The sequence below is a fragment of the Rhizobium sp. OAE497 genome, from assembly GCF_040546565.1.
Lineage (GTDB): Bacteria > Pseudomonadota > Alphaproteobacteria > Rhizobiales > Rhizobiaceae > Rhizobium.
Genome location: NZ_JBEPOA010000001.1, coordinates 3193226 through 3248548, shown reverse-complemented (window position 1 = coordinate 3248548; position 55323 = coordinate 3193226). Strand labels below are relative to the sequence as shown.

The 55323-nt window shown below is 61.9% G+C and carries 48 protein-coding genes, 2 tRNA genes and 2 pseudogenes (2 of these 52 only partly in view); 23 read left to right on the top strand and 29 right to left on the bottom strand.

The window, feature by feature from the left end; translation table 11 throughout:
- A protein-coding gene (locus ABIE40_RS16370; RefSeq protein ID WP_199628996.1) for a hypothetical protein crosses the window boundary here: on the top strand, window positions 1-20 show its final stretch. Its footprint begins 679 nt before the window's first position; only the last 20 of its 699 coding nucleotides appear in the window; its start codon lies off the left edge, out of view; its stop codon occupies window positions 18-20.
- Window positions 21-25: 5 nt separating this feature from the next.
- On the opposite strand, the gene ABIE40_RS16365 is transcribed toward ABIE40_RS16370, so the two are convergent.
- Entirely contained in the window at window positions 26-565 is a 540-nt protein-coding gene (locus ABIE40_RS16365) for a hypothetical protein (protein ID WP_199628997.1), read from the bottom strand.
- A gap of 193 nt (window positions 566-758) precedes the next feature.
- Entirely contained in the window at window positions 759-956 is a 198-nt protein-coding gene (locus ABIE40_RS16360) for a CrpP-related protein (RefSeq protein WP_130282132.1), read from the bottom strand.
- 252 nt (window positions 957-1208) lie between these two features.
- On the opposite strand from ABIE40_RS16360, the gene ABIE40_RS16355 reads away from it, so the two are divergent.
- The 3 genes from ABIE40_RS16355 (at window position 1209) to ABIE40_RS16345 (ending at window position 9314) form a co-directional block, all read left to right on the top strand.
- The gene (locus ABIE40_RS16355) at window positions 1209-2888 is read left to right on the top strand and encodes a sulfatase-like hydrolase/transferase (RefSeq protein WP_199628998.1); all 1680 of its coding nucleotides are present in this window, start codon (window positions 1209-1211) and stop codon (window positions 2886-2888) included.
- Between the two features lie 142 nt (window positions 2889-3030).
- Window positions 3031-3168, top strand: coding sequence for a hypothetical protein (locus tag ABIE40_RS16350; RefSeq protein ID WP_199628999.1), 138 nt, complete (start codon window positions 3031-3033; stop codon window positions 3166-3168).
- A gap of 674 nt (window positions 3169-3842) precedes the next feature.
- Window positions 3843-9314: a hypothetical protein gene (locus ABIE40_RS16345; protein WP_199629000.1), complete on the top strand. Its 5472-nt coding sequence runs from the start codon at window positions 3843-3845 to the stop codon at window positions 9312-9314.
- 156 nt (window positions 9315-9470) lie between these two features.
- Here the strand turns inward: ABIE40_RS16345 and ABIE40_RS16340 are convergent.
- The 3 genes from ABIE40_RS16340 to cpdR1 form a co-directional block, all read right to left on the bottom strand.
- Window positions 9471-9545, bottom strand: a tRNA-Val gene (locus ABIE40_RS16340).
- Between the two features lie 338 nt (window positions 9546-9883).
- Window positions 9884-9958: transfer RNA gene (locus ABIE40_RS16335), tRNA-Val, on the bottom strand.
- Window positions 9959-10042: 84 nt separating this feature from the next.
- Window positions 10043-10405 (bottom strand): response regulator CpdR1, encoded by a 363-nt coding sequence (gene cpdR1 / locus ABIE40_RS16330; protein ID WP_003542883.1) that lies wholly within the window; start codon window positions 10403-10405, stop codon window positions 10043-10045.
- Between the two features lie 188 nt (window positions 10406-10593).
- On the opposite strand from cpdR1, the gene ABIE40_RS16325 reads away from it, so the two are divergent.
- Window positions 10594-11475, top strand: a complete 882-nt coding sequence (locus ABIE40_RS16325) for an N-formylglutamate amidohydrolase (protein WP_112719962.1) — start codon at window positions 10594-10596, stop codon at window positions 11473-11475.
- 247 nt (window positions 11476-11722) lie between these two features.
- Window positions 11723-12496: a histidinol-phosphatase gene (hisN, locus tag ABIE40_RS16320; protein ID WP_199629001.1), complete on the top strand. Its 774-nt coding sequence runs from the start codon at window positions 11723-11725 to the stop codon at window positions 12494-12496.
- A gap of 12 nt (window positions 12497-12508) precedes the next feature.
- Here the strand turns inward: hisN and ABIE40_RS16315 are convergent, their stop codons facing one another.
- The gene (locus tag ABIE40_RS16315; protein WP_112719964.1) at window positions 12509-13483 is read right to left on the bottom strand and encodes an alpha/beta fold hydrolase; all 975 of its coding nucleotides are present in this window, start codon (window positions 13481-13483) and stop codon (window positions 12509-12511) included.
- Between the two features lie 420 nt (window positions 13484-13903).
- Between ABIE40_RS16315 and ABIE40_RS16310 the strand changes: the two genes are divergently transcribed.
- The gene (locus ABIE40_RS16310) at window positions 13904-14371 is read left to right on the top strand and encodes an Hsp20 family protein (protein ID WP_112719960.1); all 468 of its coding nucleotides are present in this window, start codon (window positions 13904-13906) and stop codon (window positions 14369-14371) included.
- Window positions 14372-14451: 80 nt separating this feature from the next.
- Here the strand turns inward: ABIE40_RS16310 and ABIE40_RS16305 are convergent, their stop codons facing one another.
- Window positions 14452-15456: a bile acid:sodium symporter family protein gene (locus tag ABIE40_RS16305; RefSeq protein ID WP_199629002.1), complete on the bottom strand. Its 1005-nt coding sequence runs from the start codon at window positions 15454-15456 to the stop codon at window positions 14452-14454.
- A 92-nt stretch (window positions 15457-15548) separates the two neighbouring features.
- Between ABIE40_RS16305 and ABIE40_RS16300 the strand changes: the two genes are divergently transcribed.
- Window positions 15549-16406 carry a LysR substrate-binding domain-containing protein gene (locus tag ABIE40_RS16300; protein ID WP_112719958.1) on the top strand — a complete coding sequence of 286 codons (858 nt, stop codon included), beginning with the start codon at window positions 15549-15551 and terminating at the stop codon, window positions 16404-16406.
- 36 nt (window positions 16407-16442) lie between these two features.
- Here ABIE40_RS16300 and ABIE40_RS16295 read toward each other — a convergent pair whose 3' ends face one another.
- Window positions 16443-16880, bottom strand: coding sequence for a BA14K family protein (locus ABIE40_RS16295; protein ID WP_199629003.1), 438 nt, complete (start codon window positions 16878-16880; stop codon window positions 16443-16445).
- A 207-nt stretch (window positions 16881-17087) separates the two neighbouring features.
- Between ABIE40_RS16295 and ABIE40_RS16290 the strand changes: the two genes are divergently transcribed.
- Window positions 17088-17216: a hypothetical protein gene (locus ABIE40_RS16290; RefSeq protein ID WP_281438203.1), complete on the top strand. Its 129-nt coding sequence runs from the start codon at window positions 17088-17090 to the stop codon at window positions 17214-17216.
- Between the two features lie 7 nt (window positions 17217-17223).
- Here ABIE40_RS16290 and ABIE40_RS16285 read toward each other — a convergent pair whose 3' ends face one another.
- Window positions 17224-18276: a threonine aldolase family protein gene (locus tag ABIE40_RS16285; RefSeq protein WP_199629004.1), complete on the bottom strand. Its 1053-nt coding sequence runs from the start codon at window positions 18274-18276 to the stop codon at window positions 17224-17226.
- Between the two features lie 18 nt (window positions 18277-18294).
- Here ABIE40_RS16285 and ABIE40_RS16280 point away from each other — a divergent pair, with 18 nt between their 5' ends.
- From ABIE40_RS16280 to ABIE40_RS16265, 4 genes are all read left to right on the top strand, one after another.
- Complete coding sequence (locus tag ABIE40_RS16280; protein WP_148194694.1) at window positions 18295-18477, top strand: hypothetical protein; 183 nt, start codon at window positions 18295-18297, stop codon at window positions 18475-18477.
- 357 nt (window positions 18478-18834) lie between these two features.
- On the top strand, window positions 18835-23559 hold the full coding sequence (gene gltB / locus ABIE40_RS16275; RefSeq protein ID WP_199629005.1) for a glutamate synthase large subunit: 4725 nt from the start codon (window positions 18835-18837) through the stop codon (window positions 23557-23559).
- A 220-nt stretch (window positions 23560-23779) separates the two neighbouring features.
- Window positions 23780-25234 carry a glutamate synthase subunit beta gene (locus tag ABIE40_RS16270; RefSeq protein WP_112719954.1) on the top strand — a complete coding sequence of 485 codons (1455 nt, stop codon included), beginning with the start codon at window positions 23780-23782 and terminating at the stop codon, window positions 25232-25234.
- 59 nt (window positions 25235-25293) lie between these two features.
- Window positions 25294-25818 carry a GNAT family N-acetyltransferase gene (locus ABIE40_RS16265; RefSeq protein ID WP_199629006.1) on the top strand — a complete coding sequence of 175 codons (525 nt, stop codon included), beginning with the start codon at window positions 25294-25296 and terminating at the stop codon, window positions 25816-25818.
- 3 nt (window positions 25819-25821) lie between these two features.
- Here the strand turns inward: ABIE40_RS16265 and ABIE40_RS16260 are convergent, their stop codons facing one another.
- Both ABIE40_RS16260 and ABIE40_RS16255 read right to left on the bottom strand, forming a co-directional pair.
- Window positions 25822-27027 (bottom strand): SGNH/GDSL hydrolase family protein, encoded by a 1206-nt coding sequence (locus ABIE40_RS16260; RefSeq protein ID WP_502944793.1) that lies wholly within the window; start codon window positions 27025-27027, stop codon window positions 25822-25824.
- A gap of 82 nt (window positions 27028-27109) precedes the next feature.
- Window positions 27110-28333, bottom strand: a complete 1224-nt coding sequence (locus tag ABIE40_RS16255; RefSeq protein ID WP_199629007.1) for a lytic murein transglycosylase — start codon at window positions 28331-28333, stop codon at window positions 27110-27112.
- Between the two features lie 200 nt (window positions 28334-28533).
- Here ABIE40_RS16255 and galU point away from each other — a divergent pair, with 200 nt between their 5' ends.
- Window positions 28534-29421, top strand: a complete 888-nt coding sequence (gene galU / locus ABIE40_RS16250; protein ID WP_112719951.1) for a UTP--glucose-1-phosphate uridylyltransferase GalU — start codon at window positions 28534-28536, stop codon at window positions 29419-29421.
- A gap of 105 nt (window positions 29422-29526) precedes the next feature.
- On the opposite strand, the gene ABIE40_RS16245 is transcribed toward galU, so the two are convergent.
- The gene (locus ABIE40_RS16245) at window positions 29527-31101 is read right to left on the bottom strand and encodes an outer membrane beta-barrel protein (RefSeq protein ID WP_199629008.1); all 1575 of its coding nucleotides are present in this window, start codon (window positions 31099-31101) and stop codon (window positions 29527-29529) included.
- Window positions 31102-31246: 145 nt separating this feature from the next.
- Here ABIE40_RS16245 and ABIE40_RS16240 point away from each other — a divergent pair, with 145 nt between their 5' ends.
- Window positions 31247-32242: a KpsF/GutQ family sugar-phosphate isomerase gene (locus ABIE40_RS16240; RefSeq protein WP_199629009.1), complete on the top strand. Its 996-nt coding sequence runs from the start codon at window positions 31247-31249 to the stop codon at window positions 32240-32242.
- Here ABIE40_RS16240 and ABIE40_RS16235 read toward each other — a convergent pair whose 3' ends face one another.
- The 8 genes from ABIE40_RS16235 to ABIE40_RS16200 all read right to left on the bottom strand — a co-directional run bounded on the left by ABIE40_RS16235 (window position 32243) and on the right by ABIE40_RS16200 (window position 40463).
- Window positions 32243-32698, bottom strand: a complete 456-nt coding sequence (locus ABIE40_RS16235) for an NfeD family protein (protein ID WP_199629010.1) — start codon at window positions 32696-32698, stop codon at window positions 32243-32245.
- A gap of 3 nt (window positions 32699-32701) precedes the next feature.
- Window positions 32702-33712 carry an SPFH domain-containing protein gene (locus ABIE40_RS16230; RefSeq protein WP_199629011.1) on the bottom strand — a complete coding sequence of 337 codons (1011 nt, stop codon included), beginning with the start codon at window positions 33710-33712 and terminating at the stop codon, window positions 32702-32704.
- Between the two features lie 102 nt (window positions 33713-33814).
- Entirely contained in the window at window positions 33815-34849 is a 1035-nt protein-coding gene (gene hemH, locus ABIE40_RS16225) for a ferrochelatase (RefSeq protein ID WP_199629012.1), read from the bottom strand.
- A 128-nt stretch (window positions 34850-34977) separates the two neighbouring features.
- Entirely contained in the window at window positions 34978-36891 is a 1914-nt protein-coding gene (locus ABIE40_RS16220) for a 5'-nucleotidase C-terminal domain-containing protein (RefSeq protein ID WP_199629013.1), read from the bottom strand.
- A 206-nt stretch (window positions 36892-37097) separates the two neighbouring features.
- Entirely contained in the window at window positions 37098-37466 is a 369-nt protein-coding gene (gene omp10, locus ABIE40_RS16215) for an outer membrane lipoprotein Omp10 (RefSeq protein ID WP_112719944.1), read from the bottom strand.
- Window positions 37467-37635: 169 nt separating this feature from the next.
- Window positions 37636-39090, bottom strand: a complete 1455-nt coding sequence (locus ABIE40_RS16210; RefSeq protein ID WP_112719943.1) for a homospermidine synthase — start codon at window positions 39088-39090, stop codon at window positions 37636-37638.
- A 135-nt stretch (window positions 39091-39225) separates the two neighbouring features.
- The gene (locus tag ABIE40_RS16205; protein WP_199629014.1) at window positions 39226-40131 is read right to left on the bottom strand and encodes a heme-dependent oxidative N-demethylase family protein; all 906 of its coding nucleotides are present in this window, start codon (window positions 40129-40131) and stop codon (window positions 39226-39228) included.
- A gap of 47 nt (window positions 40132-40178) precedes the next feature.
- Window positions 40179-40463, bottom strand: coding sequence for a YciI family protein (locus ABIE40_RS16200; RefSeq protein WP_199629015.1), 285 nt, complete (start codon window positions 40461-40463; stop codon window positions 40179-40181).
- 128 nt (window positions 40464-40591) lie between these two features.
- Here ABIE40_RS16200 and ABIE40_RS16195 point away from each other — a divergent pair, with 128 nt between their 5' ends.
- The gene (locus ABIE40_RS16195; RefSeq protein ID WP_199629016.1) at window positions 40592-41494 is read left to right on the top strand and encodes a sensor domain-containing diguanylate cyclase; all 903 of its coding nucleotides are present in this window, start codon (window positions 40592-40594) and stop codon (window positions 41492-41494) included.
- Here the strand turns inward: ABIE40_RS16195 and ABIE40_RS16190 are convergent.
- The 3 genes from ABIE40_RS16190 to ABIE40_RS16180 form a co-directional block, all read right to left on the bottom strand.
- Window positions 41491-42114 (bottom strand): aminotransferase class IV family protein, encoded by a 624-nt coding sequence (locus ABIE40_RS16190; RefSeq protein ID WP_199629017.1) that lies wholly within the window; start codon window positions 42112-42114, stop codon window positions 41491-41493. The two genes, ABIE40_RS16195 and ABIE40_RS16190, sit on opposite strands and share 4 nt — an antisense overlap.
- Window positions 42111-43217 (bottom strand): aminodeoxychorismate synthase component I, encoded by a 1107-nt coding sequence (locus tag ABIE40_RS16185; RefSeq protein ID WP_199629062.1) that lies wholly within the window; start codon window positions 43215-43217, stop codon window positions 42111-42113. The genes ABIE40_RS16190 and ABIE40_RS16185 overlap by 4 nt, the downstream gene beginning before the upstream one ends.
- A gap of 284 nt (window positions 43218-43501) precedes the next feature.
- Window positions 43502-45355, bottom strand: coding sequence for a M3 family oligoendopeptidase (locus ABIE40_RS16180; protein ID WP_199629018.1), 1854 nt, complete (start codon window positions 45353-45355; stop codon window positions 43502-43504).
- A 208-nt stretch (window positions 45356-45563) separates the two neighbouring features.
- On the opposite strand from ABIE40_RS16180, the pseudogene ABIE40_RS16175 reads away from it, so the two are divergent.
- From ABIE40_RS16175 to ABIE40_RS16170, 3 genes and pseudogenes are all read left to right on the top strand, one after another.
- A pseudogene (locus ABIE40_RS16175) lies at window positions 45564-46821 on the top strand (sigma-54-dependent transcriptional regulator); the annotation flags it as partial.
- A gap of 86 nt (window positions 46822-46907) precedes the next feature.
- Window positions 46908-47117: pseudogene (locus ABIE40_RS31040) on the top strand (helix-turn-helix domain-containing protein); the annotation flags it as partial.
- 180 nt (window positions 47118-47297) lie between these two features.
- Entirely contained in the window at window positions 47298-49151 is a 1854-nt protein-coding gene (locus tag ABIE40_RS16170) for a peptidoglycan L,D-endopeptidase MepK (RefSeq protein ID WP_199629019.1), read from the top strand.
- A 127-nt stretch (window positions 49152-49278) separates the two neighbouring features.
- Here the strand turns inward: ABIE40_RS16170 and ABIE40_RS16165 are convergent, their stop codons facing one another.
- The 3 genes from ABIE40_RS16165 to ABIE40_RS16155 form a co-directional block, all read right to left on the bottom strand.
- Window positions 49279-49542: a DUF2312 domain-containing protein gene (locus ABIE40_RS16165; protein ID WP_007527482.1), complete on the bottom strand. Its 264-nt coding sequence runs from the start codon at window positions 49540-49542 to the stop codon at window positions 49279-49281.
- A 90-nt stretch (window positions 49543-49632) separates the two neighbouring features.
- Window positions 49633-49938 carry a DUF1244 domain-containing protein gene (locus tag ABIE40_RS16160; RefSeq protein WP_199629020.1) on the bottom strand — a complete coding sequence of 102 codons (306 nt, stop codon included), beginning with the start codon at window positions 49936-49938 and terminating at the stop codon, window positions 49633-49635.
- 11 nt (window positions 49939-49949) lie between these two features.
- Entirely contained in the window at window positions 49950-50741 is a 792-nt protein-coding gene (locus ABIE40_RS16155; protein ID WP_199629063.1) for an N-formylglutamate amidohydrolase, read from the bottom strand.
- A 219-nt stretch (window positions 50742-50960) separates the two neighbouring features.
- Between ABIE40_RS16155 and ABIE40_RS16150 the strand changes: the two genes are divergently transcribed.
- From ABIE40_RS16150 to ABIE40_RS16140, 3 genes are all read left to right on the top strand, one after another.
- Complete coding sequence (locus tag ABIE40_RS16150; RefSeq protein WP_112385515.1) at window positions 50961-51431, top strand: DUF1036 domain-containing protein; 471 nt, start codon at window positions 50961-50963, stop codon at window positions 51429-51431.
- Window positions 51431-52870 carry a pyruvate kinase gene (pyk, locus tag ABIE40_RS16145; RefSeq protein WP_112719920.1) on the top strand — a complete coding sequence of 480 codons (1440 nt, stop codon included), beginning with the start codon at window positions 51431-51433 and terminating at the stop codon, window positions 52868-52870. Before ABIE40_RS16150 ends, pyk begins: the two co-directional genes overlap by 1 nt.
- A 116-nt stretch (window positions 52871-52986) precedes the next feature.
- Window positions 52987-53619, top strand: a complete 633-nt coding sequence (locus ABIE40_RS16140; RefSeq protein ID WP_199629021.1) for a LysE family translocator — start codon at window positions 52987-52989, stop codon at window positions 53617-53619.
- Here the strand turns inward: ABIE40_RS16140 and ABIE40_RS16135 are convergent.
- The 3 genes from ABIE40_RS16135 to ABIE40_RS16125 are packed head-to-tail and all read right to left on the bottom strand — an operon-like array spanning window position 53598 to window position 54990.
- Window positions 53598-54176: a DUF4865 family protein gene (locus ABIE40_RS16135; protein ID WP_199629022.1), complete on the bottom strand. Its 579-nt coding sequence runs from the start codon at window positions 54174-54176 to the stop codon at window positions 53598-53600. The genes ABIE40_RS16140 and ABIE40_RS16135 overlap by 22 nt on opposite strands.
- Window positions 54173-54574: a cupin domain-containing protein gene (locus ABIE40_RS16130; protein ID WP_199629023.1), complete on the bottom strand. Its 402-nt coding sequence runs from the start codon at window positions 54572-54574 to the stop codon at window positions 54173-54175. The genes ABIE40_RS16135 and ABIE40_RS16130 overlap by 4 nt, the downstream gene beginning before the upstream one ends.
- Entirely contained in the window at window positions 54571-54990 is a 420-nt protein-coding gene (locus ABIE40_RS16125) for a tautomerase family protein (RefSeq protein WP_112719916.1), read from the bottom strand. Before ABIE40_RS16125 ends, ABIE40_RS16130 begins: the two co-directional genes overlap by 4 nt.
- A gap of 105 nt (window positions 54991-55095) precedes the next feature.
- Here ABIE40_RS16125 and ABIE40_RS16120 point away from each other — a divergent pair, with 105 nt between their 5' ends.
- Window positions 55096-55323, top strand: partial view of a LysR substrate-binding domain-containing protein gene (locus ABIE40_RS16120; RefSeq protein WP_199629064.1) — the 5' portion only. 690 nt of this gene lie beyond the right edge of the window; 228 of the gene's 918 nt are visible here — the first part of the coding sequence; the start codon lies at window positions 55096-55098; the stop codon falls past the right edge of the window.

Below are 55323 nucleotides of genomic sequence, written 5' to 3'. Positions count from 1 at the left end.
GCGGCGCCTGGTGCGCCTGATCTGATTATTTCTTGGCGGGTTTGGCCTCGGGCGCAGGCGCTGCTGCGGGCGCCTTCGGCTGAACCGGCGCCTTGCCGTTAGTCTGGAAATTGGCAGCGAAGGTGCTGTCCTTGCTCTCGGCAGTGCATTCGATCGCAACCGGCTTGCCGCCGTAGGGATTGCCGAAGGTGCAGCTGCCGGCAACCTTCACTTCGCCGGTCATCTTCTGTCCGACGCCCGTGGTCACCAGCGTCAGCGGGATCCGGGCATTTCCGTTCGAGGCCGGCTTGATCGCCTTGCCGTCACCCTGGAAGCCCAGCATCTTGCCCTGTGCGGTGAAGATGAAGGTCACGTCGCCGTTCGGCAGCGCCACGGCCGCGATCTCGTTCTTGCAGGGCTTGGAGACATCGAGCTTGCCGACGACAAGCTTGGAGCACCGGCCGGCCAGCGTGGTGACGCCTGCGCTCGGAAAGTTCTGGGATTGGGCGGAGGCCAAACCGGCAAAGGCAAAGGCGGAAATGGTGGCTGCGGAGAGGGCTGCCGCGGCGGTAATCAGTCGTCTCATAAGGTTGCAAATCCTGTCATGCTGCTCGTCTGATCTGTGACTGGCATGTTTGTGTGTCGGAATTTTGCTTTGTTCAAGCCTTCGAGACCCGCAAAGATAGATGGGAGGCAAAAATGAAACGGGCCGCTACAGGGGATCGCGGCCCGTTCCAGGAAGCGGGGGCGCCTTGGCGGCAGCCGCCCTCTTTATCTCTTCAGTGCTGGCGGTTGGCGTCTTCCATCGACCAGCCAAAACGCCAAGCCTCATAACGCGCGTACCAAGTTTCGAGGGCTGCAGCGTCCCAGATGGGCATGAATTCCGGGTGCGACATAGGGTTGTCACTCAGCCGGCATCCCAGGATCCGATCGCGAATGCCCCGCTCCTGCATATTCAGCAGCTCTTCGATTTCCATATGCGTGCCCTCAACCACCGGCCCCTCAGCCGACCCGTTCAAGGAAACATTTCCCCTTGCTAATGTCCACAAAAGCCGAACTCATCCCCGTTATTCACAGGATTAATCACGAAAAAGCCTTGACGCACTCGGTGATGCGCCCGTGCAACTTCTATCTGTTTAATCCAGTGCGAATTTAACCTTATTAGCATCTTGTGATGGATGTGTGCTGTTACGCCAACTATAGATTTCTATGGGTTGTAAGAGGGCGTGATGGGCAAGGTCGTATCGAAGATCATCCGGATATTGTTGCATCCGGCATGTGTTTGCATTGCCGCGATATTGTTTTTCGCGCTGATCCGTTACCTCGATACCCGCTGGCGGTTCCTGCCCTATACATTCGCCGTGACGCTGGTGATCGCGGCGATCTTCTTCCTGTTTTCGCGGCGCCCTGTCTTTTCGTTCTATGGCGCGGCGGCGATCGTGCTGTTGCAGACGGCGGCGTCGATCGTGAAGTTCAAGCTCAAGGGCTATTCGCTGCACGTTTTCGATTTCATCTTCACCAGCACCGATACGGCAATCCTAGGGTTCCTCATCAAGTATTATACGCCGCTGGTGGTTGGGGCGGCGCTGGCGCTCGTTGCGACCGGCGCTTTCCTCTGGGCGCTGTTCCGTGCGGAAAAGCCATGGAATGCGCCGGTACTCGTCCGGTTGCCGGCGCTGCTTCTGACCGTCGGCGTCTCGATCGGCGCACATCCGACGGCGCGGCCGGGCGATCCGCCGTTCATCTTCGGCTTCAACGCCTCGTCGCTCTTCATGTCCTTCTGGCATATTCCGAGCCTGATCGGTGAGCCGCCGCTGGCCGCCAAGCTGCGGGACGTCCAGACGCAGGGTGCGCTTGCGGATACGGTGGAATGCGGGCCGGAGGTGGGAAGGGCCGACCTCTATCTTGTGCTGTCGGAGAGCCACGCGTCGCCGATGCGGTTTCCCGAGATCAGCTTCCCGCCCGAGATCGCCGACACGTTCCGCTCCGGCGACGGTACGATCAAGCCGATGTTCGTCGAAACCTTTGGCGGCGGCACCTGGATGAGCAATTTCTCGATGCTCACGGGACTTTCCAGCGCCGATTTCAGCTGGCAGGCGCCCTATGTGAACCAGCTGCTCGAAGGCAAGATCAAGGGCGCGCTGCCGGAGATGCTGGCGCGCTGCGGCTATCGCACCGTGGCGATCATGCCGATGAAATATAATGCGGTAAACGAAGGGCCGTTCCTGCGCTCGATCGGCTTCCAAGAGGTCTTCGATGCCGCCGATCTGGCGCTGCCGGAATGGGGTGTGAGGGACAAACTCTACTTCGACTTTGCCGAAAAGCTGATTGCCGAGCATCGCAAGACCGACAAGCGGCCGCTGTTTCTGGCGATGGAGACGATGTTTGCCCATGCGCCCTACGACAAGGAAATGGTGCCGCAGGCTCTCGTGCCCGCCGAGAGCTTTGCCGATGACCGGAAGGTCAATGAATATGCCAGGCGCGTGGCACTTGCCCGCGCCGATTTGCAGGCGTTTCTGGATCGACGTGCCGAGGAGGCGCCGGAGCGGCGCAGCGTCGCCGTCGATTTCGGCGATCACCAGTCCGAAGCGACGCTCGGTTACGCGCTGGCGCTCGATCCCGCGAAGAACATGTTCGCCGATTTCCGCTCGCCCGTTTACGAAACCTACTTCGCGGTGAGGGGTCACGGCGTCGACATCGACTATGCAAAACTCGATCAGGCGGAGGACATCGCCTTCGTCATGGCCCGAATTCTGAACGCCACGGGGCTGCCGATCTCGCCGAAATTCAGAAACCTGAATGAACTGAGTGAGGCCTGCGGCGGGCGCTATCACACCTGCAATGACCGCGGGATTGTCGATGAACACCTGAAAAAGCTAGCAAATTCAGGGCTGCTGGATGCCAGCTGACGGCTAAAATCGTCATCACTAATGTTGTAAAAATATCGTTAAAATTGCCCATAACAAGTTTTTGTTCATCTGCCGTTCAGAAAACTGTTTGGGAAAGACGCAAAGTGGCGCACACTCCTCCTTGTGAATAAGGAGATAGTGCATGATTCGATTGACCGCGGCTCTGACGCTGTTCTCAGTCTATGCGTTTACGATGTTCTTCATCGCATCCATTCCTGAGACCCCGTATCTGCAAACCGCAGCAACGACGATAACCGAAGACGCATCGCTTACGAAGTGAGTTGGGCGAAGAGGGCAGGCTTGGGGGCAAGCCTTTGTACAGGGTGGTGGCGTAAATGATACGCTTCCCTGTGGGACAGAGCTTTTATTGCTTTGTCGTGGTGTCAGGAGTTGCGGCCGGGCCGCCTGACTTTGCTGCGAAACCCTCCCATCACCGCGCTGCCGATTTTTATCCAAGCTTTGCCGGCTAGGTTTCAGCGCGTTTCTCACCCCGCTAATAATCAAGACAAAACAAGCTGCCAGACGCTGGACGACAGCCGTCGGCCGTACGCTTAGGTTGTGCATTTTTCGCCGCTACGAATCGGGCGTTGTTTCTCCATCCTCGCGCAAGCTTAGTGCGACACATATCCCAGCAGGACAACGGCACATTAAGTTGTAATTGCTGGTTGTATGTGCGCCTGGATTTGCAGTTCGCAAATTGAGGCTTCGAGCGCAACGATGTTGCGATTGCCGTGCCGAGGCCGTGGTTGGGGGACCGTGGCTCGGCTCTATGTGCACTGTCCTGGCATCGGCTCCGTCGAGCGATGTCTTCCAAAGCAGTCTGTCGAACCATCCCCTCATGTAGCAACGCGCGGTGCGCGAAGGCTCCGGTCGTGGCTGGAGCGCGCGGACTGCGGCTTCAGGGATGCGAGAGGCAGAGAAATGTAATCGCCAACGCCGGGGCAGGGCAATTTCATGACGTCGATCATCTCCTCCTTTACCAGCAGCCAGATCAAATCCCTGTCGCCGAAGACGATCCGGGAACTCTCGGCAGAGGATATTGCAGGGCTTTCGCCCGAACAGCTCAAGAACCTCAGCAAGGATCAGGTGGCGGCTCTTGAGGCCGAGGATATCCAGGCGCTCAGCTCCACCCAGCTGGGCGCGATCTCGACGAGCGCGATCGGCGGGCTGAAGCCGGAACTGCTCGCCGTGCTCGATGCGGCAAAGATCGCAAGCCTCGGCAAGGATCAGCTGGCGGCATTCAGCGCCACGCAGATTGCATCCCTTACCCCCGATCAGATCGAAGGCCTGACGGTCGACCAGATCAAGGGGCTGAGCGCCACGCAGATCGCGTCGATCGGCCCTGACGATATCATCAAGTTCACGCCTGATGAGGTCGCCGCCATCACGCCTCAGGCGATCAGCGGCCTGAAGCGCGAGACGATCGCAGCGCTGAGCGACGAGCAGATCGCCAAGCTGAGCGCCGACCAGATCAAGGCGCTGACGGCGCAGCAGATGCCAGGTTTCAGTGCTGCCCAGCTCGGCACCTTCTCGGCGGTGCAGATGGGCGCCCTGACGGCAACGCAGGTCGGCGCATTGAGCACGCTGCAGATCGTCGACTTCAGCGGCAGCCAGATCGGCCAGCTGAGCACGGCGGCGATTGCCGGCCTCAAGGCAACGCAGATTGCGGCGATGACGGAAACGCAGCTTGAGGGCCTTAACGTGGCTCAGGCGGCCGCGTTGACGGCGGCGCAGGTGGCGGCCCTGACACCGGCAGATATCGAGAAGTTCACGCCGGACGAAATCGGTGCCATCGGTGCCAAAGTCATCGGCAGTCTGAAGCCGGAAGCCGTGGCCGCGCTCAGCGCCGAACAGATTGCCAAGCTGAGCCCTGACCAGATCAAGGGTCTGGCGTCGAAGCAGATCGTGATGTTCACGGCCGATAAGCTTGCAGGCTTCTCCCCGGCGCAGATGAGCGCGATGACGGCTGTGCAGGTCGGCGCCCTGACCAACGCACAGATCGCCGGCCTCAGCGCCGCGCAGATCGGCCAGCTCAGCACCACGGCGCTTGCCGGTCTCAAGGCGACCCAGATCACCGCGATGACGGCCGATCAGGTCTCCGGTTTCTCGGCCGCGCAGACCGCCGTCCTGACGGCTGTCCAGGTTGCCGGCTTCACCGCTGCAAACTTCGCCAAGCTGTCCGATGATGCTGTCGTGGCTATCGGCTCCAAGGCCATCAGTGGCCTGAAGGGCGAGGTGATGCCCGTCTTTAGTGATGCGGTCTTGAGCCGGTTGAGCACGGATCAGATCAAGGCGCTGACACCGAAGCAGATCGCCGGTTTCACGCCGGCCCAGATCGGATTGCTGTCCGAGACACAGATTAAGACCCTGTCGGCCGCGCAGGCGGCGGCGCTGACCACCGCGCAGATCGGCGGCCTTAGTGCCACCCAGATCGGCCAGCTGAGCAATGCCGCCTTCAGCGGCCTGAAGGCGACGCAGATCGCGGCGATGACCGGCGATCAGATCGCCGGGCTGACGGCCAGCCAGATCGGCTTTCTCACCGTCTCGCAGATCGCCGGCTTCGGCGCCGGCAACATTGCCAAGCTGAGCCCGGAGGCATTCGCCGCCATTCCTGCAAAGGTCATCGGCAGCCTGAAGGGTGAGGCGGTTGCCGCTCTCACAGATGCGCAGATTGCCAAGCTCAGCGCCGACCAGGTCAAGGGCCTGACCTCAAGGCAGATGATGAGCTTCACGCCGGAACAGCTCGGCCTGTTCTCCGAAACGCAGATGAAGGCCCTGTCGGCGGTCCAGGTCGGATCGCTGAGCAACACGCAGATTGCCGGGCTTAGTGCGGCGCAGATCGGCCAGCTCAGCAACTCGGGTGTTGCCGGCCTGAAGGCAACGCAGATCGCATCGATGAGCGCGACGCAGCTCGAAGGGCTCAGCGTGGCGCAGGTCGCGGCGATGACGGCAGCGCAGATCGCCGGGCTGACGCCGGAGGATATCGCCACCTTCACGGACGACGAGATTGCGGCCATCAGCACCAAGGCCATCGGCGGCCTGACGAATGATGCGATCGCCAAGCTCAGCGAAAGCCAGATCGACCATCTCAGCGCCGATCAGATCAAGGCTCTCACAACCAAGCAGATCGCCGCTTTCACGCCCGAGCAGTTCAGCAAGTTCACCGATACGCAGCTCAAGGGGCTGACGGCGGCGCAGGCCGGATCTCTCACCAGCGCGCAGATCGCCACACTTTCCGCAGCCCAGATCGGCGAGCTTACCAACGTTGCCGTCAGCGGTCTGAAGGCCACGCAGATTTCGGGCATGACGGCGGATCAGGTGGCCGGCTTTACGGCGGCGCAGACCGCTGTAATGTCGGCGGTTCAGGCCGCCGGATTTACCGCGACCAATATCGTCAAGCTGGCAGACGATGCCGTCGCAGCCCTCAGCACCAAGGCCATCAGCGGCCTGAAGAATGAGGCGATTGCCAAGCTCAGCAATGATCAGGTCTCGATGCTGAGCGCAAATCAGCTCAAGGCTTTTACGGCAACGCAGATCACCGCCTTCACCGACACGCAGCTCGGCACCTTCACCGACGAGCAGATGAAGGCGCTGTCTGCCGCGCAGACCGGTTCGCTGACGGCCCCGCAGATCGGCGGGCTGTCCGGCGAGCAGATCGGCGAGCTTACCAATTCGGCCGTGACAGGTCTGAAGGCCGCGCAGATCGCCGCCATGACGCCGGCCCAGGTTGCGGGCCTGACCGCCGCTCAGCTTGCCGTCCTGACGGCAGCGCAGCTGGCCGGGTTCACCGCTACAAATGTCACCAAGCTGTCGGATGACGCGATTGCCGCCATCAGCCCCAAGGCGATCGCCGGTCTGAAGGGCGAGGCTATCGCGGCGCTCACCGACAGCCAGATCGCCAGCTTGAGCCTGGATCAGATCAAGGGCCTCAGCGCGCAGCAGATTGCAAGCTTCACGCCGTCCCAGCTCGGCAAGTTCAGCGGCGATCAGATCGCGGCGCTGTCGGGCGTTCAGGCCGCGGCCTTGACCAACGACCAGATCGCCGGTCTCTCCGCCGCCCAGATCGGCCAGTTCAGCAATGCGGCGGTCGCCGGATTGAAGCCGGCGCAGATCGACGCGATGAGCGATGCGCAGCTCGAAGGTTTGAGCGTTGCTCAGGCCGGTGCGCTGACAGCCGCGCAGCTTGGTGCGATGACGGCGGCGGATCTCGCCCGGTTCACCGACGAGGAACTGGCAGCGATCAGCCCCAAGGCGCTTGCCGGCCTTAAGAGCGAAGTCATCGCTGCTCTGAGCGACAGCCAGATCGGCAACCTGACGCCGGAGCAGATCGCCGGTCTGCTGCCGGCCCAGATTGCCAGTATCAAGCCCGCCCAGGTCGCCCGCTTCACCGACGAACAGATCGGCGCGCTGTCGGCCGCACAGGCCGGAGCGCTGACGGATGCGCAGATCGATGGCCTGTCCGCCGGTCAGATCGGTCAGCTCAGCAATGCGGCCGTTGCCGGTCTCAAGGCCTCGCAGATTACCGGCATGACGGCTGACCAGGTGGCAGGCTTTACGCCCGCCCAGGCGGCTGTGCTGACCGCGGCGCAGACGGCCGGTTTCACGGCGGCGAATGTCGCCAAGCTCAGCGACGAAGCCGTTGCCGCTCTCACGCCTGCCGCGATCGCCGGCTTGCCGAATGAGGCGGTTGCCGCACTGACCAGCAGCCAGATCGGCGAGCTCAGCACGGACCAGGTCAAGGCGATCGCGACAAAGCAGATCCCGGGCTTCACGGCTGCGCAGATCGCACAGTTCAGCGAGGCGCAGATCGGCGCGCTGACGGCGGCGCAGACAGGCGCGCTCACCGGAGCGCAGATCGGGGCGCTGACACCGGCGCAGATCAGCCAGCTCAGCAGCGCGGCGATTGCCGGCCTAACGGCGGCACAGATCTTCGCCATGTCGGCAGACCAGGTGGATGCCCTCGGCGCTGACAAGATCGCGCTGCTGACGGCCGCCCAGATCGCCGGCTTCACGGTCGCCAACATCGCCAAGATGAGCGACGAGGCATTTGCCGCGATCAGCCCCAGCGCGATCGGCGGGCTCAAGCCTGAAGTGCTCGCGGGTCTCAGCGACAACGAGCTCGCTTCGCTCGGCCCCGACAAGATCAAGGGACTGACCGCCCAGCAGATGGCCGGCTTTACGGCCGGGCAGCTCGGCAAGTTCACCGAGGAGCAGATCGGTGCGCTGTCGGCGGCGCAGACGGCCGGTCTGACCGAGACGCAGGTCGGCAGCCTCAGCGCGGCCCAGATCGGCCAGCTGAGCGGCGCGGCGGTTGCCGGTCTCAAGCCTTCGGTGATCGCCGCCATGTCGGCGGCGCAGCTTGAAGGTCTGAGCGCGGCCCAGACGGCGGCACTGACGGCGGCCCAGGTCGGCGCATTGAGCCCCGAGGCTATCGCCAAGTTCTCCGCCGATGAGATCGGTGCGATCAGCGCCACCGCGATTGCCGGCATGACGAATGCCACGATCGCGGCTCTCAGCACCGAGCAGGTCGCGAGCCTCAGCAAGGAGCAGATCGCCGGGCTGCAGCCTACGCAGATCCCGGGCTTCACGGCGGCGCAGCTTGGCAATTTCACCGATGAGCAGATCGGTGCCCTGTCGGCAACGCAGGCCGGGGCGCTGACCAATACGCAGATATCGAGCCTCTCTGCCGCCCAGATCGGCAAGCTCAGCCCCACGGCCACGAGCGGCCTGAAGGCGAGCCAGATCACGGCAATGTCCGCCGATCAGGTCGCAGGCCTGACGGTGGCGCAGGTGGGCGCCCTGACGGCGCTCCAGGTCGCGGGTCTCACGCTTGCCAATATCGCCAAGATGAGTGACGAGGCCTTCGGTGCCATCAGCCCCCGGGCGATGATGGGCCTGAAGGACGAGATCATCGCGTCCCTGAACGACAGCCAGATCGGCAAGCTCAGCGCCGATCAGCTCAAGGCGGTCACCGCGCTGCAGATGACGCACTTCACCTCGGACCAGCTCGCCAAGTTTACCGATGCGCAGCTCGGCGCGCTGCTGCCGTCACAGGTGGGGGCATTGACCACCGCTCAGATCACCAATCTGACGCCAGCGCAGATCGGCAAGCTCAGCGATGCCGCCATCACCGGCCTGAAGCCCAGCCAGATCGCTGCCATGACGCCTGCCCAGATCGAGGGTCTGACGCTGTCGCAGACGGCGAAGCTGACCGCCGAGCAGATCGCCGCTATGGCACCCGAAGATGTGGCAAAGTTCGCCATCGACGAAATCTCGGCGATCAGCGTCGGCGCCATTGCCGGCCTCTCCGTCGATGACATCTCGAAGCTCGACAGTGCGCATGCAAATGCGTTCACGACGCAGCAGGTCGAGGCGATGACCAACGACCAGCTGGCGGCAGTGATCGCGGCCTACAATGCCGTCTGAGCGCCAGACAGAGCAGTATGCGTCACCAGTGTTGATCGCAATTGGGTCCGCAATCTTGCGGGCCCTTTTCGTTTCCGAAGTCAGATTTCGATTCGCGGCGCGAATCGGCGATCATCGCGTGGCGTCGAAACGAATTGTCGAGGATGTGAGATCGGATGGTGGGCGTGACAGGGATTGAACCTGTGACCCCTACGATGTCAACGTAGTGCTCTCCCGCTGAGCTACACGCCCATCCGATGGGCAATAAATCCGTCGCGAATTCATGCCCTTAACGGCGCGCTTGATAGCGAGCCTTTGGCGCCTTGGCAAGCGCTTATGTGATGCGGCGCGATCGAATTTGTGGATCGAGCCCGGTATCGTGCCCGGCACGCTGAAATGCGCGATATCGAATGTTCTGAGAAGCCGAGGAAGGGCCGCGGAGCTTGCTGCCGTGAGGCCGCGAAACGGAGCGGCGATCGCTGCCGTCGCCAAGCCTTGCCGTACGGCAGGCTTTCGCCGCACAACAAAGCGAACCGCTCTTCGCTTTGCGAACCGCTTCTCTAAGCCTTTGACTTTGTGGAGATTTCGGATGGTGGGCGTGACAGGGATTGAACCTGTGACCCCTACGATGTCAACGTAGTGCTCTCCCGCTGAGCTACACGCCCATCCGATGGCGGCGCATAGATCACAAAACCTTTGGGGCCGTCAATAGGCTTTTTTGAAGTTTTGTGACGCGACGCCTGGAAGCCTTATGCGGCAAGCATTTTATTCACTTCATCGACCAGGTCGCGGAGGTGGAAAGGCTTGGAGAGGACCTTGGCGTCCTTCGGGGCCTTCGAATCGGGGTTCAGCGCGACGGCTGCGAAACCGGTGATGAACATGACCTTCAGGTCCGGATCGAGTTCGGTGGCGCGGCGCGCCAGCTCGATGCCGTCCATTTCAGGCATGACGATATCGGTCAGGAGGAGTGAAAAGGGTTCTTCGCGGAGCCGGTCGTAGGCGCTTGCGCCGTTGTCGTAGGACAGAACCTTGTAGCCGGCCTTTTCGAGCGCCTTCACAAGGAAGCGGCGCATGTCATTGTCGTCTTCTGCAAGCAGTATCTTCTGAGTCATTATCCAGACCGCTGGTGAGATGAATTTTTATGGAAGGCTCCAGCCATTACACTAGTCCTTCCCCAGTAAACAACCGGTGAAGTGACGGCCCAAGGCTGTCATCCCCTGTACATAGTATGGACTTGAGGCCGGGCAACTGGCAACATAGGCCAAGTCAGCCTCGAACGACATGGTTAAGAGGGCAGAAGGTGCCGGAAATCCGCGAATACGAGCTTTTTGAGATACGTGAGCCCGTGTCGCAGACCATTCCCTTCGTTTACAATTCCCCCCATAGCGGCCGTATTTATCCACCGGAATTTATCGCTCAGTCGCGTTTGCAGGGCATTTCGATCCGCCGCTCGGAGGATCATTATGTCGAAGAGCTGTTCTCGGCGGCGAGCATGCTCGGTGCGCCGCTGCTCTTTGCAAACTTCCCGCGCGCCTATCTCGACGTTAACCGTGAACCGTACGAACTCGATCCGCGGATGTTCGACGGCATGCTGCCGTCCTATGCCAACGTCAATTCGCTGCGGGTTGCCGGCGGTCTCGGGACGATCCCGCGCATCGTTGCCGAGAACATGGAGATCTACTCTCACCGGATCCCGGTCCAGGAGGGGCTCGACCGCGTCGAGAGCGTCTATAAGCCCTACCATGCGGCGCTGCGGCGGCTGATTGCGCGTACCCATGTGCAGTTCGGCTTCGGCGTGCTGATCGACTGCCACTCGATGCCGGGCAACATCCGCATTGCCGGCAGCAACCAGCGGCCGGACTTCATTATCGGCGACCGCTACGGGACGTCGGCATCGGCCGAGTTGTCGCGCACCGCGATCAGCATTTTCGAGGAAATGGGCTTCAACGCCATCCGCAACAAGCCTTATGCCGGCGGCTTCATCACCGAACATTACGGCCGCCCCTCGCGCGGGCTGCATGCGCTGCAGATCGAGGTGAACCGTTCGATCTACGTGGATGAGGTGACGCTGGAGAAGCGGGCCGATTTCCCTGTCATTGCCAATGCGGTGACGAGCTTCATGCGGCAGATGGCCGATTACGTGCAGCGTTTCGCCGACGATACGGCGCTTGCCGCAGAATAATTCCTTCCTCCAGGTCAAAAAAAACCGCGCTCTGCAGCGCGGCTAAGTCTAGGGAGGAAACACCCAAGGAGGGTATTTACAGTCAGAAGACTGTAAGAAGAAGCTACTATTGCATTGCACAATAGTCAAGCAAAATATTGCAGTGCGAAATATTTAGGCAGATAAAGAGCGATTGCCTGAAGTGTTTGCATTTTAACGCAGTTTCGCTATGAAAAGCGCCATTCCCGAGGCTAAAAACGGATCCGCCATGCTCCCCGACCGCTCGTTCTTCAATCGCCTGGCGGAAGCCGCCAAGGCTGAGACTTTGCCGCGTTTCCGCTCCGGCCTCAGCGTCGTCAACAAGCTCGCCAGCGGCTTCGACCCGGTCACCGAGGGTGATCAGGCGGCAGAAGTCGCGATCCGCCGGCTGATCGAGGAGCATTATCCCGAGCATGGTATTCTTGGCGAAGAGCATGGCAGCGTCGGTCTGGATCGCGAATATGTCTGGGTGATCGATCCGATCGACGGCACTCGCGCCTTCATTTCGGGCGTTCCGGTCTGGGGCACGCTGATCGGCCTGCAGAAGAACGGCCGGGCCGTCATGGGGATGATCGAGCAGCCGTTCACCGGCGAGCGCTATTTCGCCGACGAGAACGGCGCGATCTATACGGGTCCCGAGGGCGAGCGGCGGCTTCAGGTGCGCGATTGCGGCAGCCTTTCCAACGCCATCCTGTTCACCACCTCGCCGCATCTCTTTACCGGCAGCGAGATGGACAAGTATCGCGAGATCGAAAGCCAGGTACGGCTCTTCCGTTACGGCTGCGATTGCTACGCCTATGCGCTGCTCGCGGCCGGCCATATCGATCTGGTGATCGAAAACAGCCTGAAGCCCTATGATGTCGGCGGCATCATCCCGGTCATCGAGAAGGCCGGCGGGATCATGACGACATGGGATGGCGGACGGCCGGAAAATGGCGGTTCGATCATCGCTGCCGGCAGCCGCGCCGTTTATGAGCAGGCGATTGCCATTCTGCAGCGCTAAAGGGCGCGGGCGTCAGACGCCGATTCCTTCGACCTCCTGCTCAGCCTCGGCATCGCTGCCGGGGATGAAGGCGTGGAAGGCGGCGAGCGCGGCGGCGCGATAGGCGTCACGCTCCTGGAAGATCTCGTGACGGGCGCCGTTGATCGGCACCAGCTGGCCGGCGCGGAAATAGCGCGACAGCCGCTCCTGGGCGATATAGGGCACGACGCCATCGCGGGTGGGGGCGATCACCACCGTCGGGATGGTGATCGAGAACAGGTGGTTCGGCGTCATCACCTTGTCGATCGTCTTGAAGGATTCGACCAGCCAGCGGGCCGTCGGCGGCCCGAGCGTCAGCTCGGGATGGTCGCGCATCATCGAAACGTTGCGCTCGAAGCGCACCTCATCCGAGGTCAGTGGATTGTCGCGGAATTCTGGTTCGCGCAGCTTGCCGGTCAGCGGCATGGAGCCGAGCCCGATGGCGCAGGCGGTCGATGCCAGTCTCCTGATCGTCGAGGCGGAGGCCGCTTGGCCGATCAGGCCGATGAATGGCGCCGAAAGCACCATGCGCTCGATACGGGTGGCGAGATAGGGGGCGGCGGAAAGGGCGATCAGCGCGCCAGTCGAATGCGCCAGGATATAGAAGGGCAGGCGGGTATCGGGCAGCACGACCTTCTCGAGGAAGATATCGAGATCGCGCTCGTAATCTGAAAAGCGGCGGACATGGCCATGCTGGCGCTTCTTGACGAGGCGCGGCGAGCCGCCCTGGCCGCGCAGATCGAAGGTGGCGACCCAGAGACCCCGGGCGGTCAGGTCGCGGATCGTCTCGAAATATTTCTCGATATATTCGTTGCGCCCCTGCAGCAGGACGACGGTGCCCTTGGCAACGGAGGCGTTGGAGCGAAAGACGGCATAGCGCAGCTTCTGACCGTCGAACGTCTCGAAATAGCCTTCGGTCCGGTTGTCGGGCGCCGGATTGTCTGGTGTCGAGATGAGAACCTGATCCATGAGCATTGCCATCGTTCGCTGAGCTTCCAGTCTAGGGGATAATGCACGAGGGCGTGAAATCAACTCTTAAAGATCGCCACCCGCCAAGAGCAGTGGAGAAAAAAGAGACCGGCGGGGCGAGAGGGATGCCCGGCGCCGGTCCATAATCGGACTGAAGAAGAAGGGACGATGCACTTCAGCCATCGGGCCAGTTTGATCACCCGACGATCCAATTCCTAAGGCAGTGCGGCTGAACGCATGCCGAACCAGGCGTTCATGCGTGGTTCACGGGTGTTAACGGCGGGGCTTGAACTCGCCAAAAACCATCACCATCTGAATTCTGCAGGCGCCGGAAGGGCCTGCGAAACCGTCCCGAAGCTGCCGAATATGGGGTTTCAGGGGCATCTTTATCGCAACTCGTCGCTTCCCAAGGAGGACACTATGCGTCACGTCGATTTCTCTCCCCTCTACCGTTCCACCGTCGGTTTCGACCGTCTCTTCACGATGCTCGACAGCCTCGCTCAGCCGGATCAGGGCCAGACCTATCCGCCCTACAATATCGAGCGCACCGGTGAGAACACCTACCGTATCACCATGGCCGTCGCCGGTTTCGACGAAACCGAGATCTCGATCGAAGCCCAGGCTCACGCTCTGAACGTCAAGGGTGAAAAGAGCGAAGACAATGCCGAAGGCAGCGAATTCCTCTATCGCGGCATCGCCAAGCGCACTTTCGAGCGCCGCTTCCAGCTGGCCGACCATGTCGAGGTCACCGCCGCTTCGCTGAAGAACGGTCTCCTGCATATCGACCTTCTTCGCAGCATTCCCGAGGCCATGAAGCCCCGCAAGATCGCGATTGCCGCCGAGCCGGTGAGCGCGCCGAAGGCGATCGAGGCTCAGGTCAACAGCTAACCAATTCCTCCCAGGAATAGGAAAAGGCAGGCGGCGCTCCGTTGGAGCGCCGCTTTTTTATTGCGCTATATCTAAGGGGATCAGGCCGGGCTTGCGGCCTGTTCGATTTCCTTGGCAGTCGCCCGCTTCTTGGCGGCGGCTGCATATTTCTGGGCGATGACGGCGCAGGCCATCAGCTGGATCTGGTGGAACAGCATGAGCGGCAGAACGATGGCGCCGATCGGCTGGCCGACGAAGATGACGTTTGCCATCGGCACGCCGCTCGCCAGGCTCTTCTTGGAGCCGCAGAAGGTGATGGTGATCTCGTCGGCCTTGTTGAAGCCGAGCAGGCGGCTGCCGAACATGGTGAAGAGCAGCACGAAACCGAGCAGCAGCATATCGACGATGATGACGGCGGCGATGTCGCCGATCGAGAACTGGTGCCAGAGGCCCTCGATAACCGCCTTGCTGAAGGCTGCGTAGACGACCATCAGGATCGAGCCGCGGTCGACGGGCATCAGGATCTTCTTCTTGGAGCGGATCCAGTCGCCGATCCAGGGCTGCAGCACCTGGCCGAGCACGAAGGGCAGAAGCAGCTGCAGCATGATCTGTTCGAGCGCATCCCAGGAAAAGCCGCCATGGCCGCCGACCGAGAAGAGCAGACCGACGAGCAGCGGCGTCAGGAACATGCCGAAGATATTCGATGCCGAGGCCGAGCAGATGGCTGCCGGAACGTTGCCGCCGGCCATCGAGGTAAAGGCGATCGACGACTGCACGGTCGAGGGCAGGACGCAGAGGAAGAGGATGCCAAGATAGAGCGGTTGCGGCAGGATCGAGTCGGGAATGAAGCCGATTGCGAGGCCAAGCAGCGGGAAGAGCGCGAAGGTCGTCAGCAGGATCGCCAGATGCAGGCGCCAGTGCAGCACGCCGGCGATCACCACATCGCGCGACAGGCGGGCGCCGTGCAGGAAGAAGAGAAGGGCGATCGCCAGATCCGTCGCGACGCTGAAGTAATCCGCAAAGGCGCCGTCGGCTGGAAAGAACGATGCAAGAATGACCGTGCAGACGAGCAGGATCGTGAAAGTATCTGGCAGAAAGCGGCGCATGGCGTGGTCCCGGGCAATAACAAGTTCATTGTCTTGTCATCCATTATGATTCAGGATGCAAGGAATAACAGTTATCACGAAATGGGATCGTCATGCTTGATCTGACCCAATTGCGCAGTTTCGTCGCCGTCGAGCAGATGGGCAGCTTTACCCTTGCGGCGGAGCGGCTCGGGCTTGGACAATCGACCGTCAGCCAGCATATTCAACGACTTGAAAGCTCGGTCGGCCGGAAGCTCCTCGCCCGCGATACGCATAAGGTGGTGCTTACAGGCGATGGCGAGGCGTTGCTGTCGCATGCCCGCGCGATGCTTTCAATCGAGGGGCAGGTGCAGTCGCTGTTTCGGGGAAACAGCCTGCGCGGCAAGCTGCGGCTCGGCGTTTCCGAGGATTTCGTGACCAGCCAGCTGCCGGCCGTGCTTGAAGATTTCGTGCGCTCGCATCCGTCTGTCGATCTCGAGCTGACCGTCGCGCTCTCGGGTGCGCTCTATGAGATGCAGGACAATGGCGAGATCGATCTGGTTCTCGCCAAGCGCAGGCTCGGCGATGCGCGCGGCAAGCTCGTCTATCGCGAGCCGCTGATCTGGCTGGCGCGCGATCCCGAGCATGTTCTGCAGCAGAGTCCACTGCCGCTGATCGCCTTTCCGGCGCCGAGTGTCACGCGCAGCATCGCGCTGGAGGCGCTGGGGCGGACGCAGGTGGCCTGGCGGATCGTCTGCACCTGCGGCAGCCTGAGCGGCCTGACGGCGGCGGCCCGCGCCGGGATGGGCGTGCTGGTTCAGCCGCGCAGCATGGCGCCGGCGGGATTAAAGGAGATCGCGCCCGGGCGGTTGCCTGTTCTCGAAGATGTGGAATTCGTGCTGGTGCCGCGTAAGGGGGCGGACCGGGCGCTGGTGTCTGCTCTGTCGGACGATATTCTCGGGAAGGTTCGCAGCCTTCGCTCCGGCGGCTGACAAGAAAAACCCCGCCGGAGCGGGGCTTCTCTTCAATCAATAGGGGCCGACGCACTGCTGGCGGGGACCGTTATAGGGCTGGAACGTGTTGTCCGATGCCCTGTAGGAGCGATAGCGGCTGTAGCACCAGCGGGTATGCGAGTTGCCGCCGTAGTAGCGCGGCTGCGTGGCAGCGCTCAGCGCACCACCGATGATCGCGCCTGCTGCGAGACCGCCGATGATCGCACCGGCATTGTTGTGGTGGTGGTGATGGTAGTAGCGGCCGCGATAGTAGCGGTTGTTGTAGTAGCGCCTGTTGTTGCCGTGCCACCCATGGCGGATCCAGCGGCGGTCGCGGACCTGTTGTACATCCGAGGCAATGCCGGGCGATGTGATGTCGGGCCTCTGGATTGCCATGACCGGGAAGGCCTGAGCGGGGGCGATGCCTGTAAAACCGGTTACAAGCGAGACGAGTACGATTGCGAGCTTTTTCATGATTTTTCACCTTTCGCCTGTAAAGTCCTGAGGCGAGGGTAAAGTTCCGCAACACTTTGCTTTTGTTTGTATCTTCACGCAAAAGTTAACGCCCTGCTTACTATTTTAAGCAGGTCTCAACCCTGTCGCTTAGGCGTTTGGTCAGATTTCGGTTCGTAATTTAGCACCAGGTAAAGGTCGTCGTTCGGGGCAAGGGAGAACGGACCGATGATTTATGGTGCAGTGTTCATATCCGGGCTGGTTGCCTGCGTGATGATGATCGTGGTGATCGGCCACGAAGCAGAAAAGGCGGATCAGGGAGCGCCCCAATCCGCCGTCTTCGGGCATCAGAATTGATGCTGTCTTATGCCGCCAGGCATTTCAGGAAGCCGTCGACATCGGCTTCCGTCGTCGCGAAGCTGGTCACCAGGCGGATCAGCGTTTCGTTGTCGCCAACAAGTTCCGGCATGGAAACCGGGATCGGCCATTCATAAAATTTCGCGCCGCGGCTTTCGGCCGTCTTTGCAGCACTCTTGGTGATCACCGCGAAGACCTCGTTCGATGCCGTCGGCCAGGCAAGGCGGGCAGAGTTGCTGGCGCCGATGCCGGCGCGCAGGTGATCGGCCATCCCATTCGAATGGCGGGCGAGGCCAAGCCAGAGCTCTTCCTCAAAATAGGCATCGAACTGCGCGGCAATGAAGCGCGACTTGGAGAAGAGCTGGGCGGCGCGCTTGCGGATGAACGGCATTTCCTTTGCCTGATCCGGATCGAAGAAGACGATTGCCTCCGCACACCAGCAGCCGTTCTTGGTGCCGCCGAAAGAGAGAATGTCGACGCCGCGCTTCCAGGTCATTTCGGCGGGTGTGGCGCCAAGCGCCACGAGCGCATTGGCAAAACGGGCGCCATCCATATGGAGCGGCAGATTGCGCTTCCTGGCGATCGAGGAAATCTCGCCGATCTCCGGCAGCGAATAGACGGTGCCGATCTCGGTCGCCTGGGTGATGGTGACGGCGCTGGCGCGGCCGTGATGCACGGCGTCCTCAGGGTAACCGGCGATCTTTGCCGAAAGTTGCGCGGGATCGATCTTTCCGAACTCGCCGCTGACGGCAACGAGGCGCGAGGCGTTGGAAAAGAACTCCGGGGCGCCGCATTCATCTTCGATCACATGGGCTTCCGAATGGCAGAAGGTGATGCCGCCGGGGCGCTGGACGCTGGCAAGCGACAGCGAATTGGCAGCTGTGCCGGTCGAGACGAAGAACACGGCGACATCGCGCTCGAAGACTTCGGAAAAGCGGGCCTGGACCTTTTTGTCGAGGTCGCTGTTGCCATAGGCGGCGGCAAAGCCGGTGGAAGCGGAAAGCAGGCGCTGGGCAATGGCTTCGTGAGCGCCGGCCCAGTTATCGGATGCGAAGAACATGAGGAAACCGTTTATCAAATGAAAAGGCGGGGCAAATCCCGGCAGGGACATTACGCCATTGCGGTGAGCGATCAAGGCGCCATTGCAGTGAGCGACAAGGGGCCGCTGGCCGATCCATCACGAAATCTGATTTCGGCAATCAACAAACAAAATAATGCAAAACTGTGTAATTTTATTGCGTACCAAAAATACAGATTGTAATTTTCATTCGGAAGTTCATGTTTTTTTAATTTGATGGTCTTGCGGGCGCCCCAGCCTTCTGTCATAGAACTAGTGAATTAGGGCAGGGTTGCTGTCCTATTTTGGCCTTTATGGCCGAAGAGGCGCCGAGAGTCCTGACGTTTTCAGGCTTTCACGTTATAGTCGCCAGGAGCGCGGGCAATCGGCCCAAGCGGAGGCGGCTGGCAGGCGCGGAGCGCGGCGGATCGCTTTTGGCGGACGCATGCGGCCGGATCTTCACAATGCAACAGCGCTGTCACGCGCCGAACCTAAGATCGGGGACGGTGCATGACGAAAGGCCGCCCGCAGTCCCCGCGGGCTTTGACAGGAGCGAAGACGATGACGAAGAAGACGCCATCCACGAGTTTTGACCAGATTGCTGCAGCCGATGCGCGCGCAACGGCCAAAACGCGCAAATTCGCTTCCGGTCTGCCTGCCAAGCAGGGCCTCTACGATCCGCGCAACGAGCATGATGCCTGCGGCGTCGGCTTCGTTGCCCATATGAAGGGCCAGAAGTCGCATCAGATCGTCAAGGACGGTCTCTTCATTCTCGAGAACCTGACGCATCGCGGTGCCGTCGGCGCCGATCCGCTGATGGGCGATGGCGCCGGCATTCTCGTGCAGATCCCCGACCGCTTCTTCCGCGAGGAGATGGCGAAGCAGGGCATTACCCTGCCGAAGTTCGGCGAGTATGGCATGGGCCATATCTTCATGCCGCGCGACGAGAAGCAGATCGAGCATTTCAAGAAGGTCATCAAGGACGTCATCGTCGAAGAAGGCCAGGTCTTCCTCGGCTTCCGCGATGTGCCCGTCGATAACTCCTCGCTCTCCAAGGCGCCCGAGATCGCCGCCACCGAGCCGCATCACGTTCAGGTCTTCATCGGCGCTGGTAAGGATGCCGCGACCAACGACGAGTTCGAGCGCCGCCTCTTCACGCTCCGCAAGGTGATCTCCAACCGTATCTATGACGAGTTCGACGGCGAGGAGAGCAACTTCTATCCGGTGTCACTGTCATCGGCGACCGTCGTCTACAAGGGCATGTTCCTGGCCTATCAGGTCGGTGACTACTACAAGGACCTGGCGGACCCGCGCTTCGAATCCGCGGTCGCCCTCGTGCACCAGCGCTTCTCGACCAACACCTTCCCGTCCTGGAAGCTGGCGCATCCGTACCGCATGGTCGCCCACAACGGCGAAATCAACACGCTGCGCGGCAACGTCAACTGGATGGCGGCGCGTCAGGCTTCGGTTTCCTCGCCGCTCTTCGGTGAGGATATCTCCAAGCTCTGGCCGATCTCCTATGAGGGTCAGTCGGATACGGCCTGTTTCGACAACGCGCTCGAGTTCCTCGTGCGCGGCGGTTATTCCATGGCGCACGCCGTGATGATGCTGATCCCGGAAGCCTGGGCCGGCAACCAGTCGATGGCTGCCGAACGCAAGGCATTCTACGAGTATCATGCCGCTCTTATGGAGCCGTGGGACGGCCCGGCTGCCGTTGCCTTCACCGACGGCAAGCAGATCGGCGCGACGCTCGACCGCAACGGCCTGCGTCCGGCCCGCTATCTCGTCACCAACGACGACCGCATCATCCTCGCCTCGGAAGCCGGCACGCTGCCGGTTGCCGAAGAGGATATCGTCCAGAAGTGGCGCCTGCAGCCGGGCAAGATGCTGCTGATCGACATGGAAAAGGGCCGTATCATCTCGGACGAAGAGGTGAAGTCCGAGCTTGCGACCAAGCATCCCTATCGCAGCTGGCTCGATCGCACCCAGCTCATCCTCGAAGACCTGAAGCCGGTCGAGCCCCGTGCGCTTCGTCGCGACGTGTCGCTGCTGAACCGCCAGCAGGCCTTCGGCTACACGACCGAAGACACCCGCATCCTGATGTCGCCGATGGCGACGACGGGCCAGGAAGCCGTCGGCTCGATGGGCACGGATACGCCGATCTCGGCAATGTCCGAGAAGTCGAAGCTGCTCTACACCTATTTCAAGCAGAACTTCGCGCAGGTCACCAACCCGCCGATCGATCCGATCCGCGAAGAACTGGTCATGAGCCTCGTGTCGTTCATCGGCCCGCGTCCGAACCTGCTCGACCATACCGGCATGGCGAATGCCAAGCGCCTGGAAGTGCGCCAGCCGATCCTGACCAATGGCGATCTCGAAAAGATCCGCTCCATCGGTCACACCGAAGACCGCTTCGACACCAAGACGCTCGACTTCACCTATGACGTCGAGCGCGGCGCCGAAGGCATGCCCGAGATGCTCGATCGCCTCTGTGAGCGCGCCGAAGCTGCGGTCAAGGGCGGCTACAACATCATCGTTCTCTCGGACCGTCAGCTCGGCCCGGACCGTATCGCCATCCCGGCGCTGCTGGCGACCGCTGCCGTCCATCATCACCTGATCCGCAAGGGTTTGCGCACGTCCGTCGGCATCGTCGTCGAAACCGGCGAACCGCGAGAAGTGCATCACTTCTGCCTGCTGGCCGGCTACGGCGCCGAAGCGATCAACCCGTATCTCGCCTTCGACACGCTGCTTGACATGCATGCCAAGGGCGAATTCCCGAAGGAAGTCGACGCCTCGGAAGTCGTCTACCGCTATATCAAGGCTGTCGGTAAGGGCATCCTGAAGGTCATGTCCAAGATGGGCATCTCGACCTATCAGTCCTATTGCGGCGCGCAGATCTTCGATGCGATCGGCCTGCAGCAGGAACTGGTCGACAAGTATTTCTTCGGTACCGCGACGATGATCGAAGGCGTCGATCTCGCGGCGATCGCCGAGGAAACCGTTGCCCGTCACAATTCCGCTTTCGGCAAGGATCCGCTGCTTGCCACGACCCTCGATATCGGCGGCGAATATGCCTACCGCATGCGCGGCGAAAGCCATGCCTGGACGCCGGATGCGGTTGCGACCCTGCAGCACGCCGTTCGCGGCAATGCCGAGGACCGCTACCGCGAATTCGCCGAGATGGTGAACACCTCGGCGCTGCGCATGAACACGATCCGTGGCCTCTTCAACATCAAGAGCGCCGAGCAGCTCGGCCGCAAGCCGGTCTCCATCGATGAGGTCGAGGCTGCTGCCGATATCGTCAAGCGCTTCTCGACGGGCGCCATGTCCTTCGGCTCGATCAGCCGTGAGGCGCATACGACGCTGGCAATCGCCATGAACAGGATCGGCGGCAAGTCGAACACCGGCGAAGGCGGCGAAGAGAGCGACCGCTACATGCCGCTGCCGGATGGTTCGTCCAACCCGGAACGCTCGGCGATCAAGCAGATCGCGTCGGGACGTTTCGGTGTGACCACCGAATATCTCGTCAATGCGGACATGCTGCAGATCAAGGTCGCGCAGGGTGCGAAGCCCGGCGAAGGCGGTCAGCTGCCCGGCCACAAGGTCGATGCGACGGTTGCCAAGACCCGTCACTCGACGCCTGGCGTCGGCCTGATTTCGCCGCCGCCGCACCACGACATCTACTCGATCGAAGATCTGGCACAGCTGATCTACGACCTGAAGAACGTCAACCCGACATCCGATGTCTCTGTCAAGCTCGTCTCGGAAGTCGGCGTCGGCACGGTTGCCGCCGGCGTTGCCAAGGCGCGCGCCGACCATATCACGGTCTCCGGCTTCGACGGCGGTACCGGCGCATCGCCGCTGACTTCGCTGAAGCATGCCGGTTCGCCGTGGGAAATCGGCCTTGCCGAAACGCAGCAGACGCTGGTGCTGAACGGCCTTCGTTCGCGCATCGCGCTGCAGGTCGATGGCGGTCTGAAGACCGGCCGCGACGTCATCATCGGCGCGCTGCTCGGTGCTGACGAATTCGGCTTCGCGACGGCTCCGCTGATTGCGGCAGGCTGCATCATGATGCGCAAGTGCCACCTGAACACCTGTCCGGTGGGCGTTGCGACGCAGGATCCGGTCCTGCGCAAGCGCTTCAAGGGCACGGCAGAGCACGTCATCAACTACTTCTTCTTCGTCGCCAACGAAGTGCGCGAAATCCTGGCCTCCCTCGGCTTCACCAAGCTCGATGACATCATCGGCGCTTCGGAGCTGCTCGAGAAGGACGAGATGCTGGCGCACTGGAAGGCCAAGGGTCTCGATTTCAGCCGCATCTTCCACAAGGTCGAAGCTGAGAAGGAAGCGACCTACTGGACGACCCGCCAGAAGCATCCGATCGACGACATTCTCGACCGCAAGATGATCGAGCAGGCGCAGCCGGCTCTTACGTCGAAGACCCCGGTTGCTTTCGAAGTCGACATCAAGAACGTCGACCGTTCGGCCGGTGCCATGCTGTCGGGCGAGGTAGCCAAGCGCTACAATCACCGCGGCCTGAAGGAAGACACGATCAACGTCACCCTCAAGGGTACGGCTGGTCAGAGCTTCGGCGCGTTCCTCGCCCGCGGCGTCACCTTCAACCTGATCGGCGACGGCAACGACTATGTCGGCAAGGGGCTCTCGGGCGGCAAGATCATCGTTCGTCCGCCGGAGAATTCGAAGATCGTCGCCGAAGACTCGATCATCGTCGGCAACACCGTTCTCTACGGCGCGACTGAAGGCGAGTGCTACTTCCGCGGTGTCGCGGGCGAGCGCTTCGCGGTTCGTAACTCCGGCGCGATCGCTGTCGTCGAAGGCGTGGGCGACCACGGCTGCGAATACATGACGGGTGGCGTGGTCGTCGTGCTCGGCGCAACGGGCCGCAACTTCGCGGCTGGCATGTCCGGCGGCGTGGCCTACGTTCTCGACGAGAGCGGTGACTTCGCCAAGCGCTGCAACATGGCCATGGTCGAACTCGAGCCGGTTCCGGAAGAGGACGACATGATGGAGAAGCTGCATCATCACGGCGGCGACCTGGCGCACAAGGGACGCGTCGACGTCTCCGGCGACATGACGCGTCACGACGAGGAGCGCCTCTACCAGCTGATCTCCAACCATCTGCACTACACGGGCTCCACCCGCGCCAAGCAGATCCTGGACGCCTGGGCCGACTACCGCCCGAAATTCCGCAAGGTCATGCCGGTCGAGTACCGCCGTGCGCTTGAGGAAATGGAACGCGCCCGGATGGGGATCGCTGCCGAGTAATTTGCAGAGAAGTCCGCCGTGCCGGTGCATGGCGGATGACCGGACTATCTTCAAATGACCCGCGCCGATCGGCGGCAGCATCTTGCTGCTGGTCCGCGCGGATGGATCTCAGGGGATAAGTGCTGATGACGGTCGAAAGAAGCAACCTGCCTCCGAAGTTGAGGCTGATGATGGACAGCTGGCCGCAGGCGAGGCGGTCATGAGTGTAAGGGACGAAAATATGGGTAAGGTTACAGGCTTTCTGGAAATCGACCGGCAGGTTGCGAAGTATCAGCCGGCGTCCGATCGTATCCGGCATTTCCGCGAATTCACGATCCCGATGTCGGACCCGGAAGTGCAGAAGCAGGCGGCCCGCTGCATGGACTGTGGCATCCCCTATTGCCACGGCCCGACCGGCTGCCCGGTGCATAACCAGATCCCGGATTGGAACGACCTCGTCTACAACAACAACTGGGAAGCAGCGATCCAGAACCTGCATTCCACCAACAACTTCCCGGAGTTCACCGGCCGCGTCTGCCCGGCGCCCTGCGAGGAAGCCTGCACGCTGAACCTCGAAGATACGCCGGTAGCTATCAAGACGGTCGAGCAGGCGATTGCCGACAAGGCCTATGAGCTCGGCTTCATCCGGCCGCAGCCGGCAACGGTTCATACCGGCAAGAAGGTTGCGATCATCGGCTCCGGTCCTGCCGGCATGGCGGCTGCCCAGCAGCTCGGCCGCGCCGGTCACGAGGTTCACCTCTACGAGCGCGAGTCGAAGCCCGGCGGCCTGTTGCGCTACGGTATTCCTGATTTCAAGATGGAGAAGAACTTCATCGATCGCCGCGTCGAGCAGATGAAGGGCGAAGGCGTGACCTTCCACTGCGGCGTCAATGTCGGCGTCGATGTGAAGATGGAGCAGCTGCTCGCCGATTATGACGCCGTTCTTTATTGCGGCGGCTCGGAAACCCCGCGTGAGGCGGGCATTCCGGGTACGGATTTCGCCGGCGTCCACGATGCGATGCCTTACCTCGTGCAGCAGAACAAGCGCGTCGGCCGCGAAAATATCGACAGCGTTGGCTGGCAGGCGGATCCGATCCTTGCCGGTGCCAAGCACGTCGTCGTCGTCGGCGGTGGCGATACCGCGTCGGACTGCGTCGGGACGGCTTTCCGTCAGGGCGCCGTGAAGGTCACCCAGCTCGACATCCGCCCGCAGCCGCCGGAGAAGGAAGACAAGCTCGCCGTCTGGCCGTTCTGGGCCACGAAGATGCGTACCTCCTCCTCGCAGGCCGAAGGCGCGGTGCGCGAGTTTCAGGTCGCGACGCTGGAGTTCATCGGCGAAGACGGCCAGCTGACCGGCGTCAAGTGCTGCGAAGTCGACGAGCGCCGCAAGCCGGTTCCCGGCACGGAGTTCATCATCAAGGCCGATCTCGCCTTCATCGCCATCGGCTTCCGCGGCCCGTTCACCGATAGCGTGCTGAAGGATCTCGACGGCAAGCTGACGCTCAACACCGACCGCCGCGGCTCGACCAACGTCGTTGCCAACGACAGCGACTACAAGACCTCGGTCGACAAGCTCTGGACCGCTGGCGACGTGCGCCGCGGCCAGTCGCTGGTCGTCTGGGCGATCCGCGAAGGCCGCCAGGCCGCCCGCGCCATCGACGAAGCGCTGATGGGTTCGACGGTTCTGCCGCGCTAATCTGCCGGTCTGTCCGGTTTCAGACGAGCCGCTTGCGAGACATCGCAGGCGGCTTATCTATGCCTGCCATGACCTTCTCGTTTCGAAAAGCCGTGCCTGAGGACGCCGCCAACGTTGCGGCTCTGGCGATCCAGGTCTGGCTGCATACCTATGCCAAGACCGGTATTCGCCGGGCGATCGCGGACTACGTTCTCCAGCAGTTCACCGAGGAAAATTTCCGGCGGCAGATCGCCTCGGATCCGCAATATTTCATCCTCTGCGAAAGCGAAGGCCATCTCGTCGGCTATCTGCGGCTGGATTTCGAGGCGCCATGCCCTGATGAGCCTGACATCGATACCGAGATCGTCACGCTCTATGTGCAGGAGCATTTTCTAGGGAAGGGTCTTGGCGCGAAGCTTCTGGAAGAGGCTGACCGCGTGCTGTCAGCGCGCGGCAAGCGTCATGCCTGGCTTGGGGTCAACCATCAGAACCTGCCGGCAATCCGCTTTTATGAGAAGCAGGGGCTTCGGCGGGGCGGCTCGACCTATTTCGAGTTCGAAGGCGAGCAGCACGAGAATTTCATCTACATCCGCTCTGCCGGCTAGCCGTTACTTCGCCGAAACCTGCTTCGGTTCCTTGGCCGGAAGGCGGTAGTCGTCGACGCGTCCGGCGGGAGCCTCTTCGACCATGCCGTCCTGCACCAGCATGTCGCGCGGCGACTTGGTGAGCGAGACCGGCGGTGCCTTGGCGCCGAGCAGTTCGGAGCCGCCGTCGAGATTGGGATCGGAGAGGCTGATCGGCTGCGTATGCGGCACGTTCGGCTCGGGCAGGCCGAGGCTCGGCAGGTTGCTGGTATCGAGGCGCACGAGGTCCGGGCTCGCCTGGGTGCCGAGGATGCGGCGGGCAGGCTTTTCGACATAGAAGGCGACCTTGCGGCGGCCGGCCTGCGTCAGGTTGATACCGTCGGAGGTGCGCAGGCGCACCTGCTGGCCGTTGATATCGGAACCGGTGACGATGAACTGGCCGCCTTCGTCGACGAAACCGTCCCAGATGTCGACAAACTCGCCGCCGACGCTTTCCACCTGCTTGCGGTAGAGCTGGTTCATCTGCACCGCGTCCGAGGTCATCGAATCGGAACCGAAGGCGGGAAGGCCGACCCAAAGCAGCGGGATCTTGCGGTTGGTCACTTCCTTGCCGAAATTCAACACGCGCTTCTGATATTCGGCATACCAGGCCTCGGTGCGGAATTTCTCCTTATCGCCGTTGATCGCCATCTGCTGGCGGTCGTTGGCGCCGATCATGACGACGACGATGGCGGGCTTCACCTCGTCCATCATCTTCAGGAGCTGATCGGGCCAATTGTAATAATCGTCGCGCACCAGGCCGGAGGAGACGTTGCCGCGCGCATCGATGACGACACCCGGCGAGGTCTTGAACGCATCGGTCATGCCGTCGCCGAGGCCGCTGGCCAGGAAGTCGCCGACGATCAGGATCTTCTGGGCGTTTTCGAGCTTCTGAACCGTCTCCTCTTGCGGAACGACAGGTGCGGGCTTCGGCGCGGATGTTACCGCCTTCGGCTTGGCCGGAGGGCGCTTGCGCTGCGGGCGGGGGCGCTCCACATCCGGCGGCGGCGGATAGTCGTCGACATAGGTGCGGCGGCCGAAGAAGAAATCGAGAATCGAGCGGCGCTCGTAGCGCTCCTGCGCATCGGCGAAATGAACGGGCGCGGTTACGCCGAAAGACAGGGCCAACAGCGCGATCGTCGCCGTCCGCCAGCCGGATTTACGCTTGTTGCCCTGTGGTCGCATGATCATGTCCCGCATCTCGCGGCATTTTCGCATGGAGTGGGCGCGAGCGTCCACTCCGGATAGGATTTATGTCGCGAAATCTTGCCGTCTAGCGGCGCAGCGCGTTGAGCAGCGGAAGCGAGGGCTCGCCGTCGGCCTGCATCCCCAGGCGCTCCTGCACGGCCGAGATGGCGGCTTTCGAGCCGGAGCCGAAATTGCCATCGACTTCGCCGTTGTAATAGCCGAGCGTCTTCAGGCGCGTCTGCAGCTCGAACTTTTCCTTCACATCGAGCGTGCCGTCCGGCCGCGGCCAGCGCTGCTTCATGCCGCCATAACCGGCGATCTCGTCGGCGAGCAGGCCGACGGCAAGCGCGTAACTGTCGGAGGCATTGTACTTCTTGATGGTGAAGAAGTTGGAGGTCATCAGGAAGCCAGGGCCACCAGCGCCGCCCGGCATCTTCAGGATCGCCTTGGTGCCGGCGTCCTTGAAGCTCTTGCCGTTCGGACGCGTCAGACCCATCGCCGCCCACTGCGCCAGCGTGTGGGTCTTGCCCGCCTGCTTGGCGGCAGAGGCCGGAACCGAAACTTCGTAGCCCCAGGTCTTGCCGGTCTGCCAGCCGTTCTTGGCAAGCAGGTTGGCGGAGGTGGCGAGCGCATCGGGAACCGAATTCCAGATGTCGCGGTGGCCGTTGCCATCGGCATCGACCGCGTAGAGCAGGTAGCTGGTCGGAATGAACTGCGTGTGGCCCATGGCGCCGGCCCAGGAGCCGGTCATGCCATCGGCGGAGATGTCGCCGTTCTGCAGAATCTTGAGGGCTGCGATCAGCTGCTTCTTGGCGAACTTCGCCCGGCGCTCGTCGGCATAGGCCAGCGTCGCAAGGGCGCGCGGCACGTAATGCAGGCGATCGTCCTTTTCGAGAACGGCGCCGTAGTTCGATTCCATCGACCAGATCGCCAGGATGATCGTCTTGTCGACGCCGAAATGGCGCTCGATGGCGTTCAGAGTCGAGGCGTGCTTTGCGGCCATTTTGCGGCCGATCTCGACCGTATAGGGGTTCACGCGGGAATCCACATAGTCCCAAATCTTGGTTGTGAATTCCGGCTGAAAGGCCGCCTTTTCAAGGACTGTAGGGTCGGGTTCGCTCACACCGGAAAAGGCTTTCCGATAGGTTGCCTTGCTGATGCCATTTTGCGCGGCAGTTTGATAAAAATCCGCGATCCACTTCTGGAACCGCTGGTCGGCAGCCGCGTTATGGGGTGCCAAACCGGCGGACGCGGTCACAACGAAGGCGAGGGCAAGACCACGAAGGGAGTATTTGTGATTTTTGGTCATCGGCAGTCCGTATCCGTCATCTCTGTTACAAGTGCGGCGGAGGGGCATTCCGTCCGGACCCGAGACTACCGGAACGAAGTCAACAAATTCTTTACCATGACAACGTCTTCCCGTCATCATTTGTAAAACAGTAGCGAATTTAGCTTAATTCACCCCAAATAGCTTGAGTTCAAAGCGATAAACCCCCCAGGAGGTTCTACGTGACGCAGCAGAAAAAAGTTCGTAAAGCGGTATTCCCGGTCGCAGGTCTTGGAACCCGGTTCCTTCCAGCGACGAAGGCCGTTCCGAAGGAAATGCTGACCGTCGTCGATAAACCGATCATTCAGTACGTGGTCGACGAGGCTCTGGAAGCCGGTATCGAACATTTCGTTTTCGTCACCGGCCGCAACAAGCACATCATCGAAGACTATTTCGATATTCATTTCGAACTGGAGCAGACGCTGCGCGAGCGCAGCAAGAAGGCCGAAATGACGCTGCTCGAAGCGCAGCTGCCGAAGGCCGGCACCGTTAGCTTCACCCGCCAGCAGGAGCCGCTTGGTCTCGGCCACGCCGTCTGGTGCGCCCGCGAGATCGTCGGCGACGAGCCCTTCGCTCTGCTGCTGCCCGACATGATCATGAAGGCCGAAGGCAAGGGCTGCATGAAGGGCATGATCGATCTTTATGGCCAGAGCGGCGGCAACATCATCGCCGTCGAGGAATGCGCTCCGGACCAGGCTCACAAGTACGGTATCGTCGGCGTTGGCGATGCGATCGGCGACGGCTTCCGCATCACCGGCATGGTCGAAAAGCCTGCCAAGGGCACGGCGCCCTCGAACTTCTTCATCAACGGCCGCTACATCCTGCAGCCTGAGATCTTCAAGATCCTGGAAACCCAGGAACGCGGCGCCGGCAACGAGATCCAGCTCACCGACGGCATGCTGAAGCTCCTGAAGGACCAGGCTTTCGCCGGCTACCACTTCCGCGGCACGACCTATGACTGCGGCGCCAAGGATGGCTTCATCCTCGCCAACGTCGCCTTCGCGCTCGACCGTGCGGATATCCGCCCGACCGTCGAGGAAGGCTTCAAGGCTTTGCTGAAGGGTCTCTGAAGTCCAAGCATCGGCCCGAAAATCGGAATCGATTTTCGGAAAGCCTGATGCGTAGATTCAAAGAGTTAGAGCGTCCTTTGTGCGTCCATATGGACGCACGGCGCTCTAGCGCTTCAACCGCAAACCGACACCGGCTCGCCATTGCTGCGAGTCGGTGCCTTCATCCCGCGTCGTCAGCTCGTAGCCGACAGTGCTCGTCAGATCGAGATAGCGGTTGATGTTCCAGATCAGACCGGCGCTCGTCGTGTAAACGGTCTCATCGCTGCTCGCTCCGGCCGGATAGTCGCGGAGCGTCACTCCACCCAGAACCGTTGCCTGCAGATTGTCGCGCAGCTGATGCGTGATCGTTGTCGACAGGGCATGCGAGACGTAACCGCTCAGCCCCGGCGTGGTGGAAGGCTGAATGCTGGTCTGCAGGTCGAAGCCGACATTGGTGCCGCGCAGCGGCGACCAGACGATATTGGCATCGACGGTTGCCGTATCGATCGACGACAGACGGTCGTCATCGAAATTGGCCGTCTCGTAACCGGCGCTGACTTCGCCCTTCAATTTCTCGCCGAGATCGATCTGAACACCGGCCTTGGCGCCGTAGCTGTTGCCGGAGCGCGCATAGCCTGAACTGTCGCGCGTCTCGTCATAGACGGTCTTGCCGACGGTGCCTTCGATGAAGGGGATGAGCGCCGAGGAGAGCTCGTAGCCGATGCGGGCGCGGAAATTCCCGGCGGTCTGGTCGCGGTCGCTGAGGGAAACAGTCGTGCCGTTCGCCAGCGTCACGTCGGAATAGATCGTCCGGACGACACCGATTTCCGTCGTGCCGCGCAAGACGCCGAAGTCACGCTCGATCGAGGCGCCGGTGCTGAATTCCTGGACGTTCGACTGCTCGTCGGCGTCGGAGATGGCGTTCGGATCGTCGGTGTCTTCGCGGTAGAAGCGGTAGCCGCCCTTGAGATGGGCGGTGGTGTCCTCGGGCAGATCGAGGCGCAGGTCGCCATCGATCTGGAAGGACGGCTGTTCCTCGCCTTCGCCGCTGATATTCTGCTGCCAGCTGCCCTGGCTGGTGACTGTCAGCTGATGCAGGCCCCAATCGGAGGTCAGCGTCGCATTGCCGTCGGTCTGCAGGAAGCCGCGGCTTTCCTTGATGCCGTTATCCTTGGTCGTCTCGGTATTGATCGACTGGGTGATCGACGGGCGCAGGATGAAGGTGCCGACGCGGATGCCGTCGGTGTCCTTCTCGGTCAGCGTATCGTCGGCCTTGCGCGGCAGGCGGCGCTCATCGATCGCCGGTTCGCGGGTGTTCAGGCGGCGGATGTCCTCGTCGAGGATCGAGCCGGTTGTTTCGTCGCTCGGCTGCTGGTCACCGGTTGCCGTGGTGGATGCCGTGCCGGTCTGCTGCGTGGTGCCGGTCTGGGTCGCCGTGCCATCGGGGGAGGAAACGCCGGGCTGGCCGGGATCCGGGACGCCGTCGCCATCGAGATCAACGGTTTGCGCCTGCTGATCGCCGGTGTTGCCGCCGGAAGAATATTGGGACGATGATTGATAGGCGGATGTGCCGCTGCCGTAGGTCTGCGCCGACTGCGCGAAGGCGATCTGCGGCAGCGCTGCGGTGAGAAGAACGGCAGACACGGCAAAGCGCGTCGCACGGAGCGGCGTCAAACTGCTCGTATCACGTTCCTTGCCCATTCAGAATCCGCGTGTGGCATGCTTCAACTTGTTACCCGAAAGTAAAGTGTCATAGTTAATCATTCGTTTAGGGCGGCCAAGGCGGCCTGTGCTTGCAAGCGCGACAACGATGGACAGCCACAGTGAAAAGCGGTAACGCAGGCACATGATGAGAAAAGTCGTCAATCTGATCGAAAACAGCGTGCTGGAGTCCGCGCGGCGGACCATCAGCATCGAGCGGCGCGGCCTTGAAGCCCTTGAGCGGGCGCTCGACGATGGTCTCTCCGGACCCTTCAGTCAGGCCGTCGAGACGATCAGCGCCATCAAGGGGCGCCTCGTGGTAACCGGCGTTGGCAAGAGCGGCCATATCGGCGTCAAGCTCGCGGCGACATTCGCTTCAACGGGCACGCCTGCGTTCTTCGTCCATGCCGCCGAGGCCAACCATGGCGATCTCGGTATGATCGGTGATCAGGACGCGATCATTGCCGTTTCCTGGAGCGGCCAAGCGCCGGAACTGAAGGCGATCCTGAACTACTCCCGCCGCTTCTCGATCCCGCTGATCGCCATTACCTGCGATGAAAATTCCGTTTTGGGCGAGGCGGCCGATATCGTATTGAAGCTGCCGAAAGAGATGGAAGCTTGTCCGCACGGTCTGGCGCCGACGACATCGGCGATGATGCAGCTGGCTATCGGCGATGCGCTCGCCATGGCGCTGCTCGATGCGCGCGGCTTCACGGCCCGCGACTTCCACGTCTTCCATCCGGGCGGCAAGCTGGGCGCCAGCCTGACCCACGTCTCCGACATCATGCACAAGGGTGACCGTCTGCCGCTGGTGGCGGAGGGTACGCCGATGCAGGATGCGATCAAGGTTCTGTCGAGCAAGCATTTCGGCTGCGTCGGCGTTCTCGACGGCGACGGGAAGCTTTGCGGCATCGTCACCGAAGGCGATATGGCACGCAACCTGTCGCGCAATCTTGCCGAACTGGCGGTCGACGATATCATGACCCGGACGCCGAAGGTGGTGAAGCCGAAGGTACTTGCGACGGCTGCGCTTGCCTTGCTCGAGGAATATCACATCGGCGCGCTGATCGTCGTCGACGACGACAATCGCCCGGTGGGGCTCGTCCATTTCCACGATCTCTTGCGGATCGGCGTCGCCTGATCAGGCGGCTTCCACCGTCAGGTCGCGCCCGGTGCTGGCGACGACCTTGACGCGGGTGCCGGCCGGCAGGTCCGGTCCCATGACCTGCCAGATCGTATCATCCAGCTTTATCCGGCCTCTGCCTTCGGTGATCGGCTCCGCCAGCGTGGCTGTGCGCCCGACAAGGCTCGCGCCGCGCTGGTTGAGGAAGGGCTCGTCGGTCGCATCGTGGCGCAGCGTCAGGCGGCGGCCGATAAAGGTCGCGGCGACCGAGAGCGCCGCGAACAGGATGAGCTGTACTTCCCAGACCCAGAAGCCGGCATCCCAGAGCAGCAGCGACAGTATGCCGACGGCAAGCGCCGCCAGCCCGATCCAGACGAGGAAGAAGCCGGGCACGATCATTTCGGCGGCCAGCAATACGAGGCCGGCTACCCACCAGGTCCAGGGCCCGAGCTCTGCAACGATGCGTGCCAGCATGCGTCAGCGCTCCGGGTTCTGGTTGAAGGGGTTGACGGGCGGGGTGCTGCGCTGCGCCACCTGCCGGGGCGGCTGCGGCGCAGGCGGGGTGCTGCCGTCGCCGAAGACTTCCTTGGCGATGGCGCCGATGCCGCTCAGCGAGCCGAGAATCGACGATGCCTCGATCGGCATCAGCACGACCTTGGAATTGGATGCCGAGCCGATGGAGGTCAGGGCTTCGGTGTATTTCTGCGCCACGAAGTAGTTGATCGCCTGGACGTCACCGGCGGCGATCGCCTCGGAGACCATCTTCGTTGCCTTGGCTTCGGCCTCGGCCAGGCGCTCGCGGGCTTCAGCGTTGCGGAAGGCGGCTTCGCGTTGTCCCTCAGCCTGCAGGATGGCCGACTGCTTGGCGCCTTCGGCGCGCAGGATCTGGGCGTTTCGCGAACCTTCCGCTTCCAGAACCTGGGCGCGCTTCTCGCGTTCTGCCTTCATCTGGCGGGCCATGGCATCGACGAGGTCGCGGGGCGGCTGGATGTCCTTGATCTCGACGCGGGTGACCTTGATGCCCCAGGGATGCACGGCCTCGTCGACGACACGCAGCAGGCGGTCGTTGATGGCGTCGCGGTTCGAAAGCAGTTCGTCGAGGTCCATCGAGCCCATGACCGAGCGGATGTTGGTCATGGTCAGGTTGAGAATGGCGTTTTCGAGGTTGGAGACCTGATAGGCGGCCTGCGCGGCGTTCAGCACCTGATAGAAGGACACGGCATCGGCGGAGACCGAGGCGTTGTCCTTGGTGATCACTTCCTGGGTCGGCACATTCAGCACCTGTTCCATCACATTCATCTTCGCGCCGACGCGCTCGATGAAGGGGGTGATCAGGTTGAGGCCGGGCTCCAGCGTACGCGTATAGCGGCCGAAACGCTCGATCGTGTAGCGATAGCCCTGCGGCACCGTCTTGATGCCGGCAAACAGCACCAGAATGACGAAGATGACGAGTGCGATGACGACGATGTCGAAGCCGCCCAGGACCATGAAATTCCTCCACCGGTTGTTGCCGGAAAATCCGGCACACATCAAACGTGGAGACTTATCCCGTTATTTGCAACGATCCGCAACAAAAAGCCGCTGTCTGGATCAGACCCAGCCGAGCAGCTCCCGGCGGACCACCTTTTCGAGCACGCGCATGCCGTCCTCGCTGTCGTTCAGGCAGGGGATATGGGTGAATTTCTCGCCGCCATTCTCATGGAAGGAATGAGCCGCCTGTTCGGCGATTTCTTCCAGCGTTTCCAGACAGTCGGAAACGAAGCCCGGGTTGAGGACGGCGATCTTCTTGACGCCGTCCTGCGCCAGCTTCTCGACGGTCTTGTCGGTATAGGGCTGAAGCCATTCTTCCGGCCCGAAGCGGGACTGGAAGGTGACCATGAACTTTTCCTTCGGCAGGCCCAGGCGCTCGCGCAGCAGCCGTCCGGTCTTCTGGCACTGGCAGTAATAGGGGTCACCCTGCTTGAAGTAGGACATCGGGATGCCGTGGAAGGAGGCGAGCACCATGTCCGGCTCCCAGTCGAGGGTCGCGAGGTGCTGCTGCACGGAGTTGGCGAGCGCTTCGATATAGGTCTCGTCGTCGTGATACTCGGGCACGGTGCGCACCGCCGGCTGCCAGCGCATGGTCAAGAGCTTCTGGAAGGCCTTGTCGTTAACGGTCGCCGTCGTCGCTGCCGCATATTGCGGATAGAGCGGGAAGAGCACGATGCGGTCGCAGCCCGCAGCCTTCAGGCTGTCGATTTTCGAGGCGATGGAGGGGTTGCCGTAGCGCATCGCCCAGTCGACGACGACATTTGGCAGGTCCTTCAGCCGCGCAGCCATCAGTTCTGACTGGTTGCGGGTGTAGGTGCGCAGGTAGCTCTCGTTCTTGTCCCTGTTCCAGATCGTCTCATAGGCCTTGCCGACTTTCTGGGGGCGGGTGTTGAGGACGATGCCGAAGAGGATCGGGTACCACTTCCAGGGCGACCATTCGATGACGCGCTTATCGGTCAGGAACTCCCGGAGATAGCGGCGCATCGAATTGTAGTCGGTGCCATCGGGCGTGCCGAGATTGACGAGCAGCACGCCCACCTTGCCAAAGCTGACGGGCGGATGGTCCGCCGGGCGGTTCGAAATTTCAGCAGTCATACTGGCCCCAACGCTCATGATGTCTTCGCCCCGCTCATACGCAGCCGGGTTCGGTTGGTTCAACCCTATAAGTAGAAAAGCCGGCCCGGGGAACCCCGGACCGGCTTCGAAGATCGGGACAAATCGTCTTACTTGGCGGGAAGCTTCAGCTCCTCGCCGACCATGAGGCGGCGCGGGTTCGGGCTACCGTTGGCTTCGGAGATCTTCTTCCAGAGTTCACCGTTGCCGTAAAACTGCTTGGCGAGATCCCAGAGCGTGTCACCGGCGGCAATGACGTGGCTGGACGGCGTTGCGGCGGCCGGTGCGGAAGCGGCCGGTGCAGCCGGTTCGGCAGACGGTGCCGATGCCGCAGGAGCGGCGGGCGCCGCCGGAGCAGCGGGTGCCGCAGGAGCAGCGGGTGCCGCAGGAGCGGCCGGGGTAGCAGCGGTGCCGGTTGCAGCGATCTCGGTGACGCGGCCATCGGTGTAGGGCTTGTAGGGGTTGTGCGCCGTCAGATACTCGACAGTGACGTCGGCAAGATCGGGGCCGAAGTCATAGGCGTTCTTGCCGGCGCTCTCGAAGATCGAGTAGCCGTCGCCGCCCGCGCGCATGAAGTTGTTGGTGGCAACGCCATAGGTCTTGGCCGGGTCGATCGGCGCGAAAGCATCGCCGGTCTTCACCTGAACGTCGCTGACGCGGCTGCCGACGGGCTTCGACTGATCGAAGGTGTACTTGAGACCCGCAACCTGCGCGAAGCGGCCCGCGCCCTGGTCGATCTGGCTGACGCCGTTTTCCAGCGCCTTGACGACGTCGGCACCGGTCAGCTGGAAGGTTGCCAGCGTGTTCTGGAAGGGCAGGACGGTGATGACTTCGCCCTGGGTGACTTCGCCGCCATCGATGGACGCACGCAGGCCGCCGCCGTTCTGGATGGCGATCTGGACGCCCTGGCTCTTGGTGCGGTCGAGCATCGCGTCAGCGACGAGGTTGCCCATCGAGCATTCCTTGACGCGGCAAATGGTGCGGTCGCCCTCGATCGGGCCTTCCGAGGCGCCGATGACCTTCTTGCGCAGGTCTTCGATCGGCTTGGCGAGCTCGGCGATGCGTGCCGTCAGCGCCGGATCAGGCGTGAAGGAGGAGTCGATCAGGATCGGATCACCCTTGGCGCTCTTGACGACGCCGTTGTCGTCGAAGTCGACGACGAGATCACCGAGATATTTGCTGTAGGAAGCGGCCTGCACGACCGGAACCTTGTAGCCACCGGGATTGTCCACCATCGTCGGATAGGGGCCTTCGGCCTTCGGATCGGTGTTCGACAGCAGGCTGTGCGAGTGGCCGCCGACAACGACGTCGACATCCGGGATCTTGGCGATGAAGGCGAGATCGCGCGGATAGCCGACATGGGTCAGCGCGATGATCTTGTTGATGCCCTGTGCCTTCAGCTCCTGAACGGCTGCGGTGATCGAGGCGACGTCGTCGGCGATCAGCACCTTCGGGCCGGGCGAGGAGAGTTCTTCCGTGTCGTTGGTCACGGCGCCGACGACGCCGATCTTCTGGCCGCCGACATCGAGAACCAGCGACGGCTTGATGCGGTCGCCGAGCTTGGAGCCGTCACCGGCGAGAACGTTGGCGGAGATGACCGGGAACTGAACCTTGTCGAGGAAGGTGGCGAGGCCGTCTTCGCTGTCGTCGAATTCATGGTTGCCGACGGTCATGACGTCGAACTTCATGGCGTTCAGCACTTCGGCTTCGGCCGCGCCCTTGTAAGTCGTGTAGAAGAGCGAGCCCTGGAAATTGTCGCCGGCATTGAGCAGCAGCACGTTCTGGCCTGTGAGAGCCTGGCGGCGCTGGTCGATCGCGGTCTTCAGGCGGGCGGCACCGCCGAAGCATTCCTTCTTGCCTTCTTCCTCGGCAGAGCAGGTGGAATCGAACTTGTTGATCGATTCAATGCGTGAATGGAAATCGTTGATGTGAAGAATATTGAGCTGGTAGTCCGCAAAGGCGGCGCTTGTGCTGAGCGCCAGCATGGATGCCGTCAGCAGACCGAAATTAAAGGATTTCGTCATCCTGTTCTCCTGATTTTCCGGCGGCAGCGTTTACCCCTGGCTGTTCCGCCGATCCCTCTTAGCCGTTCCCCGGCGCGCCGGATGTTTTCACCAAGCCTGCGCAACCGCAAGCGAAAAGCTGTGCCAGTCCCGGCGCTTTCCAAGTAGCGGTAAACAAAAAAGCTCCCGCGAAGGGGAGCTTTTGATCGTCCGGATTTCGAGCGCAGTTACATGCTGCGCGTCAGCGTGAACTGCGAGCCGGAATCGGCGGTGCAATTCAGCTGGGTCGGGTTGACGAGGGCGCAATTGACCTTCGACTGCGTCTTGCGCACCAGCGAGGTCATGTTGATCTCGACCAGAGACGGCCCTGTGTTCACATAGGTACCGGAGGCGAGCAGCTGGTTGCTGTCGGTCGTGCGGGTGGTGAAGGTACCGGCCTGGAAAGTCGAGACGATGCCGTTCGGATCGCGCCATGCGCCTTCGACACCGGCCGGAGCGGCGCTTGTGGCGACAGGCATCGGGCGGGGATCAGAGGAAACACAGGCGGCGAGCGCTGCTGCGGCAGCCGCCAGCGCGGCAATATTTCTCAACTTCATAAGCTTCTCCGGCGATTGACGGCGGACTTTATCCGCAAGAGTTCGGAAAAAACATGGCGCGGGGCGGCCGCCAAGGCAAGCCTTCTGCAACGCCGAAGCGAATTTACACAGCAGGCGTTACAAAAATGCCCGCCTTGCGGCGGGCATCTTGGTTTTCACCGGTTCGCGATTACGAGCGAACCAGGATGTTCTTGAACTGCCACGGATCCTTGGTGTCCAGATCCTCCGGGAAGAGGCCCGGGCGGCCATCGAGCGGCGTCCAGTCGGTGTAGTGACCTTCGACCGGGCCGAGGTAGGGCAGCTGCACTTCGAGGCAGCGCTTGTAGTCGATCTCGTCGGCTTCGACGATGCCGGCCTTCGGGTTTTCGAGAGCGTAGACCATGCCGGCCAGAACGGCCGAGGTGACCTGCAGGCCGGTGGCGTTCTGGTAAGGCGCGATGCGGCGGGTTTCTTCGAGCGACAGGCGCGAGCCGAACCAGTAGGCGTTCTTCTCGTGGCCGTAGAGCAGCACGCCGAGTTCGTCGATGCCTTCGACCAGTTCGTCCTCGTCGAGGACGTGGTGAACGGGCTGCGAGTTGCCGCCGTTGCCGAACATTTCATGCAGCGACAGAACGGCGTCGTTCGCCGGATGGTAGGCATAGTGGCAGGTCGGGCGGAAGGTCACTTCGCCGTCCTTGTCGCGCACCGTGAAGTAATCGGCGATCGAGATGGACTCGTTGTGGGTGACGAGGAAGCCGTACTGCGGACCCGGCGTCGGGCACCAGGTGCGAACGCGGGTGTTGGCGCCGGGCTGCTCGAGGTAGATGGCGGCCTTGCAGCCCTTCTTGTGCTTCTTGGCGTTCTTCGGCATCCAGTTTTCGTGGGTGCCCCAGCCGAGTTCGGCCGGCTGCAGACCTTCGGAGATGAAGCCTTCGACGGACCAGGTGTTCCAGAAGACGTTGAGCGGCTTCGGGTTCTTGGTGAGCTGCGTGTCGCGCTCGGCAATGTGGACGCCCTTGACGCCGAGCTTCTTCATCAGCTTCGCCCAGCCTTCGCGGTCGTGCTGATCCGGCTCTTCGAACTTCAGGCCCGTGTCATTGGCGAGGTTGACCAGCGCCTGCTTGACGAACCAGGAGACCATGCCCGGGTTTGCACCGCAGGTGGAAACGGCTGTTGCGCCGCCCGGGTTCTTTTCCTTTTCCTTGCGCACGGTTTCGCGCAGAGCATAATTGGTGCGGTCGGCATTCTTCATGTTCTTGTCGAAATAGAAGCCGAGCCACGGCTCGACGACGGTATCGATGTAGAGAACGTCGAGCTTGCGGCAGAGCTTCATCAGGTCGAGCGAGCCGGTATCAACCGAAAGGTTGACGCAGAAGCCCTGGCCTTCACCTTCCGTCAGCAGCGGCTTCAGGAGGTCCTTGTAGTTGTCCTTGGTCACATATTCCTTGATGTGACGGACGCCGTGCTTCTTGAGGATTTCCATGTCGCCCGGCTCTTCGCGCGGGTCGATGACAACCAACCGGTTCTTGTCGAACTTGAAGTGGCGCTCGATCAGCGGCAGCGTGCCGCGGCCGATGGAGCCAAAGCCGATCATCACGATCGGGCCGGTAATTTCGGCATATACCGGGTGGTTCTGTTCCGTCATTCTTTTCTCCTGTGGAAGGCGACGAAGGCGATCTGCCTGAAGAATTCTTCAAAATGGGCTGAAAATTCGCGAAGTGACCGGCTCTAACCACAAAATGGCGTCACAATAAAGAGCGTTCGGCCGGGAAATCTAATATCAGGCGGGTGCGAGCTGTTGTGCAAGGCTGTGCAGCTTCTGCACGAGCTCGGCTTTCTGCAGTGTCAATCCCTTGTAAGCCGTCTGCTGTTCGTCGAGCGCGGCAAGCTGCGTGGCGAAGCTCGACGCGAGTTCGGCGGCGCGCGGGTGATGCTCGATCGCGGCGATCGGATCGACATAGACGCGGATCGTGAAGACGATGTCACCGGAAACAGGGAGCTTGCGCAACGTCTGCCGCTCGACGCGGGCGAACCGCTCTGCAAGCGTGAAATCCTCGGAAGACGGCGGGCGCCGGTGCTTGGACACCGGCAGGAAGAGATCGCCTGTCGTGTTGACCGACCAGTTCATCCGCTCGACGGGCTGGGTGACCTGCAGATTGTCGAAGATGCGGGTGATCAGCACCGCGTTGCGCGTGCCTTCGCTGAAACCGGGCACATCGGCATGGATCGCCTGCATCGGCCGGCCGAACTTTTCCTGCAGCGACCAGGACGACGGAAAGGAGACATGGCCTGCGACCAGATGCCACCCATCGTCCTTGCGGCGCATGATGACCAAATCGTCTTCGACGAGAAGGCCGGCGCGCATCAGCGGCGGCAGCGACACGTCGGTGAGATCGACTTCGGTGTCTCCGGCCGTGATGATGTCGCCATGCCTGACATAGCGATCCGGGTAGGCGGAGCAGAGATGATCGGCGAGGAGGCCGAGACATTCTTCCTGTGCCGCTTGCGTATCGTCTTCGGCGACGAACACATCCTGGCGGTGTGCGGCGAGAAGCCCGCGCTTTTCCGCCAGATAGCGCGCGAGATCACCGTCCGGCTCGATCCAGCGGCCGATATCGAGCGGCATCAAGCCGATGGTGAACGGCTTCGAGGATCCATCATAGGGTGTGTAAGCGGGAAGTTTCATTGTCAGGAAACTGCCGGTTTGCGGTGATTGATGCAAGAGTAAAGAGGCTAGCCCTTCAACGCTTCCAGCCCGGCATTGACCGTCGTCAGCGCCACTTCGGTCACCTCGTACTTCGCCACCCCATGCACCGTAAACGGATCGGCGGCGACATAGGCTTCGATCTCGGCGCGATTGCCGGTGGCGAGGATGACGCCGCCGGTGCGGGGGACCTTGCGGCCGGAGGCTAGGAACCAGCCCTTGGCATAGCCTTCCTTCACCCAGGCCATATGCGGTTCCATGTGCTTGTCGGCCTCTTCGTTGGGCTTCACATAGGTGAGGGAAAGTATGAACATCTTTGATCCCGAGGGTTGTGCCGTTTTGGGGCTGTTGATAACAGAAATTGCACTGCCTTATCCATTTTCTTTTTATAGTTTTGAAGCATTGTGCCACACATCGCCATTAGTACGCCCGGAACCGTCGCATGACCAATATATCGGAGCGGCTTGCGGAGTTGCAGGAGGAAAGCGCCGTCATGATCGTCCTCTACGATCAGGACGACCGCGTGCAATATACAAATGCCGCCTTTCGCTCCACCTTCGCGCTTGAGCCGGACGAAACGCCCACATGGGCAGAGCTGATGCGCCGCAACACCAAGGCGGGGCGCGGCACCATCATTCGCACCACGGATTTCGAGGCATGGCTGATGTCTGCCCAGTCCCGCCGCGGCAAGCTGCCGTTCCGGGCCTTCGAGATGGATGTCGTCGACGGGCGCTGGTTCTGGATGACGGAGACGGTGCAGCGCGACGGCTGGATGCTGTGCATGGCGAGCGACATCACCCATATGAAAACCAGCCAGCGGGATCTGCGCCAGGATCGCGATTTCGCGCTCAGGGCATCGCAGACCGACGAGCTGACTTGTATCTCCAACCGCCGCTTCATGATGGCTGCGCTGGAGAACATGATCGCCCGTCAGGAAACATCGGCGCTCAGCGGCTGCATCTGCATCGTCGATCTCGATTTCTTCAAGCGCATCAACGACAATTTTGGCCATCAGGTCGGCGACCAGGTGCTGATCGACTTTGCCCGGCGGGTGCAGCCGGTGATCAGGCGCCGCGACAGCTTCGGGCGGATCGGCGGCGAGGAATTCATGCTGGTGTTTCCGGATACGACGCTCGAACAAGGCGAGCGGATCATCGACCGCGTGCTGGAGCTGGTCCGCATTGCCCATCCGCTTCCCACCTTGCCGGGCTTTTCCTATACCTGCTCAGCGGGGCTTGCAGAGCTCAAGGCCGGAGACACGGTGCAGCAGCTCTATGCGCGGGCCGACGAGGCGCTCTACATTGCCAAGCAGAGCGGCCGCGACCGGCTGAAGATCGCAGCCTAGGCAAGCACCGCGGGGATCAAGCCGCGCAGCGAATTGCCCATGTAGAGCTTGCCCCCGGCAATATCGGCGAGGCTGATCCTGCCGACGCGGGCCTTGCGCTGGCAGATGAGTTCGGTGCGTAAGACGCCTGCAAGCAGACCGCAGGAGATCGGCGGCGTGCGCAACAGGCCCGAGCCGTCAACGAGAAAGACCGAGGTGATCGTGCCTTCGCAGACCTCGTCATTCTCGTTGAGCATCAGCACCTCGTCGGCTTCACTCGCCGGATATTCCGCCCGGGCGGCTTCGTAGACCTCTCGCCGCGTGGTCTTGATGCGCAGCAGCTTGTCGGCGCTGTCGAGCCGTTGCGAAGCGATGCGGACTTTCCAGACAGTGTCCGGCGCCAGTGGTGTGAAAGCCACGCTCGTCACATCGATCCGCCCGGCAGCATCGAGAGTCAGGCGGACGCGCAGCGATGTCGTCGCACCAGCGACGGCCTCTTCCAGCCTGTCCTTCGCCTGAAGCGGCGCGGGGAAGCCGATGCGGCGGGCGGAGCGGTCCAGCCGGGCGAGATGCAGCCGCAGGCGGGTGAAGCCGATACCGGGCTCGAAGCGCAGGGTCTCGATCAGCGAGAAATCGCTCATCTGGCAATTTCCTGGTCGCCGATCGCGAAGCGGGCCTTCAGCAGGCATTCCTCGTATTCGGCTTCGGCAGTCGAATCGAAGACGATGCCGCCGCCGACATTGAAGACCGCGTGGCCGTTGTCGAACAGGCTGATGGTGCGGATGGCGACGGAGAAGCGCATGGCGCCCGCCGGAGCGATCATGCCGATCGCGCCGCAATAGACGTCGCGCGGGCGGTCCTCGAGATCGTCGAGGATCTGCATGGCGCTGAGCTTCGGGGCGCCGGTGATCGAGCCGCAGGGGAAGAGGGCGGCGAAGATATCGCGGATCGTCAGATCCGGCAGCAGTTTCGCCTGCACGTGGCTGACCATCTGGTGCACGGTCGGATAGGTCTCAATATCGAATAGCTTCGGGACGTCGAGTGTTCCGACTTCGGTGATCCGCGAGATATCGTTGCGCAGGAGATCGACGATCATCCGGTTCTCGGCCTGCGTCTTGATATCGGCGAGCATCGCCGCCTTGATCGCCTCGTCCTCGGCTGCATCGGCGCCACGCTTGGCGGTGCCCTTCATCGGATGCGTCTCGATCCAGCCGTCCTCATCGGTGCGGAAGAAGAGCTCCGGCGAGCGCGACAGGATGATGGGACCACCGAGATCGGCATAGGCGCCGTATTTCACCGGCTGCCGCTCGATCAGCGACCAGAAGGCGGCGAGCGGATCGCCACTCCAGCGCGCCTCGATGGGCATGGTCAGGTTCGCCTGATAGCAGTCGCCCTGCCGCAGGTGCCAGTGGAGGCGGTCGAAGCGGGTCTTGTAGGTCTCGAACTCCCAACCGGCTTTCGGTGCCGTCACGAACTCCTCGTTGTCGCGGCGGCGGACCGGCTGCGACAGGGGATGGCCATCGGGTGCAGGGCCGTCGAAGACGCCGAAGCAGAGGAGAGGGGATTGGCGATTGGACGGGAGTTTTGGAGCGAGCTTGTCCTCGAACAGGTAGCCGGCCTCGTAAGAGATGTAGCCCGCAAGCCATTTGCCGGCGGCTTTGGCGTTCTCCATGCGCTGCAGGGCGGAGAAGAAGTCGGTGCTGTTGTTTGCGATGATGATTTCGGACGGCTCGGCGAAGAGCATAGTCTGATCGGTGGTGTCGTCGCGGAACAGGATGAAGGGGGAGGATACGTTGTCCACTTACGTCTCCCTCATTCCTGTGCTCGTAACAGGAATCCAGCGCGCCCAAGTCCTTGGGCGCGAAAGACTCCCTTCACGGCGCAGACGCGCCGTGGCTGGATTCCTGTGACAAGCACAGGAATGAGGGAGAGTTTGGGTTGGCGTCATTCGTTCTCTCATGGACCAACGACAAGGACGGCCTAATACCCGCCTGACAGGCCGAAGCGTCCCCTCATCGGCCCTTCGATTCAGCCCTTATCCAAAGCTTCCAATTCGTCGATCAGCCCTTCGATCATCGACAGGCCCTTGCTCCAGAACGACGGATCGGTGGCGTCGAGGCCGAAAGGCTTGAGGAGTTCGGAGTGATGCTTGGTGCCGCCGGCTTTCAGCAGCTCGAAATACTTGTCCTGAAAACCCTTGTCGGCCTTCTGGTAGACGGCATAGAGCGAGTTCACCAGGCAGTCGCCGAAGGCGTAGGCATAAACGTAGAAGGGCGAGTGGATGAAGTGCGGGATATAGGCCCAGTAGGTCTCGTATCCCTCGGAGATCTTGATCGCCGGGCCGAGGCTTTCCGACTGCACCGATAGCCACAGTTCGCCGATATCATCCGACGTCAGCTCGCCGGCCTTGCGGGCGGTGTGCACCTTGCGTTCGAATTCGTAGAAGGCGATCTGGCGCACGACCGTGTTGATCATGTCCTCGACCTTCTGGGCCAGCATCGCCTTGCGCTCGGGCTTGTCGCTGGTCTTGTCGAGCAGAGCACGGAAGGTCAGCATTTCGCCGAAGACCGAGGCGGTCTCGGCCAGCGTCAGCGGCGTCTGGCACATCAATGCGCCCTGGCCGCCGGCCAGAACCTGATGAACGCCGTGGCCGAGCTCGTGCGCGAGGGTCATCACGTCGCGCGGCTTGCCCATGTAATTGACGAGTACATAAGGGTGCGCCGAGGGAACGGTCGGGTGCGCGAAGGCGCCCGGCGCCTTGCCGGGGCGAACCGGCGCATCAATCCATTCCTCGTCGAAGAAGCGCTTGGCAATCGCGGCCATCTCGGGTGCGAAATTTCCGTAGGCGGAGAGAACCGTGTCCTTCGCCTCGTTCCAGGAAATGACGGCGTTCGAGGTTTCCGGCAGCGGCGCATTGCGGTCCCAGAAATTCATCTGGTCCATTCCGAGCCACTTCGCCTTCATCGAATAGTAGCGGTGCGAGAGGCGCGGATAGGCTTCCTTGACGGCGGCAGCCAAGGCATCGACGACTTCGCGCTCTACGCGGTTGGCGAGATGCCTGGAGTCGGCAATGTCTTCGAAGCCGCGCCAGCGGTCGGAGATGTCCTTGTCCTTGGCGAGCGTATTGGTGATCAGCGTGAAGGTGCGGATATTGGCCTTGAAGGTTTCCGCCAGAGCCATCGCCGCCTTGTGGCGTGCCTCCGGGTTCGGGTCCTGCAGCATGTTGAGCGCCACTTCGAGCGGCAGCTTCTCGCCGTCGATCTCGTAGCGCAGCTCGGCCATCGTCTCGTCGAACAGGCGGTTGAAGGCGGCAGCCGATGTCATCGACTTCTCAAGGAAGAGCTGCTCCAGCTTGTCGTCGAGCTGGTAGGGCTTGTCCTTGCGCAGATCGATCAGCCACGGGCGGTAGTGACCGGCGGCGGGATCGTTCGCCATGCAGGCGTCCATCACCGCGTCGCCGATGCGGTTGAGTTCCAGCGCGAAGAACAGCAGGTGGCCCGAATATTCGGTGATGCGCGCCTGGACGTCGCCATAGAGCTTGCCGTTCACCGGGCTCGTCGTATCGGAGAAATAGGTGAGGCCGGCAAAGGAGCCGAGACGGCCGATGATGTCGTCGAGCGCCTCATATTCCTTCAGCGCCTGGCCGATCCCTTCCGCACCCGTCTTGGTGACTGCGGCGGCCAGCTTGCCCTTCCACTTCTCTTCGAAGGCGATCGAATTCTTGCCGGCCTTTTCCATGTCGCTGGTGAAGGCGGTCGAGGTTGCGGAAGGGTAGAGATCCTGCAGTTTCCAGACCGGAAGATCGCCGAGCGCAGCGTCGGATGCACCGGCGGCAGATGTTGCCGAAAAATTAAGACCGGCGGCGTTGAGCACAAAATTCATGGCAGGGCTCCTCTTCCTCTTTTCAAACAGGTCTGACTGTCTATGCGCCAGAAGCCCCCGCATCAAGGGGTTTTCGGCAGTCAAAAGGCCCCGCTTCGGCACGGAATCGCCATCGTCACAATCGTTAAAATGCGATTATTTCTCAAAACTGGATGTTCAAGCCTTTCGGGCAGAGTGCAACCTAGGTTTCGCATGAAGTGAGGCGACAATGACCGGTTACAATGAGCTCAAAGGGGCAGGGCAGATACTCGTGGTCGAGGATGACCCGGTACAGCGCCGTCTGTTGAAGAACGCAATCGAGCGCCACGGGCACGTCGTCCATCAGGCAGAAAATGGCCGCATCGGCCTGGAGATGGTCAAGCGCGATGCTGGCCTCTTCAATGTGATCGTGCTCGATCTGATGATGCCGGAAATGACCGGTCTCGAGTTTCTTGAGGCGGTGCACGAATTCGGCACACAGATCCCGGTGATCGTTCAGACCGGCCAGGGCGGTATCGAAACGGTCGTCCAGGCGATGCGCGCTGGCGCCTTCGATTTCGTCGTCAAGCCGGTGTCGCCGGAACGTATCGCAACGTCGATCGCCAACGCGATGAAGCTCGACCAGCGTGAAGTGAAGGCCCGTGCCGGCCGCCGTTCGCGCTCGGGCGTCGTCGGTTTCGATGATATCGTCTCGGCAAGCCCGGCGATGATCCGCGTCATCGATCTGGCGCAGCGCGCCGCCCAGTCGAACATCCCGGTCGTTCTCGAAGGCGAGTCCGGCGTCGGCAAGGAACTCGTCGCCCGCGCCATCCAGTCGGCTGGTGATCGCTCCGGCAAGCCGTTCGTGACCGTCAATTGTGGTGCGATCCCGCACAATCTGGTCGAAAGCATTCTCTTCGGTCATGAGAAGGGCGCGTTCACCGGCGCGACCGAACGCCACATCGGCAAGTTCATGGAAGCCGATGGCGGTACCATCTTCCTCGACGAGATCGGTGATCTGCCGCTTGAGGTTCAGGTGAAGCTTTTGCGCGCCGTGCAGCAGGGCGAGATCGAAACGGTCGGCGCCCGCACGGCCCACAAGGTCAATGTCCGGCTGATCTCGGCGACCAACAAGGACCTGATCGAAGAGGTCAAGAACGGCCACTTCCGCGAGGACCTTTACTATCGCCTCAACGTGTTCCCGATCACCATTCCGGCGCTGCGCAAGCGCAAGGAAGACATCCCGCATCTGGTGCGCGTCTTTGCCGACCGCTTCTCTTCGGAACAGAAGAACGGTCACCGCATGACCGTCAGCGCCGGCGCTCTGGCGCTGCTGACCGCCTATGACTGGCCGGGCAATATCCGCCAGCTGGAAAATGCGATCTTCCGCGCTGTCGTGCTTGCAGAAGGGCCTGAGCTGACGGAATCGGACTTCCCGCAGATCGCCGCACAGCTGCCGGAATACGATGTCGTCGATCATCTGGCGCTGGTGGCCGACAATTCGCACCGTGACCGCGAAGCCGAGTTCGCAGCCGCCGATTACAGCGTTCCGCCGCCGTCGATGATCGACACGTCGGGCCGCCATGGCGAAACGGCCGATAACGCCATCGCCAGCGTCAACCCGGCGGGCGAAGTGCGCAAACTTGCGGATGTTGAAGAGGAGTTGATCCGATTCGCCCTTAAATTCTATCGGGGCCAGATGAGTCAAGTTGCGAGGAAACTCGGCATCGGACGATCAACTTTGTACAGGAAGCTGAAAGATTACGGCATCGACCCCGATAATCCCCAGAAAGACGCGGCATAGCAGCTGCCGCGTTAACATTCCCGCAAGCATGTCCGGTTACTGTTTATAAACCACTTGTTAGTCGATCGTTGACTATGTAAAGAAAAGGTTGATCGTGTGTGGCATTTTTGCCATCGTGTCACCGCATTTGACAGTCATTGGGACAGCCGGACTATTAGGGCAGTCTGACGGGGATTGAGTTTGCCGGATTTGAATGAGCATACCAAGCCTTCGCGCTTGAGCTGGCGTGCACGTTGCGCCAACGTTAGCGGAAAGGCGGTTAGGACGGCGATGGCCGCCCTTCTCGCGCTCGCGGTGTCCTCACCGGTATTCGTCGGCACGCCGTCCGAGGCGGCGGGGGAAACCCGCAGCCTGAAGCTCTATTTCATCCATACGGGTGAAAAGGCAGTCATCACTTACAAACGCAACGGCAAGTTCGATCCGAAGGGTCTTGAGCAGCTGAACCGATTCCTTCGCGACTGGCGCAAGAACCAGCCGACGAAGATGGACCCGCATCTGTTCGACCTGATCTGGGAAGTGTACCGCCAGAGCGGCTCGAAGGATTACATCAACGTCGTCTGCGGTTTCCGTTCGCCCGGCACCAACGCCATGCTGAAGGCGCGTTCGCGGAATTCCGGCGTCGCCGAAAAGAGCCAGCACATGCTCGGCAAGGCGATGGACTTCTTCATTCCCGATGTGAAGCTCGCAACGCTGCGCGCCATCGGCATGAAGATGCAGGTCGGCGGCGTCGGCTTCTATCCGAAGTCCGGTTCGCCCTTCGTGCACATGGATGTCGGCGGCGTTCGCGCCTGGCCGCGCATGAGCCGCGACGAGCTGGTCCGGCTTTTCCCGAACGGCAACACCCTGCATATCCCGGCTGACGGCACGCCGCTTCCGGGCTACCAGCAGGCACTCGCCGACTACAAGCGCCGCGTCAATTCCGACACGCTCGTTGCTGCCGTTGGCGGCGATAACCTTGCTTCGTCCAAGAAGCCGAAGACGCTGTTTGCGGCGCTGTTCGGCGGTGGTGCTGATGAGGAAGAGGATAGCTCGGACGATTCGGCGCCGGTCGCAGTTGCCAAGGCAACGCCGACGAAGCCGGAAGCTCCGGCTGCCGCGGCTGAGCCTCCCGCGCCGGAAGAGGTTCAGGTGGCTGCGGTCAACGCGCCGGTTCCGCAGGTTCGTCCGGCCTTTGCCGGCCAGCTCGGCGGTGGCGAAGTTGCCAATGCGATGCTGCCTGCCAATTCCGGCAATGCTGCCCAGCAGGCGCTTGCCGCCGCAACGGCGCAGGAAGACCAGCCGCAGCAGTTTGCCGATCTCAGCACCTACCGCGTCCCTGTTCCGGAGTTGCTTGGCCAGCGCCGCGAGCCGGGTGATGCGGAAGTTGCGTCTATCGATCCGTCGATGGCTGTCCCCACTCCGGTCGATCGTCCGGTCGCTGCAGAGAACCTGCTTGCCGCTGCTGCCGACGCTGATCCGGATGCTGCAGGCGACGAAGCCGAGGCCCAGCAGCTTTCGCCGGCCGTTGCCCAGCAGCTCGCCAAGGATGGCGCTGCCGCCAACCAGCAGGTCGCGGCTCTCGCGCCGTCGACCGTCGAGCAGGCGATCAGCGCTGCGATGCCGGGTTCGGCGAAGCCCGCTGAAAAGGCTCCCGTCCAGCTCGCTGCTCTGGCGCCCGCCAAGACCGCAAGCTTCGGTGACAGCTTCGACATGCCGCAACAGCGCGCCAGCGACGATGTCGCGCCGGTCGCGCCTTCCAAGGGCGGCCGTCCGACCAAGGCCGTTGCCGCTGCCGCCGATGCGGGCCGCGCTTCGATCCGCACCGAGCCGAAGCTGACGCAGAAGATGATCTCGCAGTGGGCGCTGACGAATTCCCGCATGGAAATGGTCACCAAGCCGGTCAAGGCGCCGCGCTTCGTCAGCCAGACGCTCCGCGCCCAGCCGACGGCCGTCTATGCCGAGGGCTTCAACGTCAAGACCGCTTCGATCGATCCCGGCCGCTTCAGCGGTACCGCCGTCAACTTCATGGAAGTGAAGAAGTTCAACACGAACTGACCGGTTTCAAATTCATTGAAAAAGCCGCTGGAGCGATCCGGCGGCTTTTTTGTTTGGGGTTCGTCACGGCAATAAAAAAAGCCGCCGAGGCGCGGGGCCTGGCGGCTTTCGAAGCGAATATCTGGGATCAGCCTTCCGGCGGAGCCTCGATCATGCCGAGAGCGTGCAGGTAGGTGTCGAGGATCGCATCTTCTTCCATGCGTTCCTGCTCGTCCTTCTTGCGCAGGGCGACGACCTTCTTGAGGATCTTGGTATCGAAGCCCATGCCCTTGGCTTCGCCGTAGACATCCTTGATGTCGTCGGCAATGGTCTTCTTTTCTTCTTCCAGGCGTTCGATACGCTCGACAAAAGCGCGAAGCTGATCGCGGGCGACGCCATGAGCATCAGACATCCGTGTTCTCCTGATTTTTCGGATTGGAATTCGTGGGCAGTGACTGCCGTGAAGCGGCGCCGCGGTCAAGTCCCTTCGGCGGCGATGACGTTATTTGTGGGGATTGTTTTCGGCAAAAGCCGTCTTCTGTGCTTCCGATGCCTCGTTCTGGTGGAGGTTTTTCCACTCGTCATAGGGCATGCCATAGACGATCTCGCGGGACTGGTCCTTGGTGACAGGCACACCGTTTTCCTCGGCCGCCTCGCGGTACCAGTTCGACAGGCAGTTGCGGCAGAAGCCGGCGAGGTTCATGAGGTCGATGTTCTGGACGTCGGTGCGCTCACGCAGATGGGCGACCAGCCGGCGGAAGGCGGCTGCCTCGAATTCGGTCTGCTGTTCCTTCGTCAGTTCCGTCATCGTCTCTTCCTTCATGCGTAGGGGCCGGTGCGCGAGGGATGCACCTTGTATTCGTGCAGCGCCGGATCGGCATTCATCGCCGCAAAGACCGGCGCTAGCCGTTCGGCCCATTCGGCGATCCCGGTCTCGTCGCCGATCAGATCCTGGCGGACCTCGAGGAGCGCGTGCGGGATCCCCGTCACCATGCAGTGCTGGTACATGGTATCGCCCTTGAGCGCGCCGTCATAGGGCTCGTTGTCGCCGACTATCAGATCGGGATCGCGGCGCAGCATGTCAAGCAGCGGGCCGACGGCGCGGTGATCGCTATCCCAGAGCACGGCGGCATGCCAGGGGCGGGGAACGCCCTTCCATGCCGGCGTATAGGAATGCAGCGAGAGGACCAGCGGCGCCTTGCCGGTGGCGCTGGCGACCTTGGCGATCTCCAGCGCTACGGCATCATGATAGGGGCGATGAAAACGCTCGATGCGGCCCTGCCATTCGGCCTTGGAGATCGGGTGATTGCCGGGAATGATCGCGCCGTCGGAGATTTTCATGATCAGCGTCGGGTCGTCCTCGCCGCGGTTCGGGTCGATCAGCAGGCGGGAGAAGCCGCCGAGAACGGCGGGTACGCCGAGCCTTGCCGACAGGCTGCGCGCCAGGCCCTCGATGCCTATGTCGTAGGCGATGTGGCGGGCAAAGGCGGTCTCCGGCAGGCCGAGCTTTCCGTAGCTTTCGGGCAGCCGGTTCATGGCGTGATCGCCGAGGATCACCATGCCGCTGTCATGTTTGCCGGGTAGGATCTCGAAGGGTTGGAAGTCTTCCATCAGCGAATGGCCATTCGTCATTTCGGGCGAGGGGTCACTGATCGCATGCACGTGCCGGAGGTTCAAGCCGGATCATCGCGCATCTGCGGCAACGCGATGGTCACAAGCAGGTTATGAAAGGAATATAATCGATTAGCATCGCGTTGACATTCGCCGGATGGCGGCGCAAGAAGGCACGGGAAAACGAATAACCGTGGGAGCAAATCGGAAGCCGTGTTGATGCAAGCCGCACCAAGTTTCCTCACCCGGTCCGGGCCGCTTGCCCGCCTCGCATTGTTCGCATTCGCAGCCATGATGCCATTCTTCGCCGCAAACGCGGCCCGCGCGGACTTCCGCGTCTGCAATGGCACGCAAAATCTGGTCGGGGTCGCCATCGGCTATCGTGCCAAGGATGGCTGGATCACCGAAGGCTGGTGGCAGGTCCCGGCAACGACCTGCGCGACGCTGATCGAAGGAGAGCTGCAGTCGCGATACTATTACCTCTACGCAGAAGATGCCGCCCGGGGAGGCCGTTGGACGGGCGATGTGCAGATGTGCGTAGCGGAAAACGAGTTCAAGATCACGGGCGTCAATGACTGCTATGCCCGTGGCTATCAGAAGATGGGGTTCAAGGAATATGATACGGGCCGCCAGGGCAGCTGGATGGTCCAACTTTCCGATACGCCCGGAACGCAAGAAAGCCCGAATTGATGAAGCGTAACCGCAAAGTAAAAATCCTCGCAACGCTCGGCCCCGCCTCCAGCGAAGAAGCGATGATCGAGAAGCTGCACCAGGCCGGTGCTGACGTTTTCCGCATCAACATGAGCCATGCGAGCCATGACCTGATGCGCACGCTGGTCCAGCGTATCCGCTCCGTCGAAGCGCGCTCCGGCCGCCCGATCGGTATTCTCGCCGACCTGCAGGGCCCGAAGCTTCGCGTCGGCAAATTCGCCGATACCAAAGTCGACCTGAAACCCGGCCAGACCTTCACGCTCGATAACAACGAAGCCCCCGGCGACGCCACCCGCGTCTTCCTGCCGCATCCGGAAATCCTGGAATCGGTACAGCCGGGCCATCGCCTGCTGATCGACGACGGCAAGCTCGCGCTGCGCGCTGAGAAGTGCGACGGCAAGAGCATCGTCACCACCGTCATTTCCGGCACCAAGATTTCCGACCGCAAGGGCGTCAGCCTTCCCGATACGCTGCTCACCGTCGGCGTTCTGACGGACAAGGACCGCGTCGATCTCGACGCCGTGCTGGCGACCGACGATGTCGACTGGGTCGCGCTTTCCTTCGTGCAGCGCCCGGAAGATCTTGCCGAAGTGCGCAAGATCGCCAAGGGCCGCGTCGGCATCATGTCGAAGATCGAGAAGCCGCAGGCAATCGAGCGCATCGAAGAGATCATCGAGCTTTCGGACGCGCTGATGGTTGCCCGTGGCGACCTCGGCGTCGAAATGCCGCTCGAAGCCGTTCCCGGTATCCAGAAGCAGCTGATCCGCGCCTGCCGCCGTTCGGGCAAGCCGGTGGTCGTTGCTACGCAGATGCTGGAATCGATGATTACCGCTCCGGTTCCGACCCGCGCCGAAGTCTCCGATGTCGCGACCGCCGTGTTCGAAGGCGCCGATGCCGTCATGCTGTCGGCCGAATCCGCTTCAGGCGACTATCCGGTTGAAGCTGTTGCGACCATGGCCTCGATCGCCAGCGCCATCGAGCGCGAGCCGCACTATCCGGGCATCATCTACGCCCAGCGCGCCCAGCCTGAGGCAACCGGTGCCGACGCGATCTCGCTCGCAGCCCGCCAGATTGCCGAAACGCTGAAGCTCTCGGCCATCGTCTGTTATACCTCGTCGGGCACGACGGGCCTGCGCGCCTCGCGCGAGCGCCCGCAGGTTCCGATCCTGGCGCTGTCGCCGATCATCAAGACCGCCCGCCGTCTGGCGATCGTCTGGGGCCTGCACTGCGTCGTCACCCATGATGCGACCGACCTCGACGACATGGTCAACCGTGCCTGCCGCATCGTCGCCGACGAAGGGTTCGGCAAGCCGGGCGACCGCATCATCATCTCGGCCGGTGTTCCGCTCGGCACTCCTGGTGCGACCAACATGATCCGCATCGCCTATATCGGTTCGGATGGTCGCAGCGGCATCTGACAAGTTCGAGGCTTGGTCTCGATAGCCCGCCGGGAAACCGGCGGGTTTTTCTTTTGCCGTAATCTTGAACGGAGGATGGCGACATGCGAGCCTCCGGAAAAATCCGGGAGGTGGATATGGACGCCGTTACAATTCTTGCCTTTGCCGCAGTTTCTTTCGTTGGGATCGCGACACCTGGGCCGACGGTCCTGCTGGCGCTCAACAACGGCTCGCGCTACGGCGTCAGGCGGGCGATTCCCGGCATGCTGGGCGCAGTGTTTTCGGATTTCGTCCTGATCGGGGCGGTTGCCGTTGGTCTCGGTGCTTTGCTTGCCGCGTCGGAATTTTGGTTCTCCGTGCTGAAATATTGCGGCGCGGCCTATCTCGCCTTTCTCGGCATCATGCTGCTACGATCGAAGGGATCTCTCGATGTCGTGCTCGCGGAGCAGGGCGGCGGATCCCGGTCAGCGATTGCTATCGGGCTGAAGAGCTTCATGGTGGCTGTTACCAATCCGAAGGGCTACCTGTTCTTTTCCGCCTTTCTGCCGCAGTTTATCGATCCCACATCGCCACAGGCATCACAGTACCTGTTGCTTGCGTTCGTCTTCTCCTCGCTCGATTTCGTCATCATGTTCGGCTACGCGGTGTTCGGTTCGCAAGCGGCGCGCTTTCTCAAGACGAGCGGTGCCATATGGCTTGAGCGCGCCTGCGGGGGCGCGCTCCTGGCTCTTGCGGGGTCGCTCGCGTTTTACCGCCGGGCAACGGCCTGAACGGCGGCTGGCAGCGACATGTGCCCGACGCGGTAGATCTGGCCGTCGCCTGATATCAGCGGCATATCCGCGTAGAGCATGAAGCGGACGAGCGACCACGATCTGGCTTCGAAGCCGGAGATCGAGGCCAGCGCATCGCGTTTGCGTCCCGTCTGCCTTGCCCGCTCGGTTTCTTCTGCGCGCAGAGCCGCGAGATCGGCGTGCGGCTCGATCGGGAGACGCTCGGCGGTCGCGAACTTGGCGTTGCCGAGATCGGCGGCTGTCTCGGCGTGCCAGACCATCCACTGGTCGATGCTTGGCCGGCCGAAGGATTGTGTCAGCGCCTGGAAGCCCGGGCCGGTGATGAAGTTGCTCGCGCCCTCCGGCTGTTCCCAGAGGTAGAAGGGGGCGTAGAGATTTTCCTGGCCGCCGAATTCGCCTCTCCTGGCGCTGAGATAGGCCTTGAAGGCGAGATGCGGAAAGCCGTCGGTGCCCGGGCCGCGTTCGCGCATGCGGCGGTCGATGATGCCCATGTCGTAATCGGCGGGCAGGGTGAAGCTGTATTGCATGGCGATCATGACGATATCTCCACGGGTTCCAGCCAGTCGACGAAGCGCTCCCCATCGGTTGCCTGGATGCTGACATAGCTGAAGGGCGCATCCTCGGCCGCGCCATGCCAGTGCCTCTCGCCAGCCGCAAACCACACGGCGTCGCCGGGCCTGATTTCCTCGACCGGGCCGCCGTCGCGCTGCGCCCGTCCTATGCCCGAGAGGGCATAGAGCAGTTGTCCGCGGGGATGCGTGTGCCAGTTGGTGATTGTGCCGGGATCAAGCGTGGCGCGCATTGCGGCATTCTCTCCGGCGGCACTGCCTTCCAGCAGCGCCTCCACCCAGAAAGACTCGGATGCGATGCCATCGGGGGAGCGCACGGCGCCTCCCGGACGGCGGATCGTCATGGCCGTGGGATTGCCGCTCATGACGGCTCTCCCATGGCGCGGGCACGCCAGTTGTCGTCGGCCATCTGTGCCACGCCGTCGCCGAAGGACCATTCGTCGGGCTGCGAGCTGACGATGGTGATCATGATGTCTTCCTTGCGCAGGCCCGGCGCCTCGCTCAGCAGTTCGGCGGCGCGCTTGAAGAAGGCTTTGCGCGTCTCCGTGCTGCGGGGGCGTCCCGCGCGGATGGCAAACAGGACGAAATCGTCGGAGCGGGGTCCGGCCAGATAGTTGCGGTCGAAGATCAGCTCGCCGGGTTCATGCTGCTGTATCTCATGGAACCGATCGGCCGGGGGCACGTCGAAGGCCTCGACGAGGGCGCGGTGGATGCCATCGGAGAGGGCGCGCAGATATTCCGGCGACTTGCCTTTGAGGAGAGAAATGCGAACGAAGGGCATGGGAGCCTCCTTGTTTGAAATCTTGACAGGAGGACCATCGCACGGCAGATTAATCCATAAAATCAGAATATATCGAACGTATGATCCTGAAAATTGGGATTGATGATGCGCAAGACAAATTTCGATCTGGATGTTCTCCGCACCTTCGTGGCCGGCATGGAGCTCGGCAATTTCGCCAAGGCGTCCGAGCGTCTCGGCCGCTCGACATCGGCCGTCAGCGCACAACTGAAGAAGCTGGAGGAGCAGGCGGGAACGCCGATCTTCCGCAAGTCCGGCCGCGGGCTGGCGCTGACCGATGCCGGGGAGACGATGCTTGCCTATTCCCGGCGGCTT

What these genes read in the sequence shown, in the direction of transcription:
- ABIE40_RS16365 (WP_199628997.1), bottom strand. Translation starts at nt 565, where the DNA reads ATGAGACGACTGATTACCGCCGCGGCAGCCCTCTCCGCAGCCACCATT.
- ABIE40_RS16360 (WP_130282132.1), bottom strand. Translation starts at nt 956, where the DNA reads ATGGAAATCGAAGAGCTGCTGAATATGCAGGAGCGGGGCATTCGCGAT.
- ABIE40_RS16355 (WP_199628998.1), top strand. Translation starts at nt 1,209, where the DNA reads ATGGGCAAGGTCGTATCGAAGATCATCCGGATATTGTTGCATCCGGCA.
- ABIE40_RS16350 (WP_199628999.1), top strand. Translation starts at nt 3,031, where the DNA reads ATGATTCGATTGACCGCGGCTCTGACGCTGTTCTCAGTCTATGCGTTT.
- ABIE40_RS16345 (WP_199629000.1), top strand. Translation starts at nt 3,843, where the DNA reads ATGACGTCGATCATCTCCTCCTTTACCAGCAGCCAGATCAAATCCCTG.
- cpdR1 (WP_003542883.1), bottom strand. Translation starts at nt 10,405, where the DNA reads ATGACTCAGAAGATACTGCTTGCAGAAGACGACAATGACATGCGCCGC.
- hisN (WP_199629001.1), top strand. Translation starts at nt 11,723, where the DNA reads ATGCTCCCCGACCGCTCGTTCTTCAATCGCCTGGCGGAAGCCGCCAAG.
- ABIE40_RS16315 (WP_112719964.1), bottom strand. Translation starts at nt 13,483, where the DNA reads ATGGATCAGGTTCTCATCTCGACACCAGACAATCCGGCGCCCGACAAC.
- ABIE40_RS16310 (WP_112719960.1), top strand. Translation starts at nt 13,904, where the DNA reads ATGCGTCACGTCGATTTCTCTCCCCTCTACCGTTCCACCGTCGGTTTC.
- ABIE40_RS16305 (WP_199629002.1), bottom strand. Translation starts at nt 15,456, where the DNA reads ATGCGCCGCTTTCTGCCAGATACTTTCACGATCCTGCTCGTCTGCACG.
- ABIE40_RS16300 (WP_112719958.1), top strand. Translation starts at nt 15,549, where the DNA reads ATGCTTGATCTGACCCAATTGCGCAGTTTCGTCGCCGTCGAGCAGATG.
- ABIE40_RS16295 (WP_199629003.1), bottom strand. Translation starts at nt 16,880, where the DNA reads ATGAAAAAGCTCGCAATCGTACTCGTCTCGCTTGTAACCGGTTTTACA.
- ABIE40_RS16290 (WP_281438203.1), top strand. Translation starts at nt 17,088, where the DNA reads ATGATTTATGGTGCAGTGTTCATATCCGGGCTGGTTGCCTGCGTGATG.
- ABIE40_RS16285 (WP_199629004.1), bottom strand. Translation starts at nt 18,276, where the DNA reads ATGTTCTTCGCATCCGATAACTGGGCCGGCGCTCACGAAGCCATTGCC.
- ABIE40_RS16280 (WP_148194694.1), top strand. Translation starts at nt 18,295, where the DNA reads ATGAAAAGGCGGGGCAAATCCCGGCAGGGACATTACGCCATTGCGGTG.
- gltB (WP_199629005.1), top strand. Translation starts at nt 18,835, where the DNA reads ATGACGAAGAAGACGCCATCCACGAGTTTTGACCAGATTGCTGCAGCC.
- ABIE40_RS16270 (WP_112719954.1), top strand. Translation starts at nt 23,780, where the DNA reads ATGGGTAAGGTTACAGGCTTTCTGGAAATCGACCGGCAGGTTGCGAAG.
- ABIE40_RS16265 (WP_199629006.1), top strand. Translation starts at nt 25,294, where the DNA reads ATGCCTGCCATGACCTTCTCGTTTCGAAAAGCCGTGCCTGAGGACGCC.
- ABIE40_RS16260 (WP_502944793.1), bottom strand. Translation starts at nt 27,027, where the DNA reads ATGATCATGCGACCACAGGGCAACAAGCGTAAATCCGGCTGGCGGACG.
- ABIE40_RS16255 (WP_199629007.1), bottom strand. Translation starts at nt 28,333, where the DNA reads ATGACCAAAAATCACAAATACTCCCTTCGTGGTCTTGCCCTCGCCTTC.
- ABIE40_RS16245 (WP_199629008.1), bottom strand. Translation starts at nt 31,101, where the DNA reads ATGGGCAAGGAACGTGATACGAGCAGTTTGACGCCGCTCCGTGCGACG.
- ABIE40_RS16240 (WP_199629009.1), top strand. Translation starts at nt 31,247, where the DNA reads ATGATGAGAAAAGTCGTCAATCTGATCGAAAACAGCGTGCTGGAGTCC.
- ABIE40_RS16235 (WP_199629010.1), bottom strand. Translation starts at nt 32,698, where the DNA reads ATGCTGGCACGCATCGTTGCAGAGCTCGGGCCCTGGACCTGGTGGGTA.
- ABIE40_RS16230 (WP_199629011.1), bottom strand. Translation starts at nt 33,712, where the DNA reads ATGGTCCTGGGCGGCTTCGACATCGTCGTCATCGCACTCGTCATCTTC.
- hemH (WP_199629012.1), bottom strand. Translation starts at nt 34,849, where the DNA reads ATGACTGCTGAAATTTCGAACCGCCCGGCGGACCATCCGCCCGTCAGC.
- ABIE40_RS16220 (WP_199629013.1), bottom strand. Translation starts at nt 36,891, where the DNA reads ATGACGAAATCCTTTAATTTCGGTCTGCTGACGGCATCCATGCTGGCG.
- omp10 (WP_112719944.1), bottom strand. Translation starts at nt 37,466, where the DNA reads ATGAAGTTGAGAAATATTGCCGCGCTGGCGGCTGCCGCAGCAGCGCTC.
- ABIE40_RS16210 (WP_112719943.1), bottom strand. Translation starts at nt 39,090, where the DNA reads ATGACGGAACAGAACCACCCGGTATATGCCGAAATTACCGGCCCGATC.
- ABIE40_RS16205 (WP_199629014.1), bottom strand. Translation starts at nt 40,131, where the DNA reads ATGAAACTTCCCGCTTACACACCCTATGATGGATCCTCGAAGCCGTTC.
- ABIE40_RS16200 (WP_199629015.1), bottom strand. Translation starts at nt 40,463, where the DNA reads ATGTTCATACTTTCCCTCACCTATGTGAAGCCCAACGAAGAGGCCGAC.
- ABIE40_RS16195 (WP_199629016.1), top strand. Translation starts at nt 40,592, where the DNA reads ATGACCAATATATCGGAGCGGCTTGCGGAGTTGCAGGAGGAAAGCGCC.
- ABIE40_RS16190 (WP_199629017.1), bottom strand. Translation starts at nt 42,114, where the DNA reads ATGAGCGATTTCTCGCTGATCGAGACCCTGCGCTTCGAGCCCGGTATC.
- ABIE40_RS16185 (WP_199629062.1), bottom strand. Translation starts at nt 43,217, where the DNA reads ATGCTCTTCGCCGAGCCGTCCGAAATCATCATCGCAAACAACAGCACC.
- ABIE40_RS16180 (WP_199629018.1), bottom strand. Translation starts at nt 45,355, where the DNA reads ATGAATTTTGTGCTCAACGCCGCCGGTCTTAATTTTTCGGCAACATCT.
- ABIE40_RS16165 (WP_007527482.1), bottom strand. Translation starts at nt 49,542, where the DNA reads ATGTCTGATGCTCATGGCGTCGCCCGCGATCAGCTTCGCGCTTTTGTC.
- ABIE40_RS16160 (WP_199629020.1), bottom strand. Translation starts at nt 49,938, where the DNA reads ATGACGGAACTGACGAAGGAACAGCAGACCGAATTCGAGGCAGCCGCC.
- ABIE40_RS16155 (WP_199629063.1), bottom strand. Translation starts at nt 50,741, where the DNA reads ATGGAAGACTTCCAACCCTTCGAGATCCTACCCGGCAAACATGACAGC.
- ABIE40_RS16150 (WP_112385515.1), top strand. Translation starts at nt 50,961, where the DNA reads ATGCAAGCCGCACCAAGTTTCCTCACCCGGTCCGGGCCGCTTGCCCGC.
- pyk (WP_112719920.1), top strand. Translation starts at nt 51,431, where the DNA reads ATGAAGCGTAACCGCAAAGTAAAAATCCTCGCAACGCTCGGCCCCGCC.
- ABIE40_RS16140 (WP_199629021.1), top strand. Translation starts at nt 52,987, where the DNA reads ATGGACGCCGTTACAATTCTTGCCTTTGCCGCAGTTTCTTTCGTTGGG.
- ABIE40_RS16135 (WP_199629022.1), bottom strand. Translation starts at nt 54,176, where the DNA reads ATGATCGCCATGCAATACAGCTTCACCCTGCCCGCCGATTACGACATG.
- ABIE40_RS16130 (WP_199629023.1), bottom strand. Translation starts at nt 54,574, where the DNA reads ATGAGCGGCAATCCCACGGCCATGACGATCCGCCGTCCGGGAGGCGCC.
- ABIE40_RS16125 (WP_112719916.1), bottom strand. Translation starts at nt 54,990, where the DNA reads ATGCCCTTCGTTCGCATTTCTCTCCTCAAAGGCAAGTCGCCGGAATAT.